Raw genomic sequence first — 57,671 nt, forward strand, 5'->3', positions numbered from 1 at the left:
CGATGAACGGCACCGAGTCGTCCAGTACGACCATCCCCACGATGGTCAGCGGAATCGACACCGGGACGAGGATCGCGCACACGACGGCCTGGACCACGCCCCAGCGCCGCCGGGACGGGCCGGATCCGGGCGGGGAGATCAGCCCGCGGGCCGCGAGGACGTCCCCGATCTCCTGCACGGCCGGGTCGAGCATGGCCGCGTACCGCACCTGGTAGAGCCACCCCGAGGGCGCTGCCTGGTGGGCCTGGAGGACGGCGCGCTCGGCGACGTCGCCGGCCCGCGCCCCGGGCCGCACCTGGACGATGCCGGGACCGCCGGCCATCAGCCGCCCGTCCGAGAGCATCGCGGCGAGCGCGGCGTCCACGACGCCTCCCGGCCCGCCCACCAGGAACGCGGCCTCGGACAGGTCGTGCAGTCCGCCGGAGGACCCGCCGGAGCGGGGCCGGGGGCCGCGCAGCCCCCGCACCAGTACGAGGGAGGAGCCGACGACCCCCACCCAGACCGCGACCGCCAGCCAATTCGTGAAACTCATGCCGCCCTCCCCGCGAGCGTCCGGGCCCAGCGCGCGACACGGCCGGGCGGTCGTGCCCCGGCCCGCTCGCGCCACCAGGCGGTGAGCCGCCGCCGCGCCGCCGCGTCGGCCGGCAGGTCCCGTATCAGCAGGTGCTCGGCGAAGTCGAGCGCGTCGCGGCGGTAGCCGCCGCTCATCGGCCGGCTCTTGGCGTAGGCGAGGAAGGCCTCGCGGTACGGCTCGCCGCCGCCGAGGATCTCCCGCAGCTCGGGCGCCACCTTGGCCACCACGTCGGCCCGCTTGGCGGCCAGGGCGCGGGCCTGCACCCGGACCCGCCGCCGGTCGAACCCCTCGGGCACGGGCGTCCCGGCCACCAGCGCCGACAGCAGCGCGGCCTGCCCGAGCCCCACCCGGGTCCGGACCGCCTCGGCGAGTTCCGGTTCCGACGGGGAGGCGGGCGTGCCGGGGCGCCCCCGCGGGGCGTCGAGCCGGGCGTCGAGCCGGGCCCCGGACGTCGACACGGCGCGGATCGCCGTCAGTTCGGCCGCGAGCTCCGCCTCAGGCGGGAAGTCGTCGTCCCGTTCCAGCAGCACGCCCGGCGGGTCCACGCGCGAGCGCAGTTCGGCCAGCAGGTCGAGCACCACCGGCGGCACCGGGTGCGCGTGCGTGTCGTGCCACACGCCGCCCTTCTCCACTCCGCCCGCCACGTGCACGTACGCCAGCGCCTCCAGCGGGATCGCGTCGAGCACGGCGGCCGGGTCCTCGCCCCGGTTGACCCGGTTGGTGTGCAGGTTGGCCACGTCGATGAGCAGCCGGACGCCGGTCCGCTCGACCAGCTCCGTCAGGAACTGCCCCTCGGTCAGCTCCTCGTCGGGCCACGAGATCAGCGCGGCGATGTTCTCCAGCGCCAGCGGCACCGGCAACGCGTCCTGCGCGGTCCGCACGTTCTCGCACAGCACGTCCAGCGCGTCCCGCGTGCGCGGCACCGGCAGCAGGTGGCCGGCCTCCAGCGCGGGCGAGGAGGTCCGTACGAAGGCGATGTGCTCGGTGACGAGCGGCGCCCCCAGCGCCACCGCGCGCTCGCCGAGCGCCGCGAGCTTCGCCGGGTCGGGGCGGTCGGCGCCGCCGATCCCGAGCGAGACCCCGTGCGGCACGACGCGGATCCCGCGCTCGCGCAGCCGCACCAGGGACTCCGGCAGGTGGCCCGGGCAGATGTTTTCGGCCACCACCTCGACCCAGTCGAGGCCGGGCAACCGCTCGACGGCGTCCGCGATCTCCGGCCGCCAGCCGATCCCCACTCCCAGTCGTTCCATGGGCTTCATGTCCCCCGCCCCCTTCGTCCGGCCGTGATCCGATGTCACCGGTCATCCGTGTGATGGCCCCGCCGAAGCCGGGCCAATCCGCCGGAGGGGACGTTCAGAGCAACATTTGAGGTTCCCGGCCCCACGCCGTCGCTAGGGCCTGTCTTTCGGATCATGCCGGGCTCGCGGGGCCTGGCACGCACGCTCGCCGCGTTGTCGTCGGTCGCCAACGCTCCGCGTCGACTCCCTCCTCCGCCTTGCGATCGCACGCGCCAGGCCCCGCTCCCTGATCCGGCCTGATCCAAAAGACAGGCCCTAGGGCCGGAGCCGGGCCCGCAGCGCGGGGTGGTCGGCGACCACCGTGCAGGAGCCGGGCGCGATCTCCGTGAAACCGGCGTCGCGGACCACGGGCAGCCCGCCACCGCTCAGCTCCTCCCACCGCTCGCGCGGGGCCGTGCGCACCGCCAGGCGGAAGCCGTCCGCCCGCCACAGCTCCCGCTCCGCGCCGGTCAGCTCCCACCACGCCAACTGGGCCCCATGCCCGGCCTGGGCCATCGCCTTGCCGGCGGACATGTCGAGGTCGGGATTGAGCCACAGCACGGGCAGCCCCGGCTCGGCGTCCGGGCCGACCGGTTCGGGGTCGTCCAGGTCGGTGCCCGACACCTGGAGCTTCGCCAGTTCCTTCGGCCAGCCGTCGAGCGGCACCGGCGGGAAGACCCGCACCTCGGAGCCGTCGCCGTGCACGGTGACGCCCGGCAGGGTCTCCGCCTTGCGCCACTCCGCCCCGCGGGCCCGCCGGACCACCTTGCGGATCCGCGCGTCCTGCCAGTCCCGCACCGCCTCGGCCCACTCGCCCTCGCCGTGCGCCCGCTCGTCGGAGAGCAGCACCAGCACCGCGCGGGCCGCCGTCTCCAGGGCGTCCGTCCGGGCGGGCGGCGCGGTCTTCTCGATCCGGACCACCAGAGGGAGGACGAACTGCGGGGCCTCGTCGCGCAGGACGTGCTCCTGCCGGAACGGGCTGTCCGCCCCGACCGCGGGTACCTGTGAAGCGTCGTGCGCGTGCTGGCTGCTCATCCGGCCAAGGATGCCAGGCTCCCCCTCCAGGATGATGCCGAGGGTGCCCCGACCGGGCGAGGATCGGCGGCATGCAGAGTGATCCTCCCGCCTCCGGCCCGACGGCCTCCCACCGAACGGCCCCGCATCCGAGGGGCCGGCGCTGAAGCTCACCGCCGTCGGCCGCCGCTACGGACCCCGCCGCCCCTGGGTGCTGCGCGGGGTCTCGCTGGAGCTGCCGCCCGGCGCCCTCGTCCGGATCGAAGGGGGCAACGGGGGCGGCAAGTCCACCCTGCTGCGCCTCGTCGCGGGGATCGACACCCCGAGCGAGGGGCGCATCAGCGGACGCCCGCGCCGCACGGCCTACGTGCCCGAGCGCTTCCCGGCGGCCCTGCCGCTGACCGCCGAGGCGTACCTGACCCACCTGGGCCGGGTGCACGGGCTGTCGCGCGCCGGGGCGGCCCGGAGGGCGGGGCAGTGGCTGGAGCGGTTCGGGGCGGCCGGGCACGCCCGCACCCCGATGGCCGAACTGTCCAAGGGCACCAGCCAGAAGGTGGCCGTGGCCCAGGCCCTGCTCGCCGAGCCGGGACTGCTCGTCCTCGACGAGGCGTGGACCGGGCTCGACGCCCCGGCCCGCGCCGAGTTGGACCGCGCCGTCGCCGAACGCACCGCCGCCGGGGCCGCCGTGGTCTTCGTCGACCACGACCCGCGGCGGCTCGCGGGCGCCGCCGACGCGCACCACCGGATCCGGGGCGGCGCCCTGACCCCGGTGTCCGGAGCGGCCGGCCCCCTCGTACTCGTACGGATCCACGCCGCAGCCGCGCCCGGCCAGGAGCTGCCACCCGGACTGGCGGGGGCGCCCGCTCCCGACGGCGGGGTCCTGCTCACCGTGGAGGCCGCCCGCTCCGACGAGGTGCTCCGCACCCTGCTGACCGCCCGGCCGTCCTGGCACATCCGCGCCGTGGAGGAACCGAAGTGACCGCTCTGCTCCGCTACCAGGGCGCGCTGCTGCTGCGCTCCCAGCGGTGGATCGCACCGCTGGTCGTGTACGCCGCCTTCGTGGCCGCGGGGATCCGGCCCGGCGATCCGGTGCCGGACTCCCTCGGCTTCGCCGCCGCCGGGCTGGTCCCGCAGGCGGCCTGGCTCGTGCGGATCTGCGTCACCAACGAGCCCGACGCGGCCCGCGACTGCGCGGCCGCCGCGGCCGGTCCCGTACGGGTCCACGCCGCGGCCCTGACCGTCGCCCTCACCGGGGCACTGCTCGCCGGGGCCGCTGGTGGAGCCGTGGCGCTGCTGCTCGGCGCCCCGGCGGGGGCGGGCCCCGCGCGGGCGGCCGTCGCGGGGGCCGCGGCGGTGGCGGCCTGCGCGCTGACCGGTGCGGCCGTCGGGGCCCTGTGCAGCCGGCCGCTGATCCGGCGGCGCGGCTACGCCGTGCTCGCCGGCGCCCTCGGCTCGCTGGCGGCCTGGGTCCTCGCCGGTTCCCCGGCCCGCGTGGCGGTGTCCGCGCTGGTCACCGGCTCGGTACGGCCTCCGGTGGGGGCCCTGGCGGGGGCGCTGCTGCTGGCGGGCGCCGCGGGCTCGGCGGCCTGCCTGGTCGCCGCCCGGCGGGGGTGATTCAGTGCACGGCGACCGGCGACGAGCCGTTCGGTACGAGGAGCACGGGTGCTCCGCTGCCGTCCGCCGGGACCGACCGGATGTCGCTCGCACGGCCGTCGGCCCCCGGCAGGGCGTAGGCGACGGTCGAACCGTCCAGCCAGGCGGCCTGGTCGTCGACGCCGCGCGGCTCGGCCAGCGGATGCTCGGTCATGGTCGCCAGGTCGAGGACGTACAGCCGCCAGGGGTCCCGGGGATCGTCGGAGACCTTCTTCTTGAAGGCGACGCGGGTGCCGTCCGGTGACAAGGAGGGACACTCGACGTTCTCGCGCAGCGTCTTCGCCGACCAGTGCTCCAGGTCGCCCTCGACGAGGTGGGTGCGGCCGCCGGTGGAGACGGTGGCGTAGAAGCGATTGTCGTCGTCGGCGAAGCTCACCCCCCAGTAGTTGACGTCGGGGCTGTGGTGGCGGGCTCCGCCGAGCGTGAGCGGGATCTGCTCCATGGACTTGACGAGGTAGCCGGTGCGCAGGTCCAGGATCGACGTCCGGGTGGAGAAGGCGGAGGTGGCGTACGAGTCGCCGGTCGCGAAGGTCGTCCACGCGAGGACCTGCCCCGACGGGGAGACGCGGGCCCGGTTGGGGATGCCGGGAACGGTCACCCGGCGGACCTCCCGCAGGCGCCGGTCGAGTACGACGGCCTCCGTCCGGGCCGGGGTGCCCGGCAGCCTGCGCAGGCACAGGGCGTGCTCCCCGGCCGCGTGGAAGCGGTCGCAGGAGGGCCCGCCGCCCACGCGCTCCGCGCCGTCGCCGCTCTGCCGCGCGACCCGTCCGGTGGTCGCGTCCCGGAAGTACAGGCCCGGTCGCCCGGCGTCGAACGAGGCCTCGGCGCCGGCCTGCCGGAGCGGCCCGGCACGGTGCCTCGCGTGCAGTACGTAGCCGAGCGAGCCGCCCGCGAGGACGAGCACGGCGGTGATGACGAGGGCGAGGCGCAACCGGCGCGGGCGGAGGTTCATGACGGCTCCACGGGAGGGACGGGGACGCGGGCGGGGGCAGTGGTCCGGGCGGGGGCAGTGGTCCAGGCGGGCAGGATGCGCCGGGCGGCCGCGAGTGCCCCGGCCAGCGCGAGGGCGGCCGCCCACAGCGCGGGCCGCTGCCCCCAGAAGGTCCACGCGGCCCCGAATCCGGCGGCGCCGAGGAGCCGGGCCAGTGCCTGGCCGGTCTGCAGCACGGCGAGCCCGCCCGCGCGGCCGTGCGCGGGCAGCACGGGCGCGGCGAGCGCCATCAGGACCCCGTCGGTGGCGGCGTAGAAGATGCCCAGCAGGGCGAGTACGCCCACCACGGTCGGCAGGCCGACGGGGGCGAGCAGCAGGCCGTACGCGCCGAGCAGGGCGAGGTGCCCGAGGAGGAAGGCCGCGGGCCGCCCGGTCCGGTCGGCGATCCGGCCCACCGGGACGGCGAGCAGCAGGTAGACGGCGGCGGCGCCGAGCGGCAGCAGCGTGAACAGGGCGGGCGACAGGTCGAGTCCGCGCAGGAGCAGCAGGTAGAGGAAGGCGTCGCCGATGGTGGTGGCGCCCAGCAGGGCCGCGGCGTACAGGATGCGGCGGAAGACGGGGTCGCGCAGTGCGGTGCGGGTCGGGGCGGGCCTGCGGGCGGCGGCCGGGGTCCCGGCCCGGGGCGCGGCCGGGACGTACACGGCGAGCAGCAGCACTCCGAGCAGGCCGGTGCAGAAGCTGACGACGAACACCGCGTCGTAGGCGTCGGCGGTGGCCCACAGCACGGCGAACGCGACGAGCGGGCCGAGGAGGGCGCCGGTGGTGTCCATGGCGCGGTGCACGCCGAAGGACCGGCCCAGGGACTCCGGGGGGCCGCTGAGCGAGATCATGGCGTCGCGCGGGGCGGTGCGGATGCCCTTGCCCAGCCGGTCGGCGGCGAGCGCGGCGGCGATGCCGGCGGTGGCACCGCCCGCGAGGAGCAGGCCGAGCCGGGACAGCGCGGACAGCAGGTAGCCGGCCCCGGCGACCCGCTTGTGCCGGCCGCCGCGGTCGGCGAGCCGTCCGCCGAGCAGCCGTACGAGAGCGGTCGCGCCGTTGAACATGCCGTCCAGGAAGCCGAACTGGAGCGGGGACAGGCCGAGTCCGAGGACGAGGTAGAGCGGCAGGACCGCCGTGACCATCTCCGAGGAGACGTCGGTGACGAGGCTGACCGTGCCGAGCGCGAGGACGGCGGCGGGGACGCGCCGCCGGGCCCCTGGGGTGCGGGGCGGCGCGTCCGGGCGGCCGTTGGCGGCCAGGTACATCAGTGGCAGCTGTACGTGGGGCCGGTGTCCTTGACCTGTCCGTCGGTCCCGACGTAGCTCCAGCCGTAGCCGGTGTCGGTGAAGTCCAGCTTCAGGACGCCGTACGGTCCGCTGATCCGCTTCTGGCTGTTGGGCTGGACCTGTTCGATCGGGTAGGGCTCGGCGCCTCCCATTCCGCCGACGATCTCCACGATCCCGTCGGCGGTCGCCCGGCCCTCGGGGTCCTGCGGGGCGAACCGCTCGTAGTGGTGGTCGTGCCCGTTCAGGACGAGGTCGGCCTTCGCGGCGTACAGGATCTTCCACACCGGCTTGGAGACCGGGTCGTTGCCGTGCCCGCCGGAGGAGAACAGCGGGTGGTGCCAGTAGGCGGCCACGCACTTCTTGCCGTTGGCCGCGAGGTCGGCCTTGAGCCAGTCGATCTGGGCGGCCTGGTCGAAGGAGTTGGAGTCGAGGGCGATGAAGTGCCAGTTGCCCTCGTCGTAGCTGTACCAACTCTTGCCCTGCGGGAAGGCGATGCTCCCGAAGTACGACTTGTACCCGGCGAGGGAGCCGGCCGGGTCGTACGTCTCGTGGTTGCCGGGGACCGGCCGGGTCTTGGCCTTGAAGGCGCCCCAGCTCTTGTCGTAGTAGGCGCGGTAGTCGGAGAGCCGGGCGTCGTCGTACTGGTTGTCGCCCATCGTCAGGTAGAACCTCGGGTTCAGCCGTTGGGCGAGCGCGGCGGTCTTGGGGTGCGCGCAGCCGCTGTCGGAGGCCGTGCACTGCGCGGCGATGTCTCCGGCCGCGACCACGGAGAAGGCGCCGCCGGGCTGCGGCCCGCCGTCGACGGTGCCGTACACCTCGGCCTCGAAGAGCGAGTAGCCGTACGAGGTGCCGCGCGCGGTCCCGTACACGCGCAGGTAGCGGCCCTTGCCGGACAGGCCGGTCCAGTCGTCGGTGCCCCCGTTGCCCGCGGCCTCGCCGGCGAGCGTGGTCCAGGCGGCGCCGTCGGCGGAGATCTCGACGCGGTAGGCCTTGGCGTAGGCGGCCTCCCAGGTCAGACGTACCCGGGAGACGGTGGCGGGGGAGCCGAGGTCGACCCGGATCCACTGCGGGTCCTTGCCCTCGGCGCTGGCCCAACGGGTGGCGGTGTCGCCGTCGAAGGCGTTCTTCGCGCCCAGCGACGAGCTCTCGGTGGAGGAGGCGGTGGCGGGCTTCCCGCGCGATATGACGGGGTCGGCGGCGGTCCCGGCGGTCCCGGCGGCTCCGGCCGCTCCGGCCGCTCCGGCCCGTTCGGGCCAGGAGAGGAGGAGCCCGCCGGTGAGCGCGAGGACGGTGACGGCTATGAGGAGGAGGGTGCGGAGTTTGGTGCGGAAGGTCTTCAGGCGCATACCTGGACTCCCTGGCCTTGGGGGCGGCGAGAGCTGGACACAGGTGCGGGACGCCGCGCCCGGCCCGCGGGCGGGCAGGAGGCGGCGCCCGGCGGCCGGGTCAGAGCTCTCACTGAGCGCGTCATGCCGAGGGAGGAACCGGCACCGCGCCAAGCCGCCGCCGGGGACAGTAACAGGAAGGAAAGTTTCCTACCAGTGGTCCTGCAGCCCGGTGCGGCGGCCCGTACGGACCAGTCGGACGAAACCGGGCCGTACCGGTGTGGCCGAGGGTGCCCGACCCCGCTACTTGCCGATCAGCTCCGAGACCTTCACGAAGCGGTAGCCGCGCTTGCGCAGCTCCGGGACGATCTTCTGGATGGCTTCCTCGGTGACGGGGGCCGCGCTGCGCGTGCAGTGCATGACCACCACCGAGCCGGGCTTCACCCCGGCGAGCACCTGCTCGGCCACCGCGCCGGGGTCCTTCGCGAAGGCGTCCCCGCTCACCACGTCCCACTGGACCGCTGTGACCTTGGCCGTCGACAGGGCGCGCAGTGCGGCGTCGTCGTAGCAGCCGCCGGGGAAGCGGAAGTAGGGGACGGTGTTGACCGCGCCCGCCTTGCGGAAGGCCTCGAAGGCCCGGTCCACGTCGGCCCGGGCGGCGGCCTCGTCGAGCGCCGGCAGCCCGTAGCAGGGGGACTTGAAGGCGTGGTGGCTGTAGGAGTGGTTCGCGATCTCGAAGTTCGCGTCGGTGCCGATGGACTTGGCCTGGTCCGGGTACTCCTCGGCCCAGCGGCCCGTCATGAAGATCGTCGAGGGCACCTTGAGGGCGCGCAGCGTCGAGATGAGTTGGGGGTTGTCGAAGTGCTCCCCGGCGTCGGCGCGGGGCCCCTGATCGGAGGTCATGTCGGCGTCGAAGGTCAGCGCGACGGTCTTCTCGGTGTGCTGCTTGGCGCGCTCGAACACCGGGGTCAGGCCGTTCGGGCCGGGCGCCAGCATCGGGGCCTTGGCGGGGGCGCCCGCCTGCGGGGAGGCGGAGGAAGCGGCCGCGGAAGGGGCACCCGAGGGGTTCGCGGGCGAGCCGGACGCCGCGGGAGTGCCCATACGGGCCTGGGGGCCGGCGCCGGCCGTGCCGGTGGAGCCCCCGCAACCCGAGAGGCAGACACCGAGGGCGGCACTGAGAGCGGCCGCGACCGCCGCTTTGCGCACAGAAATGGTCACGCAGGCAAAATATATGACTATGTGGTGAGTGGCCGTCTGCGGCACTCCCGCCGGCCGAAGTCACCCTTCCGGCACACGGCCGCGCCGCCGAACGACCGAAGCCGGGGTCAGTGCCGCCAGGGCCCCGTCACCGCGAACGTCGTCCCGGGCAGGTACTGGTTGACGTACATCGTCCGCAGGTCGGGGGAGAAGGTGACCCCGGCGAACTCCCCGTACTCCGCGGCGTCTCCCGGCCGTCCGATGTCCTGCGCGTTGCGGGCCACCGGGTAGACCTCGCCGGCCGGGGTCACGCCGAAGACGTACTGATCTCCGCCGCCGTCCTCGCACACCATCAGGCCGCCGTCCGGGGCCAGGCAGATGTTGTCGGGGGAGTCCCCGGGCAGCGTCACGTCGGTGGCCGGTCCGAAGCGCACCTCCAGCCGGATCGTGCCGCGCACCGGGTCGTGGAACCACACCTGGCCGTGGTGGTCGGCCGCCGCCCCCTCGCCGCTGCGGGCGAAGCTGGAGACGAAGTGGACCCCGCCGAGGCGCCCGCCGCCCCAGTAGCAGCCCTCCAGCTTCTGCGCGTGCGTGATGCCGCCGGGCCCGAAGTCCTGGTACCGGATCGGGGTCCCGGCCGCCGAGGGGTCCGGAACCGGTACCCACTCCACCGGGAACTCGGCCCCGGGCTCCGCCACGACCGACAGGTCCGGGAGCCCGGGCACCCGGATGGCCTCCAGCAGGCCCCCCGCCCGCAGCGAGCCGAGGCCGCCGAGCGGCCGCTCCGGGAGGAAGCGGTAGAACAGCCCGAACGGCCTCACGAAGGCGTCCTCGGTCAGGTAGACCACCCCCCGGTACGGGTCCACGGCGACGGCCTCGTGGGCGAACCGCCCCAGCGCGGTCAGCGGGACGGCCCCCGAGCGCGACGGGTCGGCGGGGTCCACCTCGAAGACGTACCCGTGGTCCCGGGTGTAGCCGGACGTGCCCGCCCGGTCCTCGGTCTCCTCGCAGCTCAGCCAGGTGTTCCAGGGGGTCCGGCCGCCCGCGCAGTTGACGGCGGTGCCGGCCAGCGCGACCCGCTCGGCCGTGACCCGCCCGTCCGCGCCGAGTTCCAGGACCGTACAACCGCCGAGCGCCCCGGGGTCGTACGTCATGCCCGCGACGGCGGGCACCCGCAGCGCGGCGGTGACCCGGTTCTCGTGGTTGCGCACCAGTCGCACGCGCCCGCCGGCGGCACCGAACGCGGCCATGCCATCGCAGTTGGCGGGGACGGCGCCCTCGCCGGAGCGCAGCGGATCACCGGCGCGCGAGAGCACCCGGTAGGAGAAGCCGGCCGGCAGGTCGAGGAGCCCGCGCGGGTCGGGCAACAGCGGGCCGTACCCCCGCTCGCGCGCGCGGGCGGTCCCGGCGTCGCCGGTGAACAGGGCTCCGAGCGCGCCGCTGAAGGCGATCCCGCCGGCGGCGAGCAGACTGCGGCGGGTGACGGACATCGGCAACTCCCGGCGGTGGCGCAGGACATGTGACCGGGTCGTCCTACCATGCGCCGCGCCGGCCGGGCCGCCGCCGCGAGGCACCGGACCGCCGGGTCACCCGGCTGGTGGCTGGACGCGGGAAGCGGGCCGAGGCGCCGGGGACGACCGCGGCCGCCGCCGGGACGACCGCGGCGGCCGCCGGGACGACCGCGGCCGCCGCCGGAGCCGTTGCCCCGGTGGCGGCCGCGAGGTGCCGGGAAGCGCGTCAGGCGAGCTTGGCGCTCAGGGTGATCGTCGTACCCGTCAGGGCCTGGCTGACCGGGCAGTTCTTCTTGGCGTCCTCGGCCGCGGCGACGAAGGCGTCGTTGTCGATGCCCGGGACCTCGCCCTCCACCGTGAGGTGGATGCCCGTGATGCCCTCGCCGGGCTGGAAGGTGACGTCGGCCTTGGTCTCCAGCTTGGTGGGCGGGGTGCCCTTGCCCGCGAGGCCGTGGGACAGCGCCATCGAGAAGCAGCTGGAGTGGGCGGCGGCGATCAGCTCTTCCGGGCTGGTCTTGCCGTTGGCGGCCTCGGCGCGGGAGGGCCAGGAGACGTCGAACGATCCCTGCCCGGAGGAGTCGAGGGTGACCTGACCCTTGCCCTCCAGCAGGTTCCCTTCCCAAACGGTGTGCGCGTGGCGTGTGGTGGCCATGGTGGATCCCTTCGCAGAAGTGGGAACGGCCGGGGACCCGAGGGACCCGGCGGTCCCCAACCTACTGGGACACCAGGGGCTTTGCGTCGCGTGCCAGCGCGGTGAGCCGCGAGATGGCACGGAAGTACTTCTTGCGGTAGCCGCCGTTCAGCATCTCTTCACTGAACAGCCGGTCGAAGGCGACACCCGAGGCGAGCACGGGTATCTCGCGGTCGTACAGCCGGTCGGCCAGGACCACGAGCCGCAGCGCCGTCGACTGGTCCGGCACCGCGCCCACGTCGGTCAGGCAGACCGCGGTGACCCCGTCGGTCAGCGCGCCGTAGCGGCTCGGGTGGACCTTCGCCAGGTGCTCCAGGAGGTGCGGGAAGTCATCGAGGCTGGCGCCCGGGGTCGCGTACGCGGCCTTGGCGACCTGCTCGTCGGAGAACGGCGCGGGGGCCTCGGGCAGGCCGCGGTGGCGGTAGTCCTGGCCGTCGATCCGCAGCGGCCGGAAGTGCGCCGACAGGCCCTGGATCTCCCGCAGGAAGTCGGCGGCGGCGAAGCGGCCCTCGCCGAGCTTGCCGGGCAGGGTGTTGGAGGTCGCGGCCAGTGCCACGCCCTGCTCGACGAGGCGGCTGAGCAGCGAGGACACCAGGACGGTGTCGCCCGGGTCGTCCAGCTCGAATTCGTCGATGCACAGCAGCCGGTGCCCGCCCAGGGTCCGCACGGTCTGCTGGAAGCCGAGCGCGCCGACCAGGTTCGTCAGCTCCACGAAGGTGCCGAAGGCCTTCAGCGCGGGCTCGGCCGGGGTGGCGTGCCACAGGGAGGCCAGCAGGTGGGTCTTGCCGACGCCGTAGCCGCCGTCGAGGTAGACCCCGCGCGGGGCGGCGGGTGCGGCCGGCTTCTTGGAGAACCAGCGCTTCTTCGCGGCGCCGCTCGCGTGCGCCCCGCCCAGCCCGGCGGCGAAGCCGCTGAGCACGGTGACGGCCTCGGCCTGGCTCGGCTGGGTCGGATCCGGGTCGTACGTGTCGAAGCGCACCGAGTCGAAACGCGGCGGCGGGACCATCTCGGCCACCAGCCGCTCGGCGGGTACGTGCGGCTCGCGGGCGCACAGTGCCTGCGGGCCCGCGTCGGCTATCGGGGGCCGGGAGGCGGAACCGGGGGCGGAGAGTGATGTCGGCACAGCCCTTAACTCTACGGGGCGTGTCAGACTGCACCGATGCGACGCCTGTTCCCTGTGACCGATCAGACATCCGCCTCCCCGGAGGACCTGGCCGACCGGGAGTGGTCCCTGGACGAGCTCGCGGAGGCCTACGCGTACCCCGCGCTCGGGCCGGGAGACCACTGGCTGCGGGCGAACATGGTCTCCACCCTGGACGGGGCCGGCCAGCACGACGGCCGCTCGCAGCCCATCTCCGGCGAGACCGACATGCGGATCTTCGGCACCCTGCGGGCCCTGGCCGACGTGGTGGTCGTCGGAGCGGAAACGGTTCGCCAGGAGGGCTACCGCCCGGCCCGGGCCCGGGAGGTCTTCGCGGCCCGCCGCGCGGCCGCCGGTCAGGGCCCCGCCCCGGTCATCGCCGTGGTCACCGCGAGCATGGACCTGGACTTCGCGCTGCCCCTCTTCACCTCCCCCCTGGTGCCCACCCTGGTGCTCACCGGGGCCGCCGCGCCCGCCGGGCGGGTGGCCGAGGCCACCGCCGCCGGGGCGGAGGTCGTGGTGGCGGGCGAGGGTGCGCGCGTGGACGCGGCCCGCGTCGTACGGGAGCTGGCCGCGCGGGGCCTGCGCCGCCAGCTCACCGAGGGCGGGCCGAGGCTCCTGGGTCAGTTCGTGGCCGCCGACGCCCTCGACGAGCTGTGCCTGACGATCTCCCCGATGCTCACCGCGGGTGTCGCCCAGCGGATCGCCGGAGGGCCTTCCGTCACGGTTCCGCACCGGCTCGCGCCCGCCTGCGTACTGGAAGAGGCCGGGTTCCTGTTCACGCGTTACCGTCGGATCTGACACAAAGGCGGAATTTCTAGTTCCGTTTTGCTTCCAGAGGGCACATGCCTGGGCACGTATATCTGCGTATGGCCCCGCGTGGGAGCGGGGCAGGATGGTTTCCGCAGGGGGCCGGCCGGCCGGCCTCGGCCCATGAAGGAGAGGGCGTCCGTGTTCACGAGCGTATTGATGATCGAGCAGCCCCTGACCGCGGTGGACGTGGACTTCGTCACCACCCTCCACGGGGACGACTCGGTCTCCTTCGTCGTCCTCATGCAACCCCGTGGCGACCAGGACCGACTGCTGCGCGCCATCGACGACGTAGCGCTCGGTGAGCTTCCCGAGGCCATTCACGAGGGTGACGAACCCGAGGGCGAGGCGGCCCGCGGCCCGGCCGAACAGGCACTCGAATACTCGATGGACGCGCTGAGAAAGAAGGGCGCCAACGTCATCGGGCAGATCATCGAGCGCCACCCGCTCGACAAACTGAAGTCGGTGGTGGAGGAGACCGGCGCCGACGAGGTGATCGTCCTGACCGCCCCGCACTTCGTGGAGGAGTTCTTCCACCGGGACTGGGCGTCCCGGGCCCGCCACAAGGTGGGCGTTCCCGTGCTCAAGCTCTTCGCCCACAACGAATAGGCTTGGGCCGCAGGGCCCAGCCCGAAGCGTCAACCGCACAGCACCACACCCAGCACTCGATCCTGGAGCGACCTGAATGAAGCCCGGCCTGCCGACCGCCATGGAACGGCCCCACTTCATCGGCATCGGCGGCGCCGGCATGTCCGGCATCGCGAAGATCCTCGCCCAGCGCGGCGCCAAGGTGGCCGGCAGCGACTCCCGAGACTCCGAGACCGCCCAGGCGCTGCGCGCCCACGGCGCCACGGTCCACATCGGGCACGCCGCCGGCCACCTCGCCGAGGACTCCACCTGCGTGGTCGTCTCCAGCGCCATCCGCGCCGACAACCCGGAGCTGGCCCGCGCCGCCGAGCTCGGCATCCCCGTCGTGCACCGCTCCGACGCGCTCGCCGGCCTGATGGACGGGCTGCGCCCGATCGCGGTGGCCGGCACCCACGGCAAGACCACCACCACCTCGATGCTGGCGGTCTCCCTCTCGGCGCTGGGCCTGGACCCCTCGTACGCCATCGGCGGCGACCTGGACGCCCCCGGCTCCAACGCGCACCACGGCGAGGGCGACATCTTCGTCGCCGAGGCGGACGAGAGCGACCGCAGCTTCCACAAGTACGCCCCGCAGGTCGCGATCATCCTCAACGCGGAACTCGACCACCACGCGAACTACGCGTCGATGGACGAGATCCACGAGTCCTTCGAGACCTTCGTCGGCAGGATCGTGCCCGGCGGCACCCTCGTCGTCGCCCACGGCCAGGAGGGCGCCGCCGAGATCGCCCGCCGCGTCGCCGGCCGCGAGGGCCTCACCGTCGTCACGTACGGCGAGGAGCCCGAGGCCGACGTACGCATCACCAAGATCACCCCGCGCGGTCTGACCAGCGAGGTCACCGTCGTCGTCGACGGCCGGATGCTCACCTTCACCGTCTCCGTGCCCGGTCGCCACTACGCGCACAACGCCGTCGCGGCCCTCGCCGCCGGTGTCGCCCTCGGCATCCCGGCGCACAACCTGGCCTCCGCGCTCGGCAAGTACACCGGCGTCAAGCGCCGCCTCCAGCTCAAGGGCGAGGCGGCCGGCGTGCAGGTCATCGACTCGTACGCGCACCACCCGACGGAGATGACCGCCGACCTGGAGGCCATCCGCGGCGCCGCCGGGGACTCCCGGATCCTGGTCGTCTTCCAGCCCCACCTCTTCTCCCGCACCCAGGAGCTCGGCAAGGAGATGGGCCAGTCCCTCTCCCTGGCCGACGCCTCCGTGGTCCTGGACATCTACCCGGCCCGCGAGGACCCGATCCCGGGCGTCACCAGCGAGATCATCATCGCCGCCGCCCGCGCCGCCGGGGCCGACGTCACCGCCGAGCACTCCAAGGAGGCCGTCGCCGACGTGATCGCGGGAATGGCCAAGCCCGGCGATCTCGTTCTCACGATGGGCGCGGGCGACGTCACGGATCTGGGACCTCGGATCCTCGCCCGCCTGTCGAGCTGAGGGAGCGGGAACGTCATGTCGTACGAGGTGCAGAAGACGGACGAGCAGTGGCAGGCCGAGCTGACCCCGTCCGAGTACCAGGTGCTCCGCCTCGCGGGCACCGAGCCGGCCTTCCGGGGTGAGTACACCGACACCAAGACGGAGGGCGTCTACTCCTGTCGCGGCTGCGGCTCCGAACTGTTCCGTTCCACGGAGAAGTTCGAATCGCACTGCGGCTGGCCGTCGTTCTTCGACCCGAAGGACAGCGAGGCCGTCGAGCTGATCGCCGACACCTCGCACGGGATGGTCCGCACCGAGGTCCGCTGCGCGAAGTGCGGCTCCCACCTGGGGCACGTCTTCGAGGGCGAGGGCTACCCGACCCCCACGGACCAGCGCTACTGCATCAACAGCATCTCGCTGCGGCTGACCCCGGCCGCCGACGGGGGCTGACCGGCGGGTCGAACGGGGTGCGGGTCCACCGGTCGCCACCGGCAGACCCGCACCCCGGACGGCCTCAGGAACCGGAGGGTCGTGCCCGGTCGCGGTCCCGAAGGGGCGCCGCGGAGCTGAACCTCTCGAACATCACCGTGAGGAGATCGAGGGAGGTCCGCCGCGCGGTGCCGTCCTCGGGGCCGTCCGGCAACCCGTCCCACGGGACGGCCGCCGCGACTTCGGCGTCCTCGATCCACCGCGCCAGGGCGTCGTGGTCGGTCGCGTCGTGCGGTGCGATCACGTCGTACATCAGCGTGCTGCCCGCCGCGTTCACCGCGGCGCACAGCGCGTTGACGCGGTCGCCCAGCCGTGTCGCCCTCGAATCGGCCAGTCCCTTCAGGACCCGCACCATCGCCAACGCGGTGGGTTTGTGGTCGATGGCGTCCAGCCGCAAAGCCGTGTTGATCATGTCCTGACTGCCGCACGCGATCTCGACCGGTCGGTAGTCGTGCCCGTCGCGGAACATCTCGGCCGCCCACCACAACCGGGCGAAGGCCTGCGTGTAGTGGGCCCCGGAGAACCTCGGGGCACTGACCCGCTTCGCCGTGTCGTCCCCGGCCTCCCCCAACGCGAGGTGCCGCCACAGGACGTAGTCCGGCGCGACCGCCAACGCGAGGAAGTTCCACAGCTCCGGCCGGGCCGCCTCGGCGCGGGTCATGCGCAGGGTCGCGTGCAGCCTGGGTGCCAGCCAGGCGTCCGCCGCGGCGCGCGAACCGGCGAACCGGTGCATGGCCTCGTCCAGCAGCTCCCGGACGGGAGCGGTGTCCCAGCGGGCCGAGTCGTCCGCGATCGCCGTGCTCGCGCGCAGCACCGCCACCTGCGGAAGTCGCTCCTGCCCTGCTCGCACCCCGTTGGTCAGGTACGTGGAGACGGCTGCGGAGGGAAGCGTCGCCAGCCGTTCGGGGGCTTCGTACCGCGTCATCGGACCGGTCCTTCCTGGGCGCGCGACACGGCTCGGAGCGCCGTGGTGAGGTTCTTGGGGATCTGGGCCCGTCGTGAGGCCGCGTACTGGATCCGGGGCAGGAGCTCGGCCCAGCCGGCCCCTTCCTTGCGCCGGCCGTGGGCCTCGGTCAGGGCATCGGCGATCGGACGGCCCGGAAGGACGTCGGGGAGCATGGCCCGCAGGACCGACTCCCGCCATCCACCCGGAAGCTGCGGCGTCCCGTTCTCGTCCTGTTCGAGATCGCCGAGGGCCGTGTGGAACATCGCGGCCCAGACCTCGCCGGCGATCTGCGCCGCCACCAGCCCCGCCGTGGCCTTCTCCAGCGGCCCCCGGGCGCCGCCCAGCAAACCGGTGAACCCTTCGAAGGACGTGTTCAGCAGGATGGTCGGCATGTCGCCGGTGGTGTCGATGAACCACGCGGCGTCCTTGAACGGGCGGAGCCATTCCCGCGGGCCGTCGCGGAAGTCCTCCTCCACGATCTCCGTCTCGCGCTGACGCGTGGCCGTGCGTGCGAGGAAGTCGATGACCCAGGGCGTGTCGCAGGCACCGATGATCCGCCCGTCGACACCCCCGTGGCTGCCCACGACGCGTACGTCGAGCACGGCGCGGGCCACGTGCTCCGAACGTCGCAGGCGCACCTCGCCGTGCCAGTGCTTCTCGCCGCGGGCCCGCCGGAGGCGGCTGACCACGCGGGTGTTCGTGGCTCCCTCGGTCAGTACCGCGACGCACGTGACTCCGGCCCAAGGCCCGTCGGCGAGTTCGTCGCCCGGAACGGAGACCTCCAGCTCCAGGAGACCCTCCACCCAGTCGTCGCGCTCGACCTGGTGGAAGGCGACGACGCGCTCCCGCTGGGACACGAGGGGAAGGTGCAGGGGCACCCCGTCGACAACGGCCCGCCTGACGGTGACGTCGACCTTTCCGACGAGGGTCGGGTAGGGGTAGACGGTGGTCATGCGGAGGCCTCCCGTGCCTGCTCGATGTTCACGATCACGCCCGCCATGGCGGCGGCGACGGGATGGCTGGAGACGGCGGTGACCCCGCCGAACCGGACGGTGCGCACGTCGGGCGCCGTGACGACCGTGCCGTCGACGATGGCGCAGTTCTCCTTCCCCGTCAGTTCGGCCCACTCCAGGGCCGGCCTCCCGCCGGAGCGCACGTCGAACCGGACGACGGGAACGAGGTGCCACGGGTCCTCGCGCTGCGGCACGGTCACCGTCACGTCGAGGGACCACGCTCCCTCGGGATCGACGCGTCCGGTGACGCGGTCGACGACCGGGTACCCGTGGGCGCGCCGCCCCGCGGCCGTCGTGGGCGGGTCGAGCCGAAGGAGGCTGCGGAGCACCTCGGGCCCGGCGGAGACCTCGCGGCCGGTACGACGACCGATGAGGCCGCGGAGCGCCGCGTCCATGCCGGCGTTGAACTCGGTCAGCCGGCGCGGCGCGTTGGGATACAGCGCCGACACCTCTTCCGTGACGCCCCACCGGTCGTGCTCCGGAGGCTCGGCGGCCCGGAGGAAGGCCTCGGCGGCGTGCTCCGCCTCGCCGTCGTCACCGGTGGCGAACCCGGCGAGCAGTACGGCCTGGAAGGGGTCGACACCCATGCCGAGGCTCCGCGGGCGACGGGACGTCACCGTCATGCGGGTGCCGCGCATGCACACGATGCGGCTGTGTTCCTCGTCCGAGTCCGCGGCGGGCGTCACCAGCAGGACGGCCCGGTGGGCGACCGGTGCGGCCCCCCGGCCCTCGGACCGGAGCGGCGGGACGTCCAGCCGTACCTCCGCCGCGGCGACCTGGCCCGCCGCGGTGAGCTCGGTGACGGTTTCACCGTCCAGGTAGGCCTGGAACGCGCGCGCGAGCGCCGGGTGTCGCTCGTGCGGATCCACCCGCCGCTCGGGAACGACGGTCTCGTCGTCACGGAAGGCGCGGACGGAGACCTCCAGCGTCGCCGCGGTCGAGCGGCCCGCGGTCATGGCGGCCCAGAAGTTGTCGGCGATGGCGACGCCCAGGGCCTCGGTCATCTCCTGGAGCGTGTCGCCGGCGCCGGCCGCGTCATGGGCCCCCACGACGAGGAACGACGTACCGGGATCGTCGCTGTCCCGGTCGAGCCGCAGGTCCGCGACGTCCTGCTCGTCCGCCCACCAGGATCGGGAGACGCTCTCGCGTTCCTTCTCCGTGTCCGGCTCGCCGAGCCACGCCGGTCCGGCGTAGGCGACGCCGTCCACTTCTCGCCACGGGAGATCGAGCCGTCCGATGACACGACGGGCCGTGCGTCCCTCGTGGCTCTCCGACAGAGTGCTGTTCATCAGCACCAGGCCGAGTCGGCTGGCCGCCCAGAGTGTGGCCTTGCCGAGCCCGAACGAACCACCCGCACGATCGTTCCGCTTGTGGCTGTCGAGCTGGCGCCTGACCACGGCGGCGAACCGGCCGTCCCCGTATTCCGGGCCGGTGAGCCCGGCCGCGTTGTAGTCGTCCACCCGCAGGAGCAGCAGCGACGACTCGTCGCGCAGCGCCCGCAGGGCCTCCTCCAGCACCCGGCCGACCTTCTGCCGGGACCGGGCGGCCGCCTCGTAGTGCGCCTCCAGTTCCTCCCACCGCAAAGCGGCCAGGAACGCCTTCAGCGCCTCCCCCCTCAGCTCGTGCAGGGTGAAGCGGACGCGTACGGGGCGGGTCTGGTCGAGCCGCTCGTCCAGGGAGTTCTGTACGGTCTCGCGCGCGAGCACGGCCAACCCGGCCTCGAACGCGAACGCCGCGGCGTTGCCGTACTCGCGCCCGCCGTCGCGGTGGGCCAGGCGGTGGTGCCATCCGATCGGTCGCGCGGACCCGGCATCGGTGTCCCGGTTCATGACCGTGGAGACGTCCGTGTCGAGCAACTCCGCGATCCTGAGCATCATTTCGGTACGCGGTTGCGCCCTCCCCGTCACCCACGCGGACACGGCGGCACGCGTCAGCCCCAGCCGCTCGGCGAACTCCGCCTGTGTCAGTCCGCTCCGCCGGAGCTGACGTCCGAGCCAGGCTCCGAAGTCCTCGATGTCGTCCATGGCCGCCCCTCCCAGTCCGCCCACTTGAACAACGGCCAGCCTACCAGCAGGATTTGACGATCAAGATCACGTCAAACGACATTTGACACGACCCCTCCGGCCCGCGCCAGCAGACGCCGAATTTCGAAGGATTACCTGGACGGAGAGCGATTCGGCGAAGTGGGTGGACGTGCCCGTGATCGTCGGCATACCTTCGGTCACGTCCCTCCCTTTCGCGGGGCGGACAGGGGGGACACAATCCCGCCGGGCGGAGCCATGTCCAAATTCGGCCATGGCCGGATCTCTGTACCAACACCCCTTGGGCCAAGGGGATCTCGACCGCACCACAGCGAGTTGGCACCGGCGGCAGCCACCCTTTCGAGCGGCTGGACGAATTCGGCGGCAATTCGGTCGGGGCGGAGCCATGTCGCATTCCACATCGTGAAGTACATGCACCGGGGGGACGCATGTCCAAGGCAGCGGACGCCCGGACGCCGGGGCCGGCTTTCCGTCCCCCCACCCCAGTTCGTCATCGGTTCGGATCCTCTTCTCGAGACAGGTGCTCCATGACTGACCGGCAGTTCGCCGACCCCTCGCTCTCCCCCGTGATCGCCACCGTCCTGCGCCAGTCCTCGGTGGTGCTGCAGACGTACAAGGTCGATCCGGGGCTGGTCCAGGAACACGCGAACGGCGAACGTCGCATCACCCAGGGCGGATACGGCGAGCGCCAGCTGTTCGAGCTCGTGCAGAACGCCGCCGACGAGATCGCCGCCAGCCCGGGCGGCAAGCTGCACGTCGTCCTCACGGAACGGCACCTCTACTGCGCCAACGAGGGCTCGCCGGTCACCCCAGAAGGGGCCGAGACGATCCTGCGCATGAGCGTCTCCCGCAAGCGCGGCGGTCAGATCGGCCGCTTCGGCGTCGGCGTGAAGTCCGTCCTGTCGGTCAGCGACACCCCCCAGTTCTTCAGCCGCAGCGGCAGCTTCGGCTTCGACCGCGACTGGTCCGCGGCCGAGATCGCCCAGGCCCTCGGCGCGGAGGGCGAGATCGACATGGACACCCCGGTGCTGCGCATGGCCCGCCCGCTCGACGTCGAGCAGGAGCGCGCGGACGACGCCGATCTGGACCGGTTGCTGCGGTGGGCCACGACGGTCGTGCGCCTCCCGCTCCTCCCCGGCACCGCCGCCCGACTCGCCCGCGACATCAAGGGCCACAAGGCCCGCGACGGTCGGGAGACGGACGCGTTCCCCTCGCACTTCCAGCTCTTCTCCTCGCACGTCGGGCAGGTCCTCCTGCACGACGAGCGCACGCTTCCCCCCGTCCGGCGTGACATCTCGGTCGAGTCCGACGGCGTCCACCGCACCCTCAAGGAGGTGGCCACCGGTGCGAAGCAGGCCATCGAGGAGTGGAAGGTCTTCACCGTCGCCCACGCGCCCACCGCCGAGGTCGAGGCCAGCGCCGGAGAGCTGCACAACCGCCCGGTGCTCGACATCTCCTGGGCCGTGCCGCAGTACACCGTCCGCAACGGCCTCCACACCGTGCCCGTGGGCCGGGGTTCCTTCTGGGCCTTCTTCCCCACCAAGTACGACGTGTCGCTGACCGGCATCCTCAACGCCCCGTGGAAGACGAACGAGGACCGCCAGCACCTGCTCGACGGGAGCCCCTTCAACCGGGAGCTGCTGCGGGCCGCGGCCCGTCTGGTCGTCGACACCCTGCCCGCGCTCGCGCCCGCCGAGGACCCCGCCGCCTACCTCCCGCTGCTTCCCGGTCGTACCAAGGAGAAGCTGAACTGGGCGGACGACTACTTCCTCAAGCAGGTGTGGGCCCTGGCGGCCGAGCTGCCCTCCCTGCCGGACCAGGACGGCAGGCTGCAGCGCCCCAAGGAACTCTTCGTCACGCCGGCCGGCCTCGAAAAGCAGTGGCTGCAGATCTGGTCGGAGTACGAGGGCCGCCCCGCCGGATGGCTCCACCCCTCCGTGGACGCCGACGCCACGGGACTCCGCCGCGGCAAGGTGAACCACATACTGGAGGCCGCCGGGAAGAAGCCCGAGAGCGTCAAGGAGTGGCTGGAGGCCCTGGTGGCCGACGGCACCGCCGAGTCCTCGTGCCACGCCATCGAGATCCTCTCCTCCATGGTGATGAAGGACCAGGCGGCCAGCCGTCTGCGGGGGGACTCCGACATCACGGCCGAGGCCCGGCTCGCGAAGATCGTGCTGACCGAGAAGAACGGGATGATGGCCCCCGCCGCGGGCGAGATCTTCCACCGGACCGCGGCGGACTCGCTGCGCGACGACATGGACTACGTCGACCCCCGCATCTCCGAACGCCCGGAGATGGGCAGGCACCTGCACAACATCGGCATCCGCGTCGCCGACGCCCAGGGCCGCTTCGAAGGCGTCCTCGACCAGGGGTTCGCGCACTACGACGACCGGGCCTGGTCGAACTTCTGGCTCCTGCTGCGCGGAGCCGGCGGCAACGCGCAGGTGGACCGCATCCGCGTGAAGGTCCCCAAGTACACGGAGGTCCTGCACGTCCGGACCGTCGACGGGCGCTACCGGCCGATGCGCGACTGCATGCTGCCCGGCCCCGTCGTGCCCGGGGACGGAAGCCGGGACGCGTCGATCGCGGTGGACCTCGGATTCCACGAGGGCGACCGGCCGGTCTTCCGCGACCTCGGACTCGCCGACCGACCGACGGTCGGTCACCGGCCGGGCGGCGACTGGTGGTTCGAGGAGTACCGGGAGAGCGTCCACGCACGGCACCTGCGCTCGCTCCCCCCGAACTCGCCGCGTCCGAACATCTCTCGGCTGACCGTCGAGGGCGCCGCGACGGCCGGTCCGCTCCACCTGCTCCCCAACCTCTCGGAGGACGGCCGGGCGGCCTTCGTGGCCGCGCTGCCCGAGTCCGGTGTCGTACAGAACTGGAGCAGCCAGTACGGCACGGCCGCCGCTTCCCGGCAGGCGATCGTCTCCCCGCTGCGCTGGATGATCGCCAAGCACGGTCTGGTCAGGACGTCCCTGGGCCTGGTCCGGGTCTCGGAGGCCGTCGGCCCGCAGCTCAAGGAGTTCGCCGCGATCCTCCCCGTCGCGGAGGTCGGCCCGGAGATCGCCAAGGGGCTGAAGATGCCGACGACGCCGGAGGGAGTCCCCGCGGCGCGTTGGGGCAAGCTGCTCGAACGAGTGCTGGAGAGCGAGGACGACGCGTTCATCGGGCGCGCCTACGCCCTGCTGCTCAGGGTCGAGTTCGAGTTCCCGGAGGGCATCGCCACCCGCTGCCGGGTGGGCACCGCCTGGGAAGAGCAGCCCGACGCCAAGATCGCCGTCGCGACCAACACGGCCGACTTCAACGAGCTCGTCCGCGAACGCCTGCCCGCTCTGCTCGTCGCCGACAAGTCGGACGCGGCGAGCGCCAAGGCCATGGTCGAGGAATGGGGGATGCTCAAGGTCTCGGACGTCATCGCCAAGGAGATCTCCCACGTCAAGGCCGGCCCGTCGACCCCGCTCTTCGACGAGTTCACCACCGTCCGCACCCGCATCGGCAACACCGGGAGCAGCATCAAGATCCAGCGCTGCTCGGAGCTCGAACAGGTCGTGCGCACGCCCATGGGCGTGAATCCGAACCCCCTCCAGTGGGCACGCAAGGGCCAGACCCTCTACGTCCTGGAATCGCTGGACAGCCTTCAGGTCCTGCGCGCCGCCGACGAGGAGTTCAAGTGGGGCTTCGGCGTCAAGGGCTGTGAGCAGGCGCTCGCGCTCCAGGAGCGCCAGGCGCAGGACAAGGAGCTCCAGGCCCGGCTGCGCGCCGTGCGCGAGAGCGAGAGCATCATCGACAAGATCGCCCTGCTGATCGGCGAGGAAGCGCTCCGCGGCGAGCTTCCGCCGGGTCTCATGGAGAGCGAGCTCAACGAGCAGGGCTCCGAGCCGGACGCGCGTCGGGTCGCGGAGATGGCCTTCAACGCCCACGGCGAGTCGATCCTGCGCGTGCACACGCGTGATCTCTCGCTGGAGTTCCCGACCCGGGCGCCGAGTTCCTTCAGCGGGAACGACAAGGCGCTCAGGTTCGTCACCGACCTCGGCTTCCCCGACTCCTTCGCCGGCTCCCGCGTGCCGGCCCTCGAACCCCGGCTGGAGGTCGAGGGGCCGTCGGAGTTCCCCGCCCTGCACCCGTACCAGGAGCAGCTCGCCCAGGCCCTCCTCGGCCTGCTGACGAACCCGGTGCCGCAGCGCGGCATGCTCAGCCTGCCCACCGGCGGTGGCAAGACGCGCGTGACGGCGGAGGGCGTCATCCGCTGGATGCGCGACGGCGACGAGCTGCCCGGCCCCGTCCTGTGGATCGCGCAGACCGAGGAGCTGTGCGAGCAGGCGGTGCAGAGCTGGAGGTTCGTCTGGAACAAGGTCGGACCCGAGATGCCGCTCGTCATCAACCGGCTCTGGACGACCAACGAGGCCACGCCCGTCGACGGCAGGCCCCACCTCGTCGTCGCCACCGACGCCAAGCTCGAACACTGCCTGGGCACGGACGACTACGCCTGGCTGCGCGACACGGCGTCGCTGATCATCGTCGACGAGGCCCACACCGCGATGTCCCCCCGGTACACGGAACTGCTCGCGCACCTGGACCTGACCCACCACCGCACGAGCCGACACCTGGTGGGTCTCACCGCGACGCCCTACCGGAACAACGAGGAGCTCACCCGACTGCTCGTACAGCGCTTCGGCAACCGGCTCGACACCGGGGTCTTCGACGGCGATCTCGCCGACGCGATCCGGCAGTTGCAGGACATCGGAGTGCTGGCCCGGGTCAGGCACCGGGAGCTGCACGGTGGAGAGATCGTGCTGACGCCCGACGAGCTGAAGCGTTCCGAGCGGTTCGCCACCCTGCCCAAGGGTGCCGAACAGCGCCTCGCCGACGACCACGACCGCAACCAGCGCATCGTCGACGAGATCGCCGCGATGCCGGACGACTGGCCGGTCCTGGTGTTCGCCACGTCGGTGGCGCACGCCAAGTTCCTCGCCGCGAAGCTCGGCGACCGGGAGATCAAGGCCGCCGCGATCGACTCGGCCACACCCACGGCGGAGCGGCGCAAGCGGATCGACGACTTCCGCAAGGGTCGTATCCAGGTGCTCACGAACTACGGCGTGCTCACCCAGGGCTTCGACGCGCCGGCGACCCGCGTCGTGGTCGTCGCCCGGCCGACCTACAGCCCGAACGTCTACCAGCAGATGATCGGACGCGGCCTGCGCGGGCCGAAGAACGGCGGCAAGGAGACCTGCCTGATCCTCAACGTGCGCGACAACGTCACCAACTTCGGCGAGGACCTCGCCTTCACCGAGTTCGAGTACCTGTGGAGCGAGAACCGATGACTTCACCGGTACTGGCGCAGCACCGGCTCACCGCCGAGCAGCAGGCCGTCGTGGACCAGCCCTGGGACGCCCGCGTCCTGGTCACGGCCGGCGCCGGGGCGGGCAAGACCCACACCCTGGTGCGGCGTCTCGACGCCCTGGTGGAACGGGAGGAGCTGGAGGCCGGGGAGATCCTGGTGCTCAGCTTCTCCCGGGCGGCCGTGCGCGAACTGACCGAGCGGATCGAAGGGCACGCCTCGGCGGCGCAGCGCGTGCGGGCCCAGACCTTCGACGCCTGGGCGTCGTCGCTGCTGACGCGCGCCTACCCGGACACCGATTGGCGCGCGTACACGTTCGACGAGCGGATCGAGGCGGCCACGACCGCCATCGACCGCGGCGCCGTCGAGGTCGGCGAGCAGGGCGTGCCCGCGCACGTGGTGATCGACGAGGTCCAGGACCTGGTCGGGGTCCGCCGGGAGATGGTCGAGTCGTTGCTCGACCGGTTCCAGGAGAACAGCGGTTTCACCGTCGTCGGGGACTCCGCCCAGGCCGTGTACGGCTTCCAGGTCTCCGACCCGGACCGGCGCGCCGAGGAGACGGACCGCTTCCTGGACTGGGTGCGCGCCACCTTCGGCGACGACCTGGTCGAGCTGCGCCTGGGGGACAACTTCCGGGCGCGTACGGAAGCGGCCCGGGTCGCCCTCCCTTACGGCCCCCGATTGCAGCGGGTGTCCCGCGACCCGGCCGAGGCCGCGGGCGAGGCGGAGCGGATCCACGGCGATCTGCGCTCGCTCCTGCTGGGGGAGCCGAACTTCGGCAGCCTGGACGACGAGTACGTGCGCTCCGCGCTGCGCGACTTCCCGGGCACCACCGCCATCCTGTGCAGGGACAACGGCCAGGCCCTCACCCTCTCCGGGACGCTGGCGGACGCCGATGTCCCGCACACCCTGCAACGCTCCGCCCGCGAGCGCTCGGCACCCGCGTGGATCACGGGCCTGCTGGCGGGGACCGGTGCCTCGATGCTCGGGCGGGACCGGTTCCTGGAACTGGTGGCCGGTCTCCCGGTCCCGGAGGGGAGCACCCCCGAGGCGCTGTGGCGCTCGATCCGGAAGGTCGCCCGGGGCACGCGCGCCACGGTGGACGTCGCGGCGCTGCACCGGGCCGTCGCCGAGGGGCGCCTGCCCGACGAGCTCACGGCGGCGCAGCCGTCACCGCTGGTGGTGTCCACGGTGCACCGCGCGAAGGGGCTGGAGTTCGACCGGGTCCTGCTCGTCGAGCCGCGCGTGCTGAAGGAACCCCGACGGGTGGACAGGAAGCGGTACGACTACGACCCGGCGGCGGAGGCCCGCCTGCTCTACGTCGCCATGACCCGGGCCCGCGACGACCTGTACGTCCTGGACGCGCCCAACTCCTGGCTGGTGCGCAAGGACAAGCGCCTCGACCGCTGGTACGTCGGGGGACGCAGCACGTGGGCGCGCAACGGGATCGAGCTGCTCGCCCCGGACGTGTGCCACGAACAGCCCCCCGGCGTCGAAGACATCGCCCCGGACCCGGCGGCCCTGCTGGACCACCTCAACGTCGCGGTGGAGCGGGGGATGCCCGCGGAGCTGGAACTGCTGCACGGCATCCCCGTCGCGGCCGACCAGTCCCCGCCGTACGCGGTGGTGGTCGGCGGGCGCCCCGTCGCCGTCGTCTCGGAGCGGTTCCGCACGGATCTGCACCGCATGCTGGCCCGCACGGCGCACGGCGAGGTCGACCACTGGCCGCTTCGGATCTCGGGGCTGCGCGTGGACGGGGTGGAGAGCGTGGCCGGGAGCCCCGCGGCGACCGAGCGGGCCGGCCTCGGCCCCCACGGGGTGTGGCTGGCGCCCCGCCTGTGCGGACTGGGCCGCTTCCACTGGTACGAGGACGAAACCGCCGAGCTCGGCGGCACCGAGGGGGAAGACGATGAGTGAGTCGGTCCACCACGAGCACTACGAGGTGCGCGACGCGCTGGTGGAGTCCCTGCGCGACGACCTGATGGGTCCGATGGGCGGCGAGGACGAGATCCTCGTGGACGACGCCCCGATCACCATGTATCCCGTCGGCGTCCTGTTCCCGCGCCCGAGGCCCCGGGACGTCGCGGCCGAGCCGGCCGACCCGGGCGAGCTGGAATCCGTACGCGACGGGCAGGACACCGCTCCGGAGCCCTCCCGCCGCAGCGGCGAGGAAGACGGCAACGACCTGGGCGTCTCCCTGGCCAACGTGCGCATGCCCTCGTCGTTCGGGTTGACCTTCGCCGTGGATCCCTCGGTGTCCCGGCGGATCCGCTTCGAGGTCCGGGCCGCCGTCTACCTGCCCGAGGACGCCGACGGCAACCCGGTCGCCGCGAAGCGGACCGAGGCACGCAGCACCAGAGCCCAGCGGGAGCGTTGGCGTCGGGTCACGCTGCGCCCGGAACCGGTCTTCGTGGACGTCTCGGTTCCGGGCCCGCGCGAAGCGGTCACCCTGCACGACCCGGGGTTGGAACTGAGGGTGCTGGTCCGTCCCGCGTCCGGGCCGAACGGATCCGTCTCCGTGACGGCCACGGTCGTCAACAGCCTCCAGGTCGGCATGTTCGACCTCCGCGACGCGCACTGCTTCTACCAGCCGACACTGGAGGCGACCGCCGAGGACGCCGATCGCGCCGCCTTCGTCGTGCGCCCCGTGTCCCTCGGCGCGGTCGACGCGGAGCAGGCGCTCAGCCGGCTCCTGCACCGCCACGCCCCGAGCTTCGCCACCGGGCACGGCTGCGCGGCGCGTTGGGACTGGACGCCTCCCGCCGTCGGCACCGTCGACCCGCGTCCGCCGGCCGTCACGTCCGTGCGCACCGAATTCGTACCGTCCCACGAAGTGCTCCTGACGGATTCCAATCCGCACATCGACGACCGCGCCCTGACCATGTACGGGCTCGGCACGAACCCCGCCGAGGAGGTGGTCGGGGCGCTGCGCCGGCTGCTGTCCGACTACGAGCGGTGGATCGAGGACCAGGTCCGGCAGACGGAGCGGCTGGCGGGCACGGAGCACGAGTCCGTCGCCCGGGACCAGATCGTGCGCTGCCGCCGGGCCCTGGAGCGCATGCGCGCCGGTGTGGATCTGCTGGCGGACGGCGATCGGCCGGAGATCCTGAAGGCCTTCCGGCTGGCGAACGTCGCCATGGCCGACCAGCGTGCCCGCACGTCCTGGATCAAGGACGGCAGGCAGGGGAGGCCCGACGTGTCCGCGGGCAGGTGGCGACCGTTCCAGATCTCCTTCGTGCTGCTGTGCCTCGCCGGGATCGTCGACCCCGGCCACGAGGACCGCGAGGTGTCGGACCTGCTCTGGTTCCCCACGGGTGGCGGCAAGACGGAGGCCTACCTCGGACTGATCGCCTTCACCGCCTTCCACCGTCGCCTGCGCGACGGGGAGGCCGGGGCGGGGGTGACCGTGCTCATGCGCTACACGCTGCGGCTGCTGACCCTGCAGCAGTTCGAGCGTGCCGCGGCGCTGATCTGCGCCATGGAACGGCTGCGGGCGGCCGACCCGTCCGCCCTCGGCCGCGAGGAGATCTCGATCGGCATGTGGGTGGGACGGTCGGCGACGCCCAACACGCTGGCCGTCGCCGCCGAGCGGATCGCCGAGCTCCGCGCCAATCCGCTGAAGGGCATCCAGACGGAGAATCCGGTCCAGCTGCGGAGCTGCCCCTGGTGCGGCGAGGCCCTCTCCCCGGACGCGTACGCGGTCGACGAGGCCGCCGAACGCATGGACATCCGTTGTCCCGCGGCGTCCTGCGCGTTCGGCTCGGGCCTTCCCGTGCACCTGGTCGACGAGGCCGTCTACCGGGCGCGCCCCACCCTGGTCATCGCCACCGTCGACAAATTCGCGTCGATGCCGTGGCGGCCGGCGACGGCGGCCCTGTTCAACCGTGACCGGGAGGACGGCACGCGCCCGCCCGAGCTCATCGTCCAGGACGAACTCCACCTGATCTCGGGGCCCCTCGGCACACTGACGGGGCTCTACGAGACGGCGGTGGACGCGCTCGCGGAGCGCCCGAAGATCATTGCCTCGACCGCCACCATCCGTCGTGCCGATGAGCAGGGAACCCGGCTCTTCGCCCGTTCGGTCGCCCAGTTCCCGCCCGCCGGCATCGACGCGCGTGACTCCTGGTTCGCCGTGGAGACCCCGCGCGAACGCAAGGCCGCGCGCCGGTACGTCGGACTGCTGACGTCGAGCACCAGCCAGTCCACGCTGTTGATCCGGGTGTACGCGGCCCTGCTCCACCGGGCGATGACCTGCGAGGCCGCGCCCGAGGTGAAGGACGCCTACTGGACGCTGGTCGGGTACTTCAACAGCCTGCGCCTCCTGTCCTCCGCGGAACTCCAGGTCCTCGACGACGTCCAGGACCGACTCGAACACCTGGCGTCGCGCGACGGCACCAAGCCCAGGCCGGTCACCGGTCTCACGGAACTGAGCAGCCGCGCCAACGCGAGCGACATCTCCAGGCGCCTCAAGGAGGTCGAGCGGCACCTTCCGATGTCGGACGTCCTGGACGTCCTCCTCGCCACCAACATGATCTCGGTGGGCGTGGACGTGGACCGGCTCGGGCTGATGGCCGTGATGGGCCAGCCGCAGACGACCGCCGAGTACATCCAGGCGACGAGCCGCGTCGGCCGCCGGCACCCGGGCCTGGTCGCGGTCATGCTCAACTCCACGCGCTCGCGCGACCGTTCCCACTACGAGGACTTCCAGCACTTCCACTCCGCCCTGTACCGGGAGGTGGAGTCCACCAGCGTGACCCCCTTCTCGGTGCGCGCCCGGGACCGCGGTCTGCACGCGGTGATCGTGGCCCTGGCCAGGCTGATGCTCCCGGCCGCCCGTCCCAACGACGCCGCCGCCCGCGTCGAGGACTACGTCGACGACATCCGGCAGAAGGTCCGGCCCATCCTCCTCGACCGGGTGGCGAAGGTGGAGGAATCGGAGTCGAAGGCCACGGCCCGGGCCTTCGACGACTTCGTCGAGTGGTGGCGGGACGAGGCGGCCGTGCAACCCCGCCTCGTGTACGAATCCCCGCGTGCGAAGCGTGCCCCCGCCCTGCTGAGCGGCTACGACGACGAGACCGACGGCGCAGGTCTGCCGACCCTGTGGAGCCTGCGCGACGTGGACGCCTCGTCCACCTTCTTCGAGGAGCGCTGAACCATGAGCCCCGACAATCCCCGCCGGCGTCGCCGCGGGCTTCCCGCCGGCCCCGTCCGGACCGCCCGACGCCTGGGTGAGGTCCGGCGGGCCCAGCTCGTCACCACCTACGGCGTGGGCGCCATGATCGCGGTGGAGAACGAGTCCTTCCTCGTGCGGGGCGTCGACTCCTGGGACGTTTCCGAGGCCCCGCTCGTCACCGAACCGAGGCTGTCGCGCAAGCTCGGGGTCAAGGCGTTCCGGCTGCCGCCGGCACCCGATCCCGACCGGGCGACCGACGGCGTGCGAGCCGTACGGTTCCCGGTGATGTACTCGTGCCCCGAGTGCCGACTCCTGCAACCCTTCCGCAAGTTCAACCCGCCCACGGGCAAGGCCGAGTGCTCGACCTGTCAGGAGAGCCTCGTCCCGTCCCGCTTCGTGATGGCCTGTACCCACGGCCACCTGGAGGACTTCCCCTTCTGGAAATGGGTGCACCGGGGCACCCGCAGCACGGGAACGGGCGCGTGCGGGGGCGAACTCACCTTCCACGCCGACGGATCCACGGCCTCGCTGCGCGCCGTGCGGATCGCCTGCGGCTGCGGGGCCGAGGAGGTCTCCATGGAGGGGGCCTTCCGACGCCAGGCCCTCAAGGACCTCGGCATCCGCTGCGGCGGCCGTCGACCCTGGCTCAAGGACGCCCCGGCGGAAGCCTGCGACGAATCACCGAGGACGCTCCAACGAGGCTCCTCCTCGGTCTGGTTCCCCGTCATGCACTCGGCCCTGTCGATCCCGCCGTGGAGCGAGGGCGTCGACAGGATCACCGCACGCGTCTACGACAAGCTCAAGGACGAGGATCCCGCCTTCATCCGCCGGTACGTCCAGGTCGAGAACGTCCTCGCGCACCATCCCCAGTACACGCCGGACGAAGTCGTCGCGTGTGTGCAGCGCATGCGCGCGCAGGAGACGGAGCAGCGCGACGACGCGGACGTTCAGGAGGCGGGCGGTGAGGTCGACGCCCGGACCGACTTGTACCGGGGCGAGTACGACAGCCTGTGCAAGCCGCACCCCGAGCGTGAGGACGCCGGTGACCAGGAGTTCGTCTGCGAGCCCCCCGTCGCCCCGATCGACGCGTTGCGCACGTCCCACGGCGTGGAGCAGGTGATGCTGCTCAAGCGGCTGCGCGAAGTACGTGCGCTGCAGTCGTTCCGCCGGGTGGAGGAACCGAGCCCGGCCGACGGACCCAAACGCCGCGGGGCGATCTCCCTGGAGGAGCCCGACTGGCTGCCCGCGTTCGAGGTGAGCGGCGAAGGAGTGTTCCTGCGGCTGGACGAGGAGCGCCTGCGCGCCTGGGAGGAGGACGCCGGCGTCGAAGCCCGCGCCGAAAGGATCCGCCACAACCACGAGAGGCTGCTGCGGGAGCGCATCGGCCCCTCCGGCAAGCCCGTGCCGACGTCCCAGGCCGCGCCCCGCTTCGTGCTGCTGCACACCCTCGCGCACGTCCTGATCAACGAATGGAGTCTGGACGGCGGGTACCCGGCCGCCGCGCTCCGCGAGCGGCTGTACGCGGAGGAGGGCATGGCCGGCGTGCTCGTCTACACCGCCACCAGCGACTCCGCGGGGAGTCTCGGCGGCATCGTGGCCCAGGGGAACCCCGACCGCCTCGACGCCACCCTGCGCGCGGCCATGCAGCGGGCACGCTGGTGCTCCAACGACCCCCTGTGCATGGAGGCCGAGGCGAGCGGCGCGGACGGCCTCAACCTGGCGGCCTGTCACGCGTGCCTGCTGCTCCCGGAGACGAGCTGCGAGAACAACAACATCCTGCTCGACAGGGCCACCCTCATCGGCACGCCGGACCTGCGGGTACCGGGCTTCTTCGGAGGGTGACGATTTCCGGCCGGACGAGGTGAACTCCGGGTACGGTCATCGGATGATCGATTCCGGGGAGGGGACATGATCAAGGGGGACAACGCCTTCGTGCCGACCGTGCCGCTGCGGGTCGCCGTGCGTGGCGGACTGGACGCGCTGGCGCTGCTGGTGACGGAGCAGGGCAGGGCCAGGGGGGACGGGGACATCGTGTTCCACGGTGCGCCCGTCCATCCGTCGGGCGCGGTGCGGCTGCTCGGGGACGAGGCCGGCACGGCGTGGCTGGAGATCGCCCTGCCGGCGGTCGAGGAGGCGATAGGCCGGGTCGTCGTGGTCGGCTCGACGGAGCGCGGGGCGCTGCGGGACGTGTACGGGGCTTCGGTGGAGGCGTTCGCGCCGGACGGCACGTCGGTCGCGCGGTACGACGTGACCGATGCCGGCGGCGAGACGGCGATGGTGCTCGCGGAGCTGTACCGGCGGGCGGGGGGCTGGAAGTTCCGTGCGGTGGGCCAGGGGTACGTGAACGGCCTGGCCGGCCTGGTGACGGACCACGGCGTGGACGTCGCGGACGCGGAACAGCCCCCGCAGCCGGTCCACACTCCGCCGTCGTTCCAGGCCCCGCCTCCGGTCCCGGCGCAGGCTCCGGCCCCGTTGCAGCCCCCTGGTCCGGTCCCGGTGTACGCCCCGGTCGCGGCACATCCACAGGGCCCCGTCCCGTTCCAAGTCCCGGCTCCGGTCGCGGCCCAGGCCCCGGCTCCCGTGCCGATCCAGGCGCCGCCCCAGGCTCCGGTCGCGTACCAGGTCCCGGCCCCCGGCCAGGTTGCCGCGCAGCCCCAGGCTCCGGTCGCGTTCCAGGCGCCGCCTCCCGGCCAGGTCCCCGTTCCGCCCGTGACTCCCGTACCGGCCCCCGTGCCCGCGACGGCGGCTCCGGCGTGGGTGTTCGGGGCCGGCTTCGAGCCGTACGCGCAGAGCGGCCGGGACAACGACGTGATCACCGTGAACGGGCTGCCGCCCGGGCCGGTCATCGTCGAACTCTCCATCCGGGGCGACGGGTACACGGGCCTGTGGCCCCTCACCCGGTTCAACAAGGAGGGCGACAGCCTCGTCAACAGCACCGAGGAGAACTTCCGGGGCCGGGTGCTCACCCTGGTCCCCGGGAACGGGCGGCTGCGGCTCCAGCTGAAGGCGGAGGGCCGCTGGCAGCTGCGGGTGCTGCCGCTGGCCGCGGCGACCCTGCTGACGGAGGAGGAGTTGGAGGGCGGTGGCCCCGACGTGCTGCTGCACACCGGCGGCACGGCGGACCTCGCCCTGCATTACCGCGGCGACGACAACCTCATCGTCAACCTCTACGAAGTGGCCGAGCACGACGACCCCACCGAACTCCCGACGGACGACAACGCCGTCAACGAGATCGGCAAGCGGCGCGAGACCGTTCCCCTGCCCGAGGGCCCGGTCATCGTGCAGCTGGAGATGGCGGACGGACCGTGGCGGGCCCGGTTGAAGGGCGTACAGCCCCACAGCGGCCCCGCGCACGCCCCCGGCGTCGCGAAGGTGACCGACATCCGCGGCGGCCGGGGGCGGTCCTGGTGGGGTAGGTCCTGAGCGGCTGACGGCCCGACAACCCGGCGGTTTTGACCGGATATTCCGGATCTGACGGCACCCCTGTGACCTCCTGGCGGTCACAGGGGCCCGTCTTGGTGTCGGAGATGTCGCGGTTGGGTTCCGATCCGGTCTCCCGCGGGTGGTGATCCGCCGCCGATAGCACGCTTTGGGCTCGGAAGACACCTATCTGTTTCCTCGTGGTGGCTGGTTATGATCGGCACCCTCACATCCCGCCACAGTCGGAGCGGTTGATTCCGGTCCGGCTGTCCGGCTGCCCCTGCCGCCCCGTTCCCGAGGTCCGATGTCTGTCATAGAACCCGAAGGCGTACGCGGGCAGTCGACGGCCCGCCGACGCCGCAGGGTGCGCCTGCGCACCCTGCTCATCTGGCTGGCCGTGGTCCCCTCCGTGGCGATGGGCACCCAAGTGGCGGTGACCGCGGAACGCCTGCTCTCGCAGGCGGAGCACCTGCGGGCCGATGTCGCGGCCGCGGAGCAGGTCGGCGCCCCGCTGTACACGCTCATGGTCGACATGCAGGCCGAGCGGACGATGACCGCCTCCGTGTGGGCGGGCACCGCCGGGGCCGAGGAAGAGCTGCGGATCCGGCGGGAGGCCACCGACCGGGGCGCGGCCGAATTCCGCCGGGTGGCGTCCGGTACGAACGCCTCCTTCGAGGAGGTGGAGCAGAAGCTCGAAGGGCTGGCCGCCTTCCGTCTGCGCGCGGACGCCCGTACCGGCACCGCCGACAGCACGCTCTTGTACTACACCGGGGTGATCGATTCGGTCATCCAGGCGTACCAGCGCGAGTTCAGCCACGCGGACGACGCCGAGATCGTCAAGGAGAGCCGGCCCGTGGTGGCCATGCTCACCGCGACCGAGATGGTGGCGCGCGAGGACACGATCCTGTCCCTCGCGGGGCCGTCCCGGCAGTTGGACTCCGCCGGGTTCGAGCAGTTCGTCAGCGCCATGGGCGCCCACCGGCACCTGTACGACACCTGGGTCGTGCCCTATCTCCCCGAGGTCGACAAGCGGTTCTACGACCGGATCGTCGCCTCCTCGGACTGGCAGACGAAGATCCGCATCGAGAACGCGGTCCTCTCCAAGCACACGGACACCGGCTCCGGCATCAAACTGCCCGCGGAAACCGCCCTCTGGCGCTCCGCGCACGAGAACTTCTCCGTGCAGATGGCCTCGCTCAACGTCGACCGCGCGAGGAAGGTGCTCACGCGCGGCGAGGCCAAGGCCGCGGAACTGGACACCGAGGTCGCCTGGCTCATCGGGGGGAGCTCCGGCGGGCTGCTGATCGTCGTGGTCGTCGTCGTGTTCACCACGCGATCGGTCCTGCGCCGTCTGCGCGACCTGCACGACCGCACGGTGACCGTCGCCGAGGAAACCCTTCCCGAGGTCGTCGCCCGGCTCCAGCGCGGGCAGTCCGTCGACGCCGCCGTCCTGCCGACGGTGCGCGGGGACGGGGACGAGGTCGGCCGCATCAGCGACGCCTTCGCCCGCGCCGTCGCCGTGTCCGTCGACGGGCACCGGCAGCTCGCGGACGAGCGGCACGGGTTCGGCCTGTTCGCCACGGGCATCGCCTCGCGCACCGGGAACCTGGTCAGCCGCCAGCTGAGCCTCACCGAGGACCTCCAGGACACCTTCGGTCACGACGAGGCGCTGCTCGCCCAGTTGATGCGCTCCGACCAGCTGACGGTGGGCATGCGGCGGCAGATCGAGAACCTCCTCATCCTGGCGGGCGGCGAGGTCCCCGACCCGCACACCGAGCCCATGCGCATCGCCGACGTACTGCGCGAAGCCGCCGCGGAGGTCGAGGACTTCCGCCGCATCGAGCGGCAGGCCCTCGACGAGACCAGCGTGGAACCCGGCGCGATCAGCCAGATCAGCCACCTGCTCGCCGAGCTGCTCGACAACGCCACCCGGTTCTCCCCGCCGCGGTCCAAGGTGGTCATCCGCGCGGAACTCGTCGCGGACGGGCTGTCGGTCGAGATCGAGGACCGCGGGCCGCGGGTGACGCCCGAGCGGTACGAGGAGATGAACGGGCGCCTGCACGAGGCCCCGCCGTACTCCGTCCTGGCGCAGAACGCGCACCGGCTCGGCCTCTTCGTGGTCGGTCACCTCGCCGACCAGCTCCAGGCGAGCGTCACCCTGCGCCGCTCGGTGTACGGGGGGACCTCCGCCGTGGTGATCCTCCCCGCGGCACTGCTGGTGGCCACCGCCGCGGCGGAACCGCGGCGCGAGCCCGCGGCCAAGCCCGTACTCGTACCCGCCCCCGAGCCGGTACCCGAGCCCGAGCCCGAGCCCGCGTCCTCGACCCCCGAGCCGGCCGCCGTCGCCCCGGCGCCCCGCCCGTCCGTGGAACGCCGGCCCGAGCCCGTCGTTCGCACGGCCGCCGGGCTGCCGAGCCGTACGACGAAGGCGCATACGAAGGCGGACACCAAGGCGCCGGCACCGGTGACCGTGCCCGCTGCCCGGCCCGCCCTCCCCGAGCGCGTTCCGCAGACGCACATCGCACAGCAGCTGCGCGAGCCCCGCGCCGCGGAAACGACCGTCCGGCAGGACGCGGCGACACCCGAAGAGGTGGCCGACGCCTGGGCGGACTACGAACACGGGACACAGACAGTGGAAGAAGAGCTCCGACGGGATCGGCCATGACTACCTCACCGAACACTGCGACATCCAACGACGCGATCTACAGCGTCCTGGACAACAACCTGAACAGGATCGCCGGCATCCAGGGAGCGGTGCTCCTGTCCAACGACGGCATCAAGCTCAGCGCCTACATGCTCGACGAGCCCCAGGCCGAGCGCATGGCGGCCGCGGCCTCCGGCATCGCGGCCACGATGAAGGCGATATCCCGGGAGATCGACGGGGGCCGCGTCATCCGCCAACTCGTCGAGATGGACGACCGGTACCTCTGCATCGTCGGGTGCGGCGACGGCAGCACGCTCATCGTGGTGACCAACCGCAAGGCGCGCCTCGGCGAGCTCGGCGGCGAGGCCGTACGGACCGCCCAGGCGCTCGGCGAATGGCTGGGCACCCCCGAGCGCGGCCAGGTGTCGACCGCGTAATGCCGCAGGACGAGCCCCAGCCGGCGAGCCGCCGCCGGACGCGGCTGTACGCCCTCACCGACGGGCGTACGGCCGCCGCGCACACCGTCCTCACCATGGACACCACGATCACGTCGGCGGTGACCGAGGCCGCCCGGGCCGGGCTGCCCAGCGAGTGGCAGGAGATCCTCGCCATGTGCACGGCGCCGGGCGGCCTCGCGGTCGCCGAGGTGGCGGCGCGCATGCACATGCGTCTCACTCCCATGACGCTGCTCCTCGGCGAACTCGCCGACCGCGGGCTGATCCACCACCGGCCGCCACTGGCGGCGACCGAGACCACCGACGTCGACCTGCTCATGAGAATCAGGGACAGCCTTGCCCGGATATGACATGCCCGCCCCCCGGGAATCCGCCCCGGTCAAGATCCTCATCGCCGGTGGATTCGGAGTGGGCAAGACCACCTTGGTCGAGACGATCTCCGAGATCGAGCCGCTGCGCACGGAGGAACGGCTGACGGCCGCCGGCGTCGGCGTCGACGACCTCGACGGCATCGAGTCCAAGACGGTCACCACCGTCGCCATGGACTTCGGCCGGATCACCCTCACCGACGCCGGAGTCGTCCTCTACCTGTTCGGCACACCCGGCCAGGAACGCTTCTGGTTCATGTGGGACGACCTGCTGGCCGGGGCGCTCGGGGCGATCGTGCTGGTCGACACGCGACGCCTCGACCGCAGCTTCCCGGCCGTCGACTTCTTCGAGAGCCGCGGACTGCCCTTCGTGGTCGGCGCGAACTGCTTCCACGGCGAACAGCCCTACACCGCCGAGGAGATCGCGGCCGCCCTGCACCTGCGCGACCCGAACACCCCCGTCCTCATGCTGGACGCCCGCTCCCGTACGGACGTCCGCGCGGCCCTGCTCGCCCTCCTCGACGTGCTCATCGCGGGCGCGCAGGCGCCGGCGGCCGTCGGCGGCTGACCCCGGCCGCGTAGTCGGCGAGCGTCCGGCGCGGGATCCAGCCCCGAGCGCGGGCCCGCGTCAGGTCCAGGACCACCGGGTGGGCGAGCTGGTCCACCGCGTAGCGGCTGAGGGCCGGTTCGCCGCTCGCCACCGCCTCCGCGAGCCGGGCCGCCGTACGGGCCACCCGGAGCGGGACGTGTCGGATCCGCGCGTGGACGCCGTGCGCGCGCAGCACCTCCCGTACGGCCTCGTCGCGGGGGTACGGCTCGCCGTCGGCGATGTTGTACGCCCCGGACGGCCACGTGGCGGCCGCGAGGCAGGCGTCCGCCAGGTTCTCCACCGCCGTCAGGCTCAGCCGCACGTCCGGACCCGGAAGCAGCAGGGTGCCCGCCCGGACCCGGGAGAGCAGCCGGGGCAACAGCTGCGTGTCCCCGGGGCCGTAGACGGCCCGCGGGCGCAGTGCCACCGCGCCCGCCGCCAGGGCGAGGGCCTCACCGGCCGCCTTGGTGCGGCCGTAGGCGTTGAGGTGGCCGGCGCGCGGATGGTCCTCGGCGACCAGGGTCCGGTCCGGGCGCGGATCGTAGACGCTGGCGCTGCTCACCCACACCACGGGCCGCCCGGCCGCCGCCCGCAACAGCCGCTCCGTGCCGTCGACGTTGACCGCGCGCATCAGTGCCTCGGCCGGGGATCCGGGGGCGGGATCGCCGACCGCCGCCGCACAGTGCACGATCACGTCCGCGCCCGCGAGGTCCGGGGTGCTCCGGGAGGCGTCCCAGAACCGGTGTTCCCCCACCGGCCCCGGCCGGCGGCCCACGCACACCACCTCCGCGCCGCTCGCGGCGGCCGCCCGGGCGACGTGCCCGCCGCAGAAGCCGCTCGCTCCGGTGACCGCGATACGGATGCTCACGCGCCCGCCCTCACCTTCAGCGAACGCCACCCGGGCAGGGCGGCCCGCCGGTCCACCCGCGCCCGCGTCACCACGGGCCGGTACGGAGCCAGCTCCTCCAGTACGTCGGCCAGCTGGGCGCGCGCCAACCGGGCCCCGGGGCAGGCGTGCGGCCCGGCCCCGAACACCAGCTGCGCGGCATCGGGCGCGGCGGGGCGGCGGGCGTCCGGGTCGCGGCGGTGGGCCTCGGCGGCGTGCCGGGCCACCAGCAGCAGCCGGTCGCCGCCGCGCACCGGGCACCCGCCGACGGACCCGTCCGCCGCCGTCACCCTCGGCAGCAGCGGCGAGGCCGCGGTGACCCGCAGCAGCTCGCCGGCCAGCACGGGCCGGAGCCGCGCGTCGGCGGCGTCTTCCCACAGTCCCGCGTCGGCGCACCAGGCCACGGCCCGGGGCAGCGCGGCGACGGTGGTGTTCACGGCGGCCACGGCCAGCATCGCCCGCAATGCCTCGTCACCGGAGCCGGAGCCGGAGCGGGCGTCGGTGCCGGCGTCGGATCCCGCGGCGGCGCCCGTGGCGGGGCCCGGGCGCAGCAGGACGCGCAGCCGGTCCGCCGTCCGGACCGCGGCCGACTTCCCGCCGGGCCGGGGCGGGCCCGGCAGGTGGTCGCGTACGGACGCCGCCGCGGCCTCGGCGGCGGCCGTCGCCACGGCCCGGGGCTCGGCCCGCGAACCCAGCAGGGCGCACACCACCGTGCCCGAGAGCTCCCGCGCCAGCTCGACGAGGTCCACCTCGCCGCCCCGCGCCAGCGGTGCGAGGCGGTGCACGAGCAACGGCCGCCACACCGCGCGCAGTTCCTCCACCCCGGCCGCACCGAGCCCGACCGCGAGCCCGCGGCGCCCGTCCCGGTGGGCGCCGCCCTCCTGGTCGAACAGGACGCCACCGGCCTCGCCGGCCCCGCCGGTCAGGGCGGCCCGCGCGGCGCCGCCCGTCGTCCCGGCCGCCGTGCGGTCGAGCGGCAGCCGGGTCAGGGCCTCCCGGTAGGCGGCCGCGTCGTGCACGAGGACGGTCCGCCCGAACCGGCGCACGGGCCGCCCGCGCGTGGCGGCGAGCAGGGCGAAGAGGAGCGGGTGAGCGCGCAGGTAGACCCGGCGGTCCCGGCGCCGGGCCGCCGCCTGCGAGGGGCCGTGCGCGGTCATGCCGCCACCCCCAGACGCCGGGCCGCCAGTGCGGACGTCGCCGGCCGGTCCGGTTTGCGGGAGCGGCCCGACAGGGGGATCCGGGCGAAGAGGAGCGCGTCCGGGCGGGCGGAGCCCATCCGTCGTACCGGCTCCGCCAGCGCCGCGCGCAGGGTGGCCTCGGCCGCGCCGGGCCGGGGCTGGACCACGGCCACCAGCCGCTCGTCGCCGTCGCCCGCCGGGACCCCGACGAGCACGGCCAGCTCCACGCCGGGCACGTGCAGGGAGGGTTCGTACAGACCCGGGTAGATGTTCTCGGCCCCGCGCAGCACCATGTCCTTGCTCCGTCCTTCGAGAACGATCCGGCCAGCGCCGTCCCGCCGCGCCCGGTCGCCCGTACGCACCCACGCGTCGGGCTCCTCCCCGAGGTAACGGTGACGGGCCGCGGCCCCGGACAGCAGCAGTTGGCCGTCCGGATCCACCTCGGCCGTGACCCCGGGCAGCGGGGCGCCCACCAGGTCGCCGGGGCCCTCGAAGGCGGCCTTCTCCCGTGCCTCCACCGCCGCGGCCGGGAACAGCTCGGTGAGCGCGTACACCCCCCAGGCCTGTGCCGCGCCGGCCGAGCGCACCCGCTCCAGCAGCCCGGCGCCCGCCGGCGCGGAGCCCGTCCACACCCGGCCGCGGAAGCGGGCGCCGGCGGCCAGCGCGTCGCGCAACTGCGGCGGGGTCAGATAGGTGTGCTGGGGCCGCAGCCGGTGCAACTGCCGGGCCAGCACCCGGGGATCGCGGGCCGGGAGGGCGACGGGTGCGCCGTGCGTGAGCGACGGCACGAGGACGAAGAACGTGCCGCCCAGCACGGGCACCCCGGGGGTCGCCTCGAAGAGGGAGGAGACGGTGGCCATTCCGGCGGCCAGGCTCGACCGCGTGTGCACCACCGCCCGGGGCGCGGACGTGGTACCGGAGGTGAACACGATCACCGCGTCGCAGTCCCCGCCGGCGTCGCGGCGCACGGGCACCCCCGCCCGTGGCGCGCCCCGCTCCAGTGCCGCCGCGCACCCCGGCAGCCGGGGTCCCACCGTCGCGACCGGCCCCAGCGCGGCCAGCTCGGGCAGCGCCAGGCCTGCCCGCCGGGCCAGCGGCCGGGCCCAGCCCGCCACCGCCTGCGCGGCCGCGTCGGCGAGCACCAGCGCGGGCCGGGCCAGGGCGAGGCGGGCCCGCAGCACGTCGGGTCCCGCGCCGGGGTCGAGGACGGCCCCGCGCAGCCCGAGCCGCCACAGCGCCAGCAGGACGGCCAGAGCCCGGGGGCCGGGCCGCACGGCCACCCCGACGGTGTCCCCGGCGCGCAGTCCGCGGGAGTGCAGGGCGGCGGCGAACGCGTCCGACAGCTCGGCGAGTTCGCCGCGCGTGGCGCGGACCCGGGGAGCACCCGTACGAGTGGACGTGAGCACGGCGGGCGCCTCGGGGCGGGCGCGCAGCGCGTGGTCGAGTCGGTCGAGCATCAGCGGGGGTCCGTTCCGTGGCGGCCGCTGCCCTGGTCGAGGTACCAGCGGGCGGTGCCCGCGACCCCGTAGGCCCGCAGGCGGCGCGTCGAGTTCTCCACGACCATGGCCCGGCAGTGCGAGATCCGGTCGGTGTGGCGGCGTACGGCGTTGAGGAAGAGCCGGTCGGTGGGCGAGGGCCGCCGGGGCATGCCGCCGACCGCCAGGTACAGCTCGGATGTGATCGCCATGTTGTTCCCGGCGTGCATCCGGTACGGGGCCTTGTAGCCCTTGCGGCGGGCGTGCTCCGGCCGCAGCCGTCCGAAGAGCGCCGCCAGGCGCACGAGCACCCCGAACCCGGTCCGGCCGAGCGGCCCGTGCTCGTCGCGCCGGGCCGTGATCCGCCCGCACACCAGCCCCGGGGAGTCCGTGAGCGCGGCCCGCGCGGCGCCCGTCCAGCCAGGCCGGGGCAGACAGTCGGCGTCCGTACGGGCGAGCATCGTCGCGCCCCGGCCGATGGCGTGCCGGAATCCGGTGTCCACGGCGGAGCCGACGCCCTTCTCCGGTTCCTCGATCACCTCCACCGGGAACGGCGCGCCCGTCGCGAACTCCCGCGCGATGGCACCGGTGCCGTCCGTGGAGGCGTTGTCGACGACCAGCAGCGTGAAGGCGCGGTCCCGCTGGGCGGCCAGCGCCCGCAGGGTGTCCGCCAGCCGGGCCGCCTCGTCGTGCGCGGGCACCACCACCCACATGCGGCTCACGACTTCTCCCAGACCATCGTCATGATGCTGATGCCGCCGCCCAGTCCGACGAACAACACCCTTTCCCCCGGCGCCAGTTCCCCGAAGATCCGGTCCAGCTGGACGCCGATGCTCGCGCTCGCGACATTGCCGAGCTCGGGCACGGTCACCACCAGCTTCCCGGCCGGCACCCCCGTGATCTCCGCGAACCGCTCCAGGTACGGCACGGTCACCTGGTGCACCAGCACCTTGGCGAAGTCGTCCCAGCCCATGCCGTTGCGGTGCAGGGTCCGGTCGACGACGGCCGTGCCCACCTTCTCGAAGACGCCCCGCAGTTCGTGCCCGTCACCGCGGAAATAGGTGTACGAGTCCCCGCGCGGGTGCCGCGACCCGCCGCCGGGGATGCCCCCGACCTCCCAGTGCTCGGAGTGGGTCTCGGTGTCCACGTCGACGATCCCGCCCCGCTCCACCGCCTCCACGACCACCGCCGCGCCCGCGTCGCCGAAGGTGTAGCCGGCGAAGCACTCGCGGAACTCCGCGAGCGAGGCGGGGTCCCTGCGCACCGCACGGGACGGGGTCTCCCCGGTCACCACCAGGGCCCGCCGGGCCCGCCCCGCCAGAACCATCGACCGGGCCAGGTCGATCCCGCCCACGAAGCTGTTGCACGCGTTGGTGACGTCGAGGACGTGCGCCCGCGAGCCGAGTTCCGCCTGCACGATGTGCGCGGTGGCCGGCTCGACCAGGTCCCGGGAAGCCGAGGCGAAGAGCAGCAGGTCCACGTCGAGGGCGTCGAGCCCGGCGGAGGCCAGCGCCCGGCGGGCCGCGCCCACCGCGAGGGTGGAGGCGTACACCCCGTCCCCGGCGACCCGGCGGGAGAGGATCCCGGTGGCCTGCGTCAGCAGCCTCGGCGGGAGCGGCAGGCCGGAGCGCAGCGCCACCTCCCGCTGGAGGTCGTCGGAGGACACCGCGTCCTCGGGCAACAGGCAGGCCACGGCGGTTATCCCGGCACGCGACGGCGGATCGCACGGCTGAATGAACATGGCCCCACGATGACAACCCGCCTTCTTCGGGGCCTGAGTACGGATGCTCAGTCCGACCGGCGTTCCCACCCTGTCCGCCTGAGTACACAAGGTGAGGCGACGAGAACGACGGGGGAGGAGACAGCGCCGCCAGTACCCTGCACGGCGAGCTCGAACAGGCCGGCCGGGAACAGTGCGCCGCCGAACCGGGAGCGGTCCGACGGGCGCTGGAGACCATCACCATCACCCTCGGCCTCGGCCTCGGCGCCGGCAGCACCGGGCCGGCCCTGGCCCAGGAGATCAGCCGCCTGCTGGGCTGACCCCCCGGGCCGGGGCCGGCGCGGCCCGCCTCACTTCGACCGTACGACGGCCCGCGCCCCGCCGAAGTCCAGCTCCAGGCCCGAGCGCAGCGGCACGGTCTGCCCCGGGGCGATCTCCTGCGTGGTGCCGTCCGCCCGGGTGCCCGTCCACGAGCTCCCGGACCGGTTGGCGAGCCCGAACTTCCCGGGCCGCTGCGGATGTTCGGTCAGCTGCGCCACCAGCGTGCCGTCCCCGTAGTCGTGCCGCGCCGGCTCCGGCGCCAGGTGGTGCGCCTGCACCCGAGAGGTGCGGTGCAGCAGGATGTGGTGCTCGGTGCGCGGCGGGGGAGTGGTCAGCACCAGCCGGGGCGGCAGCACCAGTGTGGCGTTGCAGGCCCAGCAGTTGCCCGGGACCGCGGACAGCGGTTCGGTCATGTTCTGCTTGCCGCAGTGGGCGCAGTCCACCACCGCGTCGAGCACCGCCCGCAGGGTGTCCCGCCACTGCGATTCGCGCACCCGGGCCGCCGGATCGCGCAGTCCCGTCGTGAAGTTCTTGACGAACAGATCGCGCAGGGAGGGCGGTGCCACCCCCCACGTGGCCAGGACGGTCGGATGCTCCACCGGATCCGGCGCGTTCGAACGGTCCACGGGGTCGAAGACGAACAGCGGCTGCTTCCCGTACAGCTTCCGCTCGGCGGCCTCGTCCAGACAGCGGATGGCCAACTCCAGCCGGCCCTTGAGCGGGTGATGGTTCATCAGGAACATGAACAACAGCACCGACAGGGAGTGCAGGTCGCTCTGCGTGCCGGGGGAGACCCCCGGGTCACCGCGCACCAGTTCGGGCGCCATGAACTCCATCGTCCCCGAGATGCCGGTGCTGTCGCCCTCCACGACCGCGTTGTCGTTGTCGCAGACCAGCACCTCACCGGTGGCCGGGTCGAAGAAGATGTTGCCCCAGGAGATGTCCCGGTAGGCGATCCCGCGCGAGTGCAGCGCCTGGTACGCCTCGACGGTGTAGAGACAGGCCTTGAGCAGCGCCCTGGGGGTCGTCCTCAACTGGCGCCGGAACAGGGCCGGGAGGCCCTTGAACCGCTCCGGCCGGATGTCCATCAGGTACCCGAAACCGCCGCGCCCGTCGGACACGAAGTCCCGCGGCCACAGGAAGCGGTCGTCGTCGAAGTCCCGGTCCACCAGCTGGCGGACGATGTCCTCCTGCGCGGGGGTCGCGCACGTCGGGTAGTACCACTTCAGCGCCCGCTCCCCGGCGGGCGTCCGGACCCGGTACACCTCACCCTGACCGCCCGCGCCGAGCAGGCCGCACACCTCCACGCTCGTACCGCTGTCGGCCGTCAGCCGGGTGCTGATGTCGAGCATGCCGCTCATTCTTCGCTCCTGTACGGGTCTCGCAGGTCTTCCATGTCTACGGCGCCCTCGGCCACGGCCACGCCCTCGCCCTCGGCAACGTCCACCGGCTCCGCGGCGGGTCCCGGCTCCACCGGGCCCGGTGCGCCCACCACGTCCATCCGCTCCGCCGGTTCGTCCCCGGAGTGCCAGGCCGCCACCAGCGTGGTGTCGTCCCCCGAGTGCTGCGACGCCTTGGTCAGCCACTCCGGCAGCGAGGCCCGGACGGACTCGCCGCCCTCCGCCGACAGCCGCTCGTCCAGCCCGGCCACGAACTGCCGGAACCCCTTGTCGGAGGCGAAGCTCTTGGACAGCCCGTCCGTGGACAGCACCACCAGCCGGGGCGCCCTCGACGGCGCCGTCACCGGCGCCCAGTGGGTCCGCACCCGCAGCCACGCCTTCGGGGTGCACAGCGATTCCGTCTCGTCGCCCAGATCGGCCTCCGAGGGCGCGAGCGGCACGCTCACCCGTCCGCCCTCGCCCACCACCGTCAGCTCGCCGTCGCCGAGCTGCCAGGCCGCGAACACCCGGGGAGTCAGCACGGCGCCCACCAGCGTGCTCCCGTACAGCAGCAGCTTCTCCTCCTCGGGCACCGCCGGCTCCCCGGGCGGGCTGTGGCGCTCCCAGTTCCCCAGCACCTTCTCCCGCCAGGCACTGACGAGTTGGCGCGGGAAGGAGTACTCGGCGTAGCGCATCAGCCAGGCCAGGCTCGGCGGCCGCCCCTCGTCCCGGGGCTGGGCGAGCGAGGCGAACTGCCGGGCCTCCTGGACGAAGAGGTCCACGGCGTACCGGGACCCCACGTGGCTGCGGGCGTGCACCGCCGAGCCGTGCCCGTCGGCCACCGCCATGATCAGCGGCGCCCTGTCCGTGCCGAGGCCCTCCCCGTGGTAGTTGTCCTGGTTGCGCGTCTTGTTCACGCCCTGGATGCTTCCGTGCAGCCGTTCCCAGAGCGGCCGTGCTGATCCGTCGGTCGGCAAGGGTCCGCTCACCACACGTCGTCATCGTCGTCGGCGAGCGCGGGCGGGGCGTACGGAGGCTGCTTCACGATGGTGTCCGCGGAGCCCGCCATCGGTTGGGAAGCCGCCTTCACCGCGGCCGTCGAGGCCCAACGGATCGCCGCCGCCAGCTGCTTGGGGCTGTTCGCGTCGAGCGGCTGGAGCTCGGGGTTCCCGAGGAACTCCTGGAGTACCGTACGGTCCGCGTCCGCGCCGATCGCGATGGCCACCCGCACCGCCTTGCGGCCCCACGGGGTCGCGTCCACCGCCCGCAGCCCGGCCTTCCAGTCGTCCGTCGGCACCCCGTCGGAGACCAGCGCCAGCACCGGCTTCAGGGCCCGCTGCGGCATCGGCGGAGTGTCCAGCTCGCGCGAGACGAGGTGGAGCGCGTCACCCAGATTGGTCATGCCGTCCACCTGCACGTCCTGCCAGGTGAACTGCTCCACCGGCACCGGGTCCTGGTGGTGCCAGCGGGCCGTCGTGGAGAACGTCATCGTGCGCAGCAGCAGTTGGGCCGCCGGATTGTCCTGCGCGACCGAGCGCATGGCCGGAACGGCCTCTCTGATCGCGTAGTTGAGCTGACCGATCTTCTCGCCCTGCATCGAATACGAGCAGTCGAGCAGCCAGATGAAATGGACGGGCCTGTTCGCCATCGGCCCGCCGGGGATGTCACTCACCGCATGTCTCCTTCAACTCCCGGTCCATTGCGGCACGAACCGCACCAGTGCCACCACCGAGGCGGCGGCCGTCACCACGACCGCCACCACGAACAGGGCCAGCATCCACCGCCGGCCCCTCGCGATCTGCGGTGTAATCATGGGGTCTTGCTCCCTTCCGACGAGATCCGGTTCGCTGCCGGCGCGGCGCCGGGCAGCCCGCCCGCCGTCAACCGCCCGACGCGCAGCCCGCTCCGCGCCAGCAGCCACAGCACGGGCTCCGCGGCCCGCAGCCGCTCGGAGTCGAGCGCTCCCGCCCCGGTCGCCGCGCGGGCGCTCACCGCCCAGTAGCGGGCCGCCGCGAAATCGTGGCGGAAGCTGCGCACCAGGTCGCCCAGGCCGATGTCGTCCAGCCAGGCGTCGACGGGTTCCGCGGGCCGCGGCAGCGAGGTCAGCCGGTCGAGGGTGTCCCGCTTGGTCACCACCGCGGCCACCGCCAGGCGCCCCCGGCGCCCGCTGAGCCCCTGCAGCTCACCGGCCAGCGCCGCGTACGTGTCCACGGGCCCGAGGTCGGCCGGCCGGGCGGCCGCCGCAAGCTCGGGGTCGCCCGCGCGGAGCCCGCGGCGCACGACGGGCGAGGCGAGCACGTCCGCGACGAACAGGACCCCGTCGGCGTGCGCGAGGTAGCCCTGGAGCCGGGTGTTGTCCGCGTCGCGCAGGGACTCGCCCATCGGGTCGTACAGGTAGAGCAGCCTGCGCCGCAGACCCCGCCCCACCAGCAGCATCAGGGCGCGGGGCTGGCCGCCCTGGGTCTTCAGCGTCCACCCCGAATCCTTCAGCTGCATGCCCAGCGCGTTGGCCTCGCGCAGGTCGTCCGGGGAGGCGAACTCGACCTTCAGCGAGGACTGGTGCGACCAGGACCGCAGACCCTCCAGCACGGCCGCCATCAGCATGGTCTTCCCCGCGGAGGTGCCGCCGATCAGCGGCAGGTGCACCACCCGGGTGGTGTCGACCGCCGGGGGCAGCGGGCGGTCGCAGTGCGGGCAGTGCGCCCGCAGCCGCCGCCGCCCCGCCGGCGCGGTGGTCGGCAGCGCCCGCCCGCAGCGGCACTCGTGCCGCCAGGTGCCGAAGCCGCCGGGCCGCAGCTCGCGGTGGGCCGCCCCGCAGCCCGGGCACAGGTGCACGGCCAGCGCGAACGGGCGGTAGCAGCTCGGGTAGGGGCACTTCATGCGTACGCCCCGGGTCAGCTTCCACAGCCGCTCGGCGCCCCGCCCGGCGGCGACGGCGGCGAGGGCCGCGAGGGCGACCAGGACGACCTGCACGGCGAAGACCACGGCGATGCAGAACAGCAGGGCCGAGGCGAGCACCGCGGACAGCACGGCGGCCAGCGCCGTACCGGGGGCGAGCAGCCGGTGCACCAGCCGGCCCAGGGAATTGCCGGACCGCAGGCCGGTCCGGCCGCTGCGGCCCTGCAACTGCCGGTCCCGCACCACCCTGCCGAACCAGTGCCGGGCCAGCAGGTACCAGACCGTGCGGGAGGCGAACAGCCCGGCGTACCAGGAGTCCTGCCACATCTGGGAGGCCCAGTACGCCCGCCGGGCCGGCTCGCCCCCGAGGTACGGGACGACCCGCTGATCGGCGTCCCCGGGCGTCCGCGGCCCGAACGCCCGCCAGGCGGCCACCAGGGCCAGCCCGAGGAACCGCCACAGCCCGTACGCGAGGCACAGGCCGACGGCGACGATCCCGGTGCCGTACAGCAGGCCCCGCAGGACGAGTTCGAGCGTGGGTGAATCGGTGTTCACCACTCCCCACCCCGATTCCCGCCCGCGTCGTCCGGAGCGTCCGAGGCACCCGTACGGGAGGTCCCGCCCGCCCCCGGTCGGGAAGGGGCGGACCGGCGTTTGAAGCGGTCCCGCAGCCGGCCCATCGCCGTCGGACGCTGCCAGGTGCGGAAGTCCTCCGCCCAGCGGCCGCCCAGCCGGGCCAGCGCGTCCTCCACCGAGGACAGCTCCGCCGGTGCCAGCCCCCGTACGACGGGCCGCAGCACCCCTTCGAGCAGGTCGGTGCGGGACTCCTGCCAGACCGGGCCCGCCTGCGGTTGCGAGGACCATGTCGTGAAACAGTCCGCGGCGAACGCGGGCACCAGCCGCAGCCGGGCCGTGACCTCCTCCTCCCGCGCGGCCAGCCGGTACGCGGCCAGCAACTCCACGTCGTCGCTCTCGATCAGGGCCCGCAGCTCGTTCTCCGGCCGGTCCTCGGTCGACAGCAGCCGCGCCGACACCGCCGCGTAAGCCTGCGCCCGCGCCCCCGGCCCCGGGTCCGCCGACCCCAGGTCCAGGGCGCGCCGCACCCAGCCCGGGCCGGCCGTACCCGCCCGCAGGTCCCGCGCCAGCTCCAGCATCAGCAGCGAGGGCCGCAGCGAGGCGGGGATCTCCTCCAGGAAGCGGCTCAGGACCTCCGGCGCCAGCTCGGCCGCCGCCACGTCCCCGGCCGGGGCCCCGGCCGCCGCCCGCACCAGCAACTCCCAGGTTCCGGCCTCCCGGTGGACCTGGGCACCCGTGGCCCCGAGCACCATCGCGGCCTCACCCGCCGCCGGCGGCTCCCCTTCCCACACCAGCCGCATCGCGGTCCGCAGCACCAGCGGCTCCGCGTACAGCGAGACCCCGGACTCGGCGAGCAGCGCGTGCAGCGCCCCGACCCGGTCCGCGGCGGCCGCGACCACCCCCGCCGCCGAAGCGCACATCCGCAGGTGCGGGCGCGCGTCGGCGGCCGTCAGCCGCAGCCCGGTACGGGCGAACAGGTCGCGAGCCGCCGCCGTCTGGCCTGCGGCGAGGGAGTCCAACTGGTCGAGTACGAGGGCCCGCAGCGCCGGCAGCTCCGCGAACGCGGCCCGCACCCCCTCGCCGTACACCGCCTCGGGATCGGCGAGCAGCGCGAGCGCCAACTGCCGGGCCGCGCCCGGCACCAGGTCGGCCGTGTCGGTCCCCAGCACCGAGGCGATCCGCAACAGCCCGGCCCGGTCGGCCGGTGCGGTCTCCGCGGCCGCGAGCGCGGCCCGCAGCTCCGGCTCCAGCGCGGCGGCGAGCCGGGCCCGCGCGGGCCCGCCCAACGCCCCGGCGGACGGCAGCGCCGCGGGCACGGCCGCGCCGCGCACCGCCTCGGCGAGGGCCCGCTCCGCCAGCGGCTCGCACACGGCGGGCGGGGCCCAGCCGTCCAGGGCGACCAGCAGCCGCCCGCACGCCTCGGCCTCGGCCGGATCCCGGTCCCCGCCGGCGGGGACCGCGCCCAGCGCCAGGGCCAGCGCGTGTAGCCGGGCCCCTTCCAGGGCGTCCCGGTGACCGGCGGCCCAGTCCGCGGCGGCGGCCCGGGCCGGGGAGGCCAACGGGATGTCCGCGGCGAGGGCGAGCGCGGCCAGGGGGCCCGCGTCGTACGGATCGGCGCCGAGCAGGCGGACCGCCGCGAACAGCTTCTGGCGCCCCGCCTGCCAGATCCGGGCCGAGGTGTCCGCCCACACGTTCGGGGCCCCGGAGGCGGGGGCCGTCGCACGAGCGACGTCGTACACCCGGTAGCGGTGTTCCTGCCCGGCGAGGCCCGGGCCGTCCTCGGGGACCACGCCGATGATCTGATGCCGGGCCAGCTGCGGGCGCCGGGTGTAGGTGCTGAAGGTGAGCCACTGGCCCCGCTCGTGCGGCACCACGCTGCACGCCAGCATGATCCAGCGGGCCACCGCCTCGCTGTCCGCCTCCACCAGCACGATCTGCGGGGCCGCCGGGTCCTCGCCGAGCCGGCGCACATCGGCGAAGAACCCCGCGAGCCACGGCCCCCGTTCGGTGACGAAGCCGGCCATCGCCGCCTCGTCGTGCGGCCCGGGAACGGGCACGGCCTCCAGCGCGGGCGCGCCGCCCGCCGGCGTTTCCGCGGCCCACTGCTTCGAGCCCCAAGAGGTGATCGGCAGCTCGCCGACGGCCGGACCGGAGCCCGCCTGCTGCGGCAGGTGCACCGCGTGCGCGTGGAAGTTGCCCCAACGGCCGCTGTAGTCGGCGCCCGTGTACACCGAGCGGGCCAGCAGCCGGCTCCCGTCCGCCAGCACGCTCAGGCTCAATGCCTGCGGAAAGGTGGCAAGTTCATCCGGACCCGGCCGGGACGGCGCATCCCTGGGCGGCTCGTAACCGATCAGCTGCTCCGCCTCCCGCAGCAGCGCGGCCGGCACCCCGGGGGTCATGGCCGTGAATCGGAACCCGGAGCCGTCGGGGCCGGGCGGCGCCGAGGTGTAGTGCAGTTGCGCGAGGTTCACGCCTCTCCCTCCGCACCGCCACGACCGCCACCGGTGCGCGCGGCGGCGGAAGCCTGCGGCAGCAGACCCCCGAGCCCCAGCAGCCACAGCAGCGGATCCTCCACGCGCAGCGGCTGCGGACCGGACTTCGGGGCGTCGGCCGGCGCGTGCGCGGGCGGCGGCGAGCCGAGCGCCGACAGGCCGAACAGCGACAGCTGCGCGAAGTCCCGCTCCAACTGCCGCAGCAGGGCGCCCGAGTCCCAGCCGTCGAGCAGCGAGCGCATCTCCTCGTGCACCGCGAGCCGGTCGTCCTCGTCCACCGCGCCGGCCCGGTGCTCGGCGTTGCGCAACAGCGGGGAGTGCGGATCCACCAGCGGCGCGAGGGAGTCCGTCTTGGTCACGGCCACGGCCACCGGGGTGGTGACCCGGCCCCGGGAGGAGCCCCGGCCGCGGGCCCGCAGCTGCGCCGCGAGGTCTCCGGCGATCTGCTGCGGCGGGGTCTCCACGACGGGCAGCGACAGCTCGGAGTCGACCGGCAGCCGGTCGCGCACCGCCCGCATCTGCAGGGGGTCCACCAGCATGATGATCCCGTCGGCGGCGGCCAGGTAGGTCGTGTACCGGTCCATGGCCTCGGCGCTGCCCAGGTCCTCGCCCGCCGCGTCGAAGAACACCAGCGCGGTGTGCCGGCTGCCGTCCCCGCGCAGCCGGCGGCGCAGCGGCAGGCTCAGCCGGTACAGCAGCGGGTCGTTGAAGCCGAGCGCGGCCGGTCGGGTGGCGCCCGGGAGCCGCAGCCGGTCGTAGAGGTCCTCGGCCATCTCCCGGTCACGGCGCTGGGTCTCGCCGCCCATCGGGGTGAGCGAGGCGCCGTAGGCCCGGCCCACCCTGCCGCGCAGTTCGTTGACCAGGACCGAGACGTACGTGCTCTTGCCCGAGCCCTTGGGGCCGAGCAGGGCGATGATCCGGGTGTCCTGGTCGCAGTAGTCGCTCGGGAAGTCGCTGTGGCACCGCCGGCACACCCGCACCGGCGTGGACACCCCGCAGTCGGGGCAGTCCGCGCGGGACCCCCCGCCGCCGAGCGGCAGCTGCCGCGGGATCCGCCCGCCGAACCCGCGCGGGGCGGCGAACACGGGCCCGCGCATCCGCAGCGCGGGCGCCACGCCCGGTCCGATGAACTCGGCCCACGCGGTGTCGAGTTCGGCGGTGCAGGGCGTGCCGCCGCGCACCCCGGTGGGGGACATCTGGCAGCGGTAGGGGAGCTTGGCGGCCGGTGACCGGTCGAAGCAGTAGGGGCAGACGACGGAGGTCAAGTCAGCGCACCACCAGGGAGTGGATCGGGGGCTCTTCGAGCCGGACGGAGGCGGCACGGCCGCCGAGGAGGAAGCCGCGGACGGCGTAGGGACGTCCGGGTGCGACGGCGGGGTCGATCTCGCGCTCCATCGTCCCGGCTGCGGCGAGTTCGTCGCCGGTCAGCCGGTACAGGGTCGTACCGCCGGTGGGGCCGGGCGGGCGCTGCGGGTTGCGGCCGCCGTCGCCACGAGCGACCAGTACGAAGTCGGGGAGGTCCGCGGAGCCGCCGGGCGCCCGCACGGTGACCCGCAGGACGGCGGGCCCCCGGCGCAGGCCCCGCCGGACGCCCGGCAGGAGTGCGTAGGCGATGGCCACGTCGGCGGGCAGCTCGGCCCGCGCGTCGTCGGATCCGGCGGCCAGTACGGACCGCGCGCCGCGCGGCGCCGCGTACGCGACGACGCGCAGGGCGGAGGGCGCGACCGGCAGCCGGAGCCCCTCGCGCAGGAACACGCTGCGGGCCACGGCGTGCTCGGTGACCCGGCCGTCCTGGGTGACGGCGGCGGTGACCGTGCCGGTGCCGCCAGGCCAGTCGAAGGTGAGCCGCACCTCCTCGGGGGAGGTCCGCCGCGCCGCGAGCCCGGTCACCGGCAGCGGCGCCTCGACCGGAACCCCGGGCCCGACCACGACCCGTTCCCCGAGCACGGCGACGGCCGTCACGGTCACGAGCGCGCCGGCGGGCGGCAGCCCGGTCCACGCCCGTTCGCCGCTGATCCGTCCCGCCTCGGCCGGGGTGATCCAGTCCGGCTCGGGCGGAAGGTCGGCGACCCTCAGTTCGGTGCCGACGGCGGGCGGGTCGGCGGGCCATACCGGCAGACGGATCGCGGCGCCCTCCGCGCCGGTCGCGTGGAAGTCCAGTCCGCCGCCCTCCCTGGGCGTCGCCGTCACGGCGCGTACGGGAGGGGGCCACGGGTGGACGGTCGCCGGAGTCGTCACCGGAGCGGACAGGACGGCGTGGTCGGGGCGGCCGTCCGGCGCGGTGTAGCGGGCCCGGACGGTCAGTTCGTAGGCGCCGGGCTCCAGGCAGTCGAAGCGCAGGCTCTGCACGGTCGCGTCCGACACGCGGCGGCTCGTGGGCCCGGTCAGGGTCACCACGGATCCGGTCGTGCCCGCCGGGGCGGTCCAGGAGACCTCGATCCGGCCGTTGCCGTCGGCGACGCGCAGCCCGGTCACCGCCGGGGCGACGGTCACCGGGGCCCCGATCAGCGGCGGGCCGTCCACCGCGCCGTCGGCCCCGAGGGGCAGGGCGACGTGGCGTACGCGCACCCCGATCCCGGTGTCCCGGTCCAGCAGGACGCCGTGGTGGGGCCGCCCCGCCACCTCGGCGAGGGGCGAGCCCGCAGGCTCCCCCTGGGTGAGCCGCACCACGCGCCAGGCCCGGCCCGTGAACAGGCCGGGGGGCCAGCGCACTTCGACGCCGCCGGGGACGAGTACGGATTCCAGCGGGCCCGGATCGCCCGGCTCCGCCCGGTGGGTGCGCACCAGCCCGCGCACCGCGCGCGGGCAGTCACCCGCGAGCCGGGCCGCCTCCTCGTACCGCACGGACGCCCGGTCGGCATCGCCCAGCTCCTCGTGGCGCCGAGCCGTGCCGATCGCGGCGTCGGCGGCCCCGGCCCGGTCGGCCAGCTCGGCGAGCCGGGCCTCCAGGGTCCCGTCCCCGCCGCCCGGGGGCAGCAGGGCCGCCTTCCGGCCGCCGGCGCGCACCCGCCGGCTGCGCCAGTCGTCCTCCAGGCCCTCGGCGGCGGCCCGCTGGCCCGCGTCCAGCCGGGGCCGCGCGGCGGCGGCGTGGACCAGCGCGGCGGTCTCCGCCGGGTCGACGCCCAGACCGGCCGCGGTGGCGGGCAGATGGCCGGCGGGGTGGTCGTGGAGCAGCTGGGCGACCTGGTAGAGCAGGATCCGCCGCAGCGCCGCCGGGTCCTCCTCCTGGATCCCCGCCAGCCGGTCCAGCAGCCACGCCGCCTCGGGCCGGTGCGCGCGCATCCCCCGCAGCACCCGGGCGTTCACGTGCGCCCGCCGGCCGGGCCGCTCGACGCGGAAGACCCCGTCGAGCACGCGTAAGCGGGCGCCGCCGGACATCAGGAGTTCGCCCAAGTGGCTTAAGCCGAGGGTCTGTTGCGCGGAGACGAGTTCCCCGTACCCTCCCACGAGCGGCGAGAGCGGCAGACCGGAGAGCGCGCGGGACAGCCCGAGGGCATGCCCGAAGTCGTTCCCGGCCATCCGTTTCCAAGCCCCCCGTGCACGTGTGTGGGAGGTCATTCCAGCAGATACGAGGGCCGTTCGGGAGAGCTTTCGTTCTCCAGGTGTACGGCGCACCGTCACGAAGTGATCTCCGTCCGGTACCCCGGGGGCGCTGTTCTTGGGGCGCCCCCAGACACCCCCCTCACCCCCAGAGGACGTCACTCCATGACCGAATTCAATCGGCGCAGGTTCCTGCAGATCGCCGGTGGCACCGCCGCCGTCGCGATGCTCAACGAGAGCATCGCCCGCGCGGCCGCCATCTCGGCGCAGGGCACCACGGGTACGATCCAGGACATCGAGCACATCGTCGTCCTCATGCAGGAGAACCGGTCCTTCGACCAGTACTTCGGGACCATGAAGGGCGTTCGCGGCTTCGGCGACCCCCGTCCCGTCCTCCAGGACAACGGCAAGTCCGTCTTCTTCCAGTCCAACGGGACGAAGGACATCCTCCCGTTCAACCCGCAGGTGAACGACCTCGGCATGCAGTTCGTCGAGGGCCTCAACCACGACTGGGCGGGCGGCCACGCCGCGTACAACAACGGCAAGTATGACAAGTGGGTCCCGGCCAAGACGGCCACGACCATGTCGTACATGACCCGGGACAACATCCCGTTCCACTACGCCCTCGCCGACGCGTTCACCGTCTGCGACGCCTACCACTGCTCCTTCATCGGCGCCACGGACCCCAACCGCTACTACATGTGGTCGGGTTACACGGGCAATGACGGCGTGGGCGGCGGCCCGGTCCTCGGCAACCAGGAGGCCGGCTACGGCTGGAAGACCTACCCGGAGCGCCTGGAGGCGGCCGGAGTGTCCTGGAAGGTCTACCAGGACATCGGCGACGGGCTGAACGCGGCCGGTTCCTGGGGCTGGATCAGCGACGCCTTCCGCGGCAACTACGGCGACAACTCGCTGCTGTACTTCAACAACTACCGCAACGCCCAGCCGGGCAGCGCCCTGTACGAGAAGGCCCGCACGGGCACCAACGTCAAGGCGGGCGACGGCTACTTCGACCGCCTGCGCGCGGACGTCACGGCCGGCACCCTCCCGCAGGTCTCCTGGATCGCCGCCCCGGAGGCCTTCAGCGAGCACCCGAACTGGCCCGTCAACTTCGGCGCCTGGTACATCTCCCAGGTCCTGGACGCGCTCACCTCGAACCCGGCGGTCTGGGCGAAGACGGCGCTGTTCATCACCTACGACGAGAACGACGGCTTCTTCGACCACGTCGTCCCGCCGTACCCGCCGGCCTCCTCGGCGTGGGGCCTGTCCACGGCGAGCGTCACCGGCGACCTCTACAACGGGGGCGGCGGCTACGCGGCCGGCCCGTACGGCCTCGGCCCGCGCGTCCCGATGATCGTGGTCTCCCCGTGGAGCAAGGGCGGTTACGTCTGCTCCGAGACCTTCGACCACACCTCGGTGATCCGCTTCATGGAGAAGCGTTTCGGCGTGCAGGAGCCCAACATCTCGCCGTGGCGCCGCGCCGTCTGCGGTGACCTGACCTCGGCCTTCGACTTCAGCAAGGCGGACGCGACCCCCGCGTCGCTCCCGTCGACGGACGCCTACCTCCCGCCGGACCACAACGCGCACCCGTCCTACCACCCGGTCCCGCCGGCCACGGGCACGCTGCCGAAGCAGGAGGCCGGGTCCAAGCCGACCCGCGCGCTGGGCTACAGCCCGTACGTGGACGGCCGCGCCACCACCTCCACCGGCAAGTTCACCCTGACCTTCGCCTCCGGTCCGACCCTCGGCGCCCACTTCCACAGCACCTCGGGCAACCGCACGGACGGCCCCTGGCCCTACACCGTCGAGGCGGGCAAGACCCTCTCCGACACCTGGTCCACGAGCAGCTCCACCGGCAACCAGATCAACCTCACCGTCTGGGGCCCGAACGGCTTCCTGCGCACCTGGAAGGGCCCGGCGAAGAAAGCCGGCCCCGAGGTCACGGCCCGCCACGACGACGCCACCGGGAACCTGAGGCTGACCCTGACCAACTCCGGTTCGGCGGCGGTCAACCTCAAGGTGACCAACTCCTACAACGGAGCGACCCAGACCCTGCGGGTCGCGGCGGGCGGCACGGCCGCGTACACGGCGGACCTGGGCGCGACGGGCCGCTGGTACGACGTCACGGTCGTCTCCGACGCGGACGCCACCTTCCTGCGCCGCTTCGCGGGCCACGTGGAGACGGGCGCCCCGGGCGTCTCCGACCCGGCGCTCAAGACCGTCTGACCCGGTCCTCCGCCGCCCGCAGCAGCCGCCGCTCCAGGACCGGCAGGTCCTTGGGTCGGTGGCTGCGCGCGTGCCGGAGCAGCAGGTCGCGGGCGGTGTCCGGGACCCGGCGGCGCTTGGGGTGGCGGGTGGTGAACTCCTCGCTCGCGAAGAACCGCACGGCACCCTCCAGGCCCACCCGGTCCGTCTCCCGCACCGCCCAGGCCAGCTCGTCGGTCGCCACCCCGGCCAGCAGCCGCTCCGGGCCCCGTTCGGCGAGCAGCCACGCCGCGTCGCGGGGCTCCGCCCGTACGGCACCCAGCCAGCCGAACACCACGGCCGACGGCACCCCGCGCGGCGGCACCGGGTCCTCCCAGCCCCCGGCCAGCGCGCCGGCGTACTCCCGCAGCCCCGCGGGCGCGGCCGCCACCCACCGGGCGCGGTGGCGGGCCGGGATCCCTTCGGGGGAGAGGGGGTCGAGCAGGCGGTTCGACTCGGGGGTGGGGTGCGTGTCCGCGTCGGGATTCCCGCACGAGCAGAATTCGACGCCCTTGGCGGCCGCCGCGGCGGCCCGCCGGCGCCCGATCCGCCGGACGGCCCGCACCTCGCGGATCTCCGCCTGGTCGCTGATCTCGTAGCTCGTGGGGTGGTGGGGGTGGCGGGCCCCGTCGGCCCGCGAGAAGTCCCCCATGACCAGCGGCTTGCGGGGCGGTTTCGTCGGCACGGTGTGATCGTAAGCCGGATGGGCAGACAGTACGGCGTCGGCAGACCCCACCACCGTCACCGAGGGAGAACGCATGGCCATCGCCCACCGCCGGATCGGGACCGGACCCGTACGCGTCATCGTGCTGCACGACTGGTTCGGGACCTCCGCGAACTGGGGCTCCGTACTGGACTACCTGGACCCCGAGGAGTTCTCGTACGCCTTCCTCGACTACCGGGGCTACGGCGAGCGCCGGGACGTGTCCGGCCGCCACACCCTCGCCGAGATCGCCGACGACGTCCTGGAACTG

The 57,671-nt window shown here is 73.7% G+C and carries 44 protein-coding genes (2 of these 44 only partly in view); 17 read left to right on the forward strand and 27 right to left on the reverse strand.

All coding sequences use genetic code 11. The features are described from left to right. The 3 genes from ACFYYJ_RS32290 to ACFYYJ_RS32300 form a co-directional block, all read right to left on the reverse strand. Positions 1-532, reverse strand: partial view of a TIGR04222 domain-containing membrane protein gene (locus tag ACFYYJ_RS32290; RefSeq protein ID WP_389137634.1) — the beginning only. It extends 551 nt beyond the left edge of the window; the window shows 532 of its 1,083 coding nt (coding positions 1-532); its start codon is at positions 530-532; its stop codon lies off the left edge, out of view. After that, positions 529-1,824 (reverse strand): DUF692 domain-containing protein, encoded by a 1,296-nt coding sequence (locus ACFYYJ_RS32295; protein WP_389137726.1) that lies wholly within the window; start codon positions 1,822-1,824, stop codon positions 529-531. Before ACFYYJ_RS32295 ends, ACFYYJ_RS32290 begins: the two co-directional genes overlap by 4 nt. Before the next feature lie 303 nt (positions 1,825-2,127). Then, positions 2,128-2,886 (reverse strand): aminoacyl-tRNA hydrolase, encoded by a 759-nt coding sequence (locus ACFYYJ_RS32300; RefSeq protein WP_389137636.1) that lies wholly within the window; start codon positions 2,884-2,886, stop codon positions 2,128-2,130. Between the two features lie 142 nt (positions 2,887-3,028). Here ACFYYJ_RS32300 and ACFYYJ_RS32305 point away from each other — a divergent pair, with 142 nt between their 5' ends. Both ACFYYJ_RS32305 and ACFYYJ_RS32310 read left to right on the forward strand, forming a co-directional pair. Then, positions 3,029-3,844, forward strand: coding sequence for an ATP-binding cassette domain-containing protein (locus tag ACFYYJ_RS32305; RefSeq protein WP_389137727.1), 816 nt, complete (start codon positions 3,029-3,031; stop codon positions 3,842-3,844). Further along, positions 3,841-4,479 (forward strand): ABC transporter, encoded by a 639-nt coding sequence (locus tag ACFYYJ_RS32310; RefSeq protein ID WP_389137638.1) that lies wholly within the window; start codon positions 3,841-3,843, stop codon positions 4,477-4,479. The genes ACFYYJ_RS32305 and ACFYYJ_RS32310 overlap by 4 nt, the downstream gene beginning before the upstream one ends. Position 4,480: 1 nt before the next feature. On the opposite strand, the gene ACFYYJ_RS32315 is transcribed toward ACFYYJ_RS32310, so the two are convergent. From ACFYYJ_RS32315 to zapE, 7 genes are all read right to left on the reverse strand, one after another. Beyond that, positions 4,481-5,470 carry a hypothetical protein gene (locus ACFYYJ_RS32315; RefSeq protein WP_389137640.1) on the reverse strand — a complete coding sequence of 330 codons (990 nt, stop codon included), beginning with the start codon at positions 5,468-5,470 and terminating at the stop codon, positions 4,481-4,483. After that, positions 5,467-6,753 (reverse strand): MFS transporter, encoded by a 1,287-nt coding sequence (locus tag ACFYYJ_RS32320; RefSeq protein WP_389137642.1) that lies wholly within the window; start codon positions 6,751-6,753, stop codon positions 5,467-5,469. Before ACFYYJ_RS32320 ends, ACFYYJ_RS32315 begins: the two co-directional genes overlap by 4 nt. Further along, on the reverse strand, positions 6,753-8,120 hold the full coding sequence (locus ACFYYJ_RS32325; RefSeq protein WP_389137644.1) for a discoidin domain-containing protein: 1,368 nt from the start codon (positions 8,118-8,120) through the stop codon (positions 6,753-6,755). Before ACFYYJ_RS32325 ends, ACFYYJ_RS32320 begins: the two co-directional genes overlap by 1 nt. A 282-nt stretch (positions 8,121-8,402) precedes the next feature. Next, complete coding sequence (locus ACFYYJ_RS32330) at positions 8,403-9,317, reverse strand: polysaccharide deacetylase family protein (protein WP_385361335.1); 915 nt, start codon at positions 9,315-9,317, stop codon at positions 8,403-8,405. A 107-nt stretch (positions 9,318-9,424) separates the two neighbouring features. Next, entirely contained in the window at positions 9,425-10,786 is a 1,362-nt protein-coding gene (locus ACFYYJ_RS32335) for an alkaline phosphatase PhoX (RefSeq protein ID WP_389137646.1), read from the reverse strand. Positions 10,787-11,033: 247 nt separating this feature from the next. Continuing rightward, positions 11,034-11,459, reverse strand: coding sequence for an OsmC family protein (locus ACFYYJ_RS32340; protein WP_376656940.1), 426 nt, complete (start codon positions 11,457-11,459; stop codon positions 11,034-11,036). Between the two features lie 61 nt (positions 11,460-11,520). Further along, positions 11,521-12,621: a cell division protein ZapE gene (zapE, locus tag ACFYYJ_RS32345; protein WP_385125935.1), complete on the reverse strand. Its 1,101-nt coding sequence runs from the start codon at positions 12,619-12,621 to the stop codon at positions 11,521-11,523. Between the two features lie 36 nt (positions 12,622-12,657). Here zapE and ACFYYJ_RS32350 point away from each other — a divergent pair, with 36 nt between their 5' ends. The 4 genes from ACFYYJ_RS32350 to msrB all read left to right on the forward strand — a co-directional run bounded on the left by ACFYYJ_RS32350 (position 12,658) and on the right by msrB (position 15,958). Next, the gene (locus tag ACFYYJ_RS32350; protein WP_385125933.1) at positions 12,658-13,440 is read left to right on the forward strand and encodes a pyrimidine reductase family protein; all 783 of its coding nucleotides are present in this window, start codon (positions 12,658-12,660) and stop codon (positions 13,438-13,440) included. Positions 13,441-13,590: 150 nt separating this feature from the next. Beyond that, entirely contained in the window at positions 13,591-14,058 is a 468-nt protein-coding gene (locus tag ACFYYJ_RS32355) for an indole-3-glycerol phosphate synthase (RefSeq protein ID WP_385125931.1), read from the forward strand. A 76-nt stretch (positions 14,059-14,134) separates the two neighbouring features. Continuing rightward, complete coding sequence (murC, locus tag ACFYYJ_RS32360; RefSeq protein WP_389137649.1) at positions 14,135-15,529, forward strand: UDP-N-acetylmuramate--L-alanine ligase; 1,395 nt, start codon at positions 14,135-14,137, stop codon at positions 15,527-15,529. Positions 15,530-15,544: 15 nt separating this feature from the next. Then, positions 15,545-15,958, forward strand: coding sequence for a peptide-methionine (R)-S-oxide reductase MsrB (msrB, locus tag ACFYYJ_RS32365; protein ID WP_385125929.1), 414 nt, complete (start codon positions 15,545-15,547; stop codon positions 15,956-15,958). A gap of 64 nt (positions 15,959-16,022) precedes the next feature. Here msrB and ACFYYJ_RS32370 read toward each other — a convergent pair whose 3' ends face one another. Genes ACFYYJ_RS32370 through ACFYYJ_RS32380 form a run of 3 tightly spaced genes read right to left on the reverse strand, consistent with a single transcriptional unit; the run spans position 16,023 to position 19,980 of the window. After that, positions 16,023-16,922 carry a DUF6339 family protein gene (locus ACFYYJ_RS32370; RefSeq protein ID WP_389137652.1) on the reverse strand — a complete coding sequence of 300 codons (900 nt, stop codon included), beginning with the start codon at positions 16,920-16,922 and terminating at the stop codon, positions 16,023-16,025. Continuing rightward, entirely contained in the window at positions 16,919-17,896 is a 978-nt protein-coding gene (locus tag ACFYYJ_RS32375) for a hypothetical protein (protein ID WP_389137654.1), read from the reverse strand. The genes ACFYYJ_RS32370 and ACFYYJ_RS32375 overlap by 4 nt, the downstream gene beginning before the upstream one ends. Then, the gene (locus ACFYYJ_RS32380) at positions 17,893-19,980 is read right to left on the reverse strand and encodes a helix-turn-helix transcriptional regulator (protein ID WP_389137656.1); all 2,088 of its coding nucleotides are present in this window, start codon (positions 19,978-19,980) and stop codon (positions 17,893-17,895) included. Before ACFYYJ_RS32380 ends, ACFYYJ_RS32375 begins: the two co-directional genes overlap by 4 nt. A gap of 545 nt (positions 19,981-20,525) precedes the next feature. On the opposite strand from ACFYYJ_RS32380, the gene ACFYYJ_RS32385 reads away from it, so the two are divergent. The 9 genes from ACFYYJ_RS32385 to ACFYYJ_RS32425 all read left to right on the forward strand — a co-directional run bounded on the left by ACFYYJ_RS32385 (position 20,526) and on the right by ACFYYJ_RS32425 (position 37,967). Next, on the forward strand, positions 20,526-25,322 hold the full coding sequence (locus ACFYYJ_RS32385; RefSeq protein WP_389137658.1) for a sacsin N-terminal ATP-binding-like domain-containing protein: 4,797 nt from the start codon (positions 20,526-20,528) through the stop codon (positions 25,320-25,322). Continuing rightward, entirely contained in the window at positions 25,319-27,256 is a 1,938-nt protein-coding gene (locus ACFYYJ_RS32390; protein WP_389137660.1) for a UvrD-helicase domain-containing protein, read from the forward strand. The genes ACFYYJ_RS32385 and ACFYYJ_RS32390 overlap by 4 nt, the downstream gene beginning before the upstream one ends. After that, a complete protein-coding gene (locus tag ACFYYJ_RS32395; RefSeq protein WP_389137662.1) occupies positions 27,249-30,491 on the forward strand; it encodes a helicase-related protein in 3,243 nt (1,080 codons plus the stop codon). Before ACFYYJ_RS32390 ends, ACFYYJ_RS32395 begins: the two co-directional genes overlap by 8 nt. A gap of 3 nt (positions 30,492-30,494) precedes the next feature. Next, on the forward strand, positions 30,495-32,354 hold the full coding sequence (drmB, locus tag ACFYYJ_RS32400) for a DrmB family protein (RefSeq protein WP_389137664.1): 1,860 nt from the start codon (positions 30,495-30,497) through the stop codon (positions 32,352-32,354). 66 nt (positions 32,355-32,420) lie between these two features. Beyond that, positions 32,421-33,935, forward strand: coding sequence for a TerD family protein (locus ACFYYJ_RS32405; RefSeq protein ID WP_389137666.1), 1,515 nt, complete (start codon positions 32,421-32,423; stop codon positions 33,933-33,935). A 301-nt stretch (positions 33,936-34,236) separates the two neighbouring features. Beyond that, positions 34,237-36,597 (forward strand): nitrate- and nitrite sensing domain-containing protein, encoded by a 2,361-nt coding sequence (locus ACFYYJ_RS32410; protein WP_389137668.1) that lies wholly within the window; start codon positions 34,237-34,239, stop codon positions 36,595-36,597. Then, positions 36,594-37,013 (forward strand): roadblock/LC7 domain-containing protein, encoded by a 420-nt coding sequence (locus ACFYYJ_RS32415; protein WP_385125909.1) that lies wholly within the window; start codon positions 36,594-36,596, stop codon positions 37,011-37,013. The genes ACFYYJ_RS32410 and ACFYYJ_RS32415 overlap by 4 nt, the downstream gene beginning before the upstream one ends. Then, entirely contained in the window at positions 37,013-37,381 is a 369-nt protein-coding gene (locus ACFYYJ_RS32420) for a DUF742 domain-containing protein (protein WP_385125907.1), read from the forward strand. The genes ACFYYJ_RS32415 and ACFYYJ_RS32420 overlap by 1 nt, the downstream gene beginning before the upstream one ends. Position 37,382: 1 nt before the next feature. Further along, a complete protein-coding gene (locus ACFYYJ_RS32425) occupies positions 37,383-37,967 on the forward strand; it encodes an ATP/GTP-binding protein (RefSeq protein WP_385125905.1) in 585 nt (194 codons plus the stop codon). On the opposite strand, the gene ACFYYJ_RS32430 is transcribed toward ACFYYJ_RS32425, so the two are convergent. The 13 genes from ACFYYJ_RS32430 to ACFYYJ_RS32490 form a co-directional block, all read right to left on the reverse strand. Further along, on the reverse strand, positions 37,927-38,856 hold the full coding sequence (locus ACFYYJ_RS32430) for an NAD-dependent epimerase/dehydratase family protein (protein ID WP_389137671.1): 930 nt from the start codon (positions 38,854-38,856) through the stop codon (positions 37,927-37,929). The genes ACFYYJ_RS32425 and ACFYYJ_RS32430 overlap by 41 nt on opposite strands. Then, positions 38,853-40,031: a cytochrome P450 gene (locus ACFYYJ_RS32435; RefSeq protein ID WP_389137673.1), complete on the reverse strand. Its 1,179-nt coding sequence runs from the start codon at positions 40,029-40,031 to the stop codon at positions 38,853-38,855. Before ACFYYJ_RS32435 ends, ACFYYJ_RS32430 begins: the two co-directional genes overlap by 4 nt. After that, complete coding sequence (locus ACFYYJ_RS32440; protein WP_389137675.1) at positions 40,028-41,509, reverse strand: class I adenylate-forming enzyme family protein; 1,482 nt, start codon at positions 41,507-41,509, stop codon at positions 40,028-40,030. The genes ACFYYJ_RS32435 and ACFYYJ_RS32440 overlap by 4 nt, the downstream gene beginning before the upstream one ends. After that, complete coding sequence (locus ACFYYJ_RS32445; RefSeq protein ID WP_389137730.1) at positions 41,509-42,240, reverse strand: glycosyltransferase; 732 nt, start codon at positions 42,238-42,240, stop codon at positions 41,509-41,511. Before ACFYYJ_RS32445 ends, ACFYYJ_RS32440 begins: the two co-directional genes overlap by 1 nt. A gap of 5 nt (positions 42,241-42,245) precedes the next feature. Continuing rightward, the gene (locus ACFYYJ_RS32450; RefSeq protein WP_389137677.1) at positions 42,246-43,268 is read right to left on the reverse strand and encodes a 3-oxoacyl-ACP synthase III family protein; all 1,023 of its coding nucleotides are present in this window, start codon (positions 43,266-43,268) and stop codon (positions 42,246-42,248) included. A gap of 329 nt (positions 43,269-43,597) precedes the next feature. Beyond that, positions 43,598-44,929 carry a protein kinase gene (locus ACFYYJ_RS32455; RefSeq protein ID WP_385125895.1) on the reverse strand — a complete coding sequence of 444 codons (1,332 nt, stop codon included), beginning with the start codon at positions 44,927-44,929 and terminating at the stop codon, positions 43,598-43,600. Further along, positions 44,926-45,864 carry a PP2C family serine/threonine-protein phosphatase gene (locus ACFYYJ_RS32460; RefSeq protein WP_385361290.1) on the reverse strand — a complete coding sequence of 313 codons (939 nt, stop codon included), beginning with the start codon at positions 45,862-45,864 and terminating at the stop codon, positions 44,926-44,928. The genes ACFYYJ_RS32455 and ACFYYJ_RS32460 overlap by 4 nt, the downstream gene beginning before the upstream one ends. Before the next feature lie 68 nt (positions 45,865-45,932). Beyond that, on the reverse strand, positions 45,933-46,595 hold the full coding sequence (locus ACFYYJ_RS32465; protein WP_384578387.1) for a tellurium resistance protein: 663 nt from the start codon (positions 46,593-46,595) through the stop codon (positions 45,933-45,935). Positions 46,596-46,631: 36 nt separating this feature from the next. Next, entirely contained in the window at positions 46,632-46,760 is a 129-nt protein-coding gene (locus tag ACFYYJ_RS32470; RefSeq protein ID WP_389137679.1) for a hypothetical protein, read from the reverse strand. Then, the gene (locus tag ACFYYJ_RS32475) at positions 46,757-48,400 is read right to left on the reverse strand and encodes a hypothetical protein (protein WP_389137681.1); all 1,644 of its coding nucleotides are present in this window, start codon (positions 48,398-48,400) and stop codon (positions 46,757-46,759) included. The genes ACFYYJ_RS32470 and ACFYYJ_RS32475 overlap by 4 nt, the downstream gene beginning before the upstream one ends. After that, on the reverse strand, positions 48,397-50,892 hold the full coding sequence (locus ACFYYJ_RS32480; protein WP_389137683.1) for a GTPase-associated protein 1-related protein: 2,496 nt from the start codon (positions 50,890-50,892) through the stop codon (positions 48,397-48,399). Before ACFYYJ_RS32480 ends, ACFYYJ_RS32475 begins: the two co-directional genes overlap by 4 nt. Next, entirely contained in the window at positions 50,889-52,178 is a 1,290-nt protein-coding gene (locus tag ACFYYJ_RS32485) for a hypothetical protein (RefSeq protein ID WP_385366017.1), read from the reverse strand. The genes ACFYYJ_RS32480 and ACFYYJ_RS32485 overlap by 4 nt, the downstream gene beginning before the upstream one ends. A gap of 1 nt (position 52,179) precedes the next feature. Further along, positions 52,180-54,432 carry a hypothetical protein gene (locus ACFYYJ_RS32490; protein WP_389137686.1) on the reverse strand — a complete coding sequence of 751 codons (2,253 nt, stop codon included), beginning with the start codon at positions 54,430-54,432 and terminating at the stop codon, positions 52,180-52,182. Positions 54,433-54,618: 186 nt separating this feature from the next. Here ACFYYJ_RS32490 and ACFYYJ_RS32495 point away from each other — a divergent pair, with 186 nt between their 5' ends. After that, entirely contained in the window at positions 54,619-56,679 is a 2,061-nt protein-coding gene (locus tag ACFYYJ_RS32495) for a phosphocholine-specific phospholipase C (protein WP_389137688.1), read from the forward strand. On the opposite strand, the gene ACFYYJ_RS32500 is transcribed toward ACFYYJ_RS32495, so the two are convergent. Continuing rightward, entirely contained in the window at positions 56,666-57,382 is a 717-nt protein-coding gene (locus ACFYYJ_RS32500) for a hypothetical protein (RefSeq protein WP_389137690.1), read from the reverse strand. The two genes, ACFYYJ_RS32495 and ACFYYJ_RS32500, sit on opposite strands and share 14 nt — an antisense overlap. Positions 57,383-57,455: 73 nt before the next feature. On the opposite strand from ACFYYJ_RS32500, the gene ACFYYJ_RS32505 reads away from it, so the two are divergent. Continuing rightward, positions 57,456-57,671: the 5' end (the start) of an alpha/beta fold hydrolase gene (locus ACFYYJ_RS32505; protein ID WP_385366013.1), read on the forward strand. The gene runs 540 nt beyond the window's last position; 216 of the gene's 756 nt are visible here — the first part of the coding sequence; its start codon is at positions 57,456-57,458; the stop codon falls past the right edge of the window.

The organism is Streptomyces sp. NPDC002467, from assembly GCF_042889825.1.
Lineage (GTDB): Bacteria > Actinomycetota > Actinomycetes > Streptomycetales > Streptomycetaceae > Streptomyces.

Coding starts and splice junctions, on each gene's coding strand:
- ACFYYJ_RS32465 (WP_384578387.1), bottom strand. CDS start 46,595: ATGGCGAACAGGCCCGTCCATTTCATCTGGCTGCTCGACTGCTCGTAT.
- ACFYYJ_RS32335 (WP_389137646.1), bottom strand. CDS start 10,786: ATGTCCGTCACCCGCCGCAGTCTGCTCGCCGCCGGCGGGATCGCCTTC.
- ACFYYJ_RS32470 (WP_389137679.1), bottom strand. CDS start 46,760: ATGATTACACCGCAGATCGCGAGGGGCCGGCGGTGGATGCTGGCCCTG.
- ACFYYJ_RS32390 (WP_389137660.1), top strand. CDS start 25,319: ATGACTTCACCGGTACTGGCGCAGCACCGGCTCACCGCCGAGCAGCAG.
- ACFYYJ_RS32375 (WP_389137654.1), bottom strand. CDS start 17,896: ATGACCACCGTCTACCCCTACCCGACCCTCGTCGGAAAGGTCGACGTC.
- ACFYYJ_RS32425 (WP_385125905.1), top strand. CDS start 37,383: ATGCCCGCCCCCCGGGAATCCGCCCCGGTCAAGATCCTCATCGCCGGT.
- ACFYYJ_RS32380 (WP_389137656.1), bottom strand. CDS start 19,980: ATGGACGACATCGAGGACTTCGGAGCCTGGCTCGGACGTCAGCTCCGG.
- msrB (WP_385125929.1), top strand. CDS start 15,545: ATGTCGTACGAGGTGCAGAAGACGGACGAGCAGTGGCAGGCCGAGCTG.
- ACFYYJ_RS32440 (WP_389137675.1), bottom strand. CDS start 41,509: ATGCTCGACCGACTCGACCACGCGCTGCGCGCCCGCCCCGAGGCGCCC.
- ACFYYJ_RS32455 (WP_385125895.1), bottom strand. CDS start 44,929: ATGAGCGGCATGCTCGACATCAGCACCCGGCTGACGGCCGACAGCGGT.
- ACFYYJ_RS32320 (WP_389137642.1), bottom strand. CDS start 6,753: ATGTACCTGGCCGCCAACGGCCGCCCGGACGCGCCGCCCCGCACCCCA.
- ACFYYJ_RS32395 (WP_389137662.1), top strand. CDS start 27,249: ATGAGTGAGTCGGTCCACCACGAGCACTACGAGGTGCGCGACGCGCTG.
- ACFYYJ_RS32385 (WP_389137658.1), top strand. CDS start 20,526: ATGACTGACCGGCAGTTCGCCGACCCCTCGCTCTCCCCCGTGATCGCC.
- ACFYYJ_RS32350 (WP_385125933.1), top strand. CDS start 12,658: ATGCGACGCCTGTTCCCTGTGACCGATCAGACATCCGCCTCCCCGGAG.
- ACFYYJ_RS32300 (WP_389137636.1), bottom strand. CDS start 2,886: ATGAGCAGCCAGCACGCGCACGACGCTTCACAGGTACCCGCGGTCGGG.
- murC (WP_389137649.1), top strand. CDS start 14,135: ATGAAGCCCGGCCTGCCGACCGCCATGGAACGGCCCCACTTCATCGGC.
- ACFYYJ_RS32435 (WP_389137673.1), bottom strand. CDS start 40,031: ATGACCGCGCACGGCCCCTCGCAGGCGGCGGCCCGGCGCCGGGACCGC.
- ACFYYJ_RS32370 (WP_389137652.1), bottom strand. CDS start 16,922: ATGACGCGGTACGAAGCCCCCGAACGGCTGGCGACGCTTCCCTCCGCA.
- ACFYYJ_RS32325 (WP_389137644.1), bottom strand. CDS start 8,120: ATGCGCCTGAAGACCTTCCGCACCAAACTCCGCACCCTCCTCCTCATA.
- ACFYYJ_RS32315 (WP_389137640.1), bottom strand. CDS start 5,470: ATGAACCTCCGCCCGCGCCGGTTGCGCCTCGCCCTCGTCATCACCGCC.
- ACFYYJ_RS32490 (WP_389137686.1), bottom strand. CDS start 54,432: ATGGCCGGGAACGACTTCGGGCATGCCCTCGGGCTGTCCCGCGCGCTC.
- ACFYYJ_RS32445 (WP_389137730.1), bottom strand. CDS start 42,240: ATGTGGGTGGTGGTGCCCGCGCACGACGAGGCGGCCCGGCTGGCGGAC.
- ACFYYJ_RS32450 (WP_389137677.1), bottom strand. CDS start 43,268: ATGTTCATTCAGCCGTGCGATCCGCCGTCGCGTGCCGGGATAACCGCC.
- ACFYYJ_RS32410 (WP_389137668.1), top strand. CDS start 34,237: ATGTCTGTCATAGAACCCGAAGGCGTACGCGGGCAGTCGACGGCCCGC.
- ACFYYJ_RS32495 (WP_389137688.1), top strand. CDS start 54,619: ATGACCGAATTCAATCGGCGCAGGTTCCTGCAGATCGCCGGTGGCACC.
- ACFYYJ_RS32405 (WP_389137666.1), top strand. CDS start 32,421: ATGATCAAGGGGGACAACGCCTTCGTGCCGACCGTGCCGCTGCGGGTC.
- ACFYYJ_RS32420 (WP_385125907.1), top strand. CDS start 37,013: ATGCCGCAGGACGAGCCCCAGCCGGCGAGCCGCCGCCGGACGCGGCTG.
- ACFYYJ_RS32340 (WP_376656940.1), bottom strand. CDS start 11,459: ATGGCCACCACACGCCACGCGCACACCGTTTGGGAAGGGAACCTGCTG.
- drmB (WP_389137664.1), top strand. CDS start 30,495: ATGAGCCCCGACAATCCCCGCCGGCGTCGCCGCGGGCTTCCCGCCGGC.
- ACFYYJ_RS32415 (WP_385125909.1), top strand. CDS start 36,594: ATGACTACCTCACCGAACACTGCGACATCCAACGACGCGATCTACAGC.
- ACFYYJ_RS32295 (WP_389137726.1), bottom strand. CDS start 1,824: ATGGAACGACTGGGAGTGGGGATCGGCTGGCGGCCGGAGATCGCGGAC.